The organism is Rhodanobacter sp. A1T4, from assembly GCF_014207185.1.
In the GTDB taxonomy this organism is placed as follows: Bacteria; Pseudomonadota; Gammaproteobacteria; order Xanthomonadales; family Rhodanobacteraceae; genus Rhodanobacter.
This window is the reverse complement of record NZ_JACHCP010000010.1, coordinates 172,489-230,159: the sequence shown is the minus strand read 5'-3', so window position 1 is coordinate 230,159 and position 57,671 is coordinate 172,489. Positions and strand designations below refer to the sequence as shown.

Sequence of the window (57,671 nt, the reverse complement as noted above, 5' to 3'; positions counted from 1 at the left end):
TCAGCCGCGCGACCAGCGCAAAACGCGGTTCGTCCGAGGGCCACGGATCACGCAGGCCGATGCCAGCACCGAGCAGCAGCAAGGCGAAAACACCGAACAACAGCAATTCCCAGCTGGCGCTGCGCAGCCACAGTGAGCGGGCGTGGGACAAGGACTTCACGGCGAAGCAGGTTCCGTTGGGCAGGTAAGGGCGCAAGCATAGCCGGGCCGATGCGAGGGTTTGAAACTCGACGCGTTTGCCGCGCCGCGCGTCGTCATGGTCAGTCCTGGGGCACGGCCTGCTTTTCCAGCACGGCGTAATACATGCCATCGAGATCGCCATCACCCGGCAGAATCTGCCAGCCGACTTTGGCGGCATGCCCTACCGGCAAAGTGAACGGCACCACGCGCGCATCGCCCTGTTGAGCGAGCAGATCGCTCACGATGACCTCGTTTTCCGCGCGCAATACCGAGCACGTGATGTAGATCAGCCGTCCACCCGGCGCGAGCAGCGGCCATAGCGCCGAGAGTATTCGGCGCTGCTGCTCGTGCATCGCAGCGATGTCGCTTTCGCGCCGGTGTAGTCGCACGTCCGGCCGGCGTCGCAGCACGCCAGTGGCTGAGCAGGGTGCGTCGATCAGGATGCGGTCGAAGGGTTGGCGTTTCCACCAGCCGGCGGGTGCGCCGGCATCGCCGATCACGATCTTGGCATCGAGCCGCAGGCGCATCAGGTTCTGGCGGATGCGTTCGCCGCGTTTGGCATCGACTTCCAATGCGGTCAGGTCGATGCGCGCGCGTTCGAGCAGATGGCAAGCCTTGCCACCGGGCGCGGCGCAGGCGTCGAGCACGCGCATACCATGCTTCAGGTCGGCAAGATCGGCGGCGACTTGTGCAGCGCCATCCTGCACGGCGAATGCGCCATCCTCGAAGCCAGGCATGCGGGTGATGTCGGCGCTATGCGGCAGCACCAGCGCATCGGTCAACCATGGATGGAGGGATGCTTCGTAGCCCGCCGCCTGGAACTGCGCGAGCAGCGCAGCGCGCTCGATATGCTGGCGATTGACCCGCAGCATCAGCGGCGGCTCGCGGTTGTCGGCAGCCATCACCGCATCGGCTTGTGCCGGCCAGTCGCTGGCGAGCGCCTTGGCCAGCCATTCGGGGTGTGCATGGCGCGTTTGTGGCTTGGCATCAAGCCGGGCGATCAGGTTTTCGCGCTCGCGCTGCCAGCGGCGCAGTACGGCGTTGACCAGTCCGGCCAGCTGCGGACGCTTAAGGGTGCGGGTGGCTTCTACGGTGGCCGCCACGGCCGCGTAATCCTGCAGTTGCAGGATTTCCAGCTGCACCAGACCCAGCACCAGCAGCGCGTGGATCGCCGGGTCCTTATGTCGCAGCGATTTTTCCAGCAGGTGATCGATGGCAGCGTCGAAGCGCAGCCACCAGCGTGCGCCCTCGCTGAGCAAGGCCATCAGTAGCGCACGGTCGCGTGGATCGCGAAGCTTCGGTGCGTTGCGCTCCATGACTTCGCGCAGGGAGGCGCCGCGCATGGTGATTTCGGCAAGGGATCGGGCCGCCAGTGCGCGGGTGTCGACCGTCATCGCGGGCCGCGCAGTTCGGGGCGCGCGTTGAGGTAATCGGCGGCGGTAATACGCTTGCCACCAGCGCGCTGCAGCGCGGTGATGCGCAGTACGCCATCGCCGCAGGCCAGGTCGATGCCGGCGCGACTGGCGCCCAGCACGCTCCCAACGGTGACATGGTGATCGCCCTCCATCGCGTGCGCTGCCCAGATCCGCAGCGGTTCGCCGGCCACATCCGCTTCGGCGACGGGCCAGGGGTCGAATGCGCGCACTTTGCGCTCAAGCGCCACCGCTGTTTGGCTCAGATCGAGCCTGGCTTCGGCCTTGTCGAGCTTGTGCGCGTAGGTCACACCATCTTCATGCTGTGGCATAGCGGTCAATGCCTCACCGGCCACCGTGCGGCGCAGCCCTTCGGTCAGTACTTCGGCGCCGAGGGCGGATAGCCGATCGTGCAGGCTGCCGCCGGTTTCATCGGCGGCGATCGGCGTGCGTCGCTGCAACATCACCGGACCGGTATCCAGCCCTGCTTCCATTTGCATCAGATCGACGCCGCTTTCCGTATCGCCGGCAAGAATGGCGCGCTGGATCGGTGCAGCCCCGCGCCAGCGTGGCAACAGGCTGGCGTGAACGTTCCAGCAGCCCAAGCGTGGTGTGGCCAAGACCTTGCGTGAAAGAATCAGGCCGTAAGCCACCACCACCAGCAGATCCGGCTGATAGCTCGCCAGCGTCTGGCGTGCCTCAGTCGATTTCAGTGACTCGGGTTGTTCGATGGCGATACCTGCGGCCAGCGCGGCCTGTTTGACCGGGCTGGGTGTCAGCTTGCGGCCGCGGCCCGCGGGACGATCCGGCTGGGTATAAACGGCAACGACGATGGCATCGCTGGCGATACAGGCTTCGAGGCAGGGAACGGCAAACTCTGGCGTACCGGCAAAAATCAGCCGCAAGGGGCGCTCACTCAAGCGGTGGCCGCCTGCTTGCGCGCCTTTTCCAGTCGTTTGAGCAGCAGGTTGCGTTTCAGCGACGAGAGATAGTCGACGAACACCTTGCCTTCCAGATGGTCCATTTCATGCTGGATGCATACGGCCAGTGGGCCCTCGACCTCGACGATGATCTCTTCACCACGGACGTTCTGAGCTTTTACCTTGACCGTCAGCGCGCGAGTGACGTCGGCATACAGGCCGGGAAACGACAGGCAGCCTTCCTGGTAGACCTGCGAGCCGGCCTTTTCGAGAATCTGCGGATTGATCAATGCCAGCGGCTCGTTGCGGTCATCACTCATGTCGGTGACCAGCACGCGCTTGTGTACGTTGACCTGGGTCGCAGCCAGTCCAACGCCGTTAGCGTCGTACATGGTTTCGAACAGGTCGGCGACGAACTGTTTCAGCTCGGCGTCAAACACGGTGACCGGCTCAGCGCGCGTGCGCAGGCGTGGATCGGGGAATTCGATGATGGTAAGTAGGGACATGGGTTTCACCTCGGCGCCAAAAATGCGGGCGGCTTGGTAAAAAACCACCCCGGCACGATCTAGAATGTTTCTCATTGTACGTCGGCAAGCGTCCGGGCGCAGACGATTTTTGCCAATTAGCGCCTGTTGCGCGTCTTAACGGTTCGGTTACACTCGACCGAGCATCTGGGGAAGGGGGATTCCCACCAATGATCCGAAAAATTACCGTGTTGCTGGCCGGCATGCTGGTCACTGTGGCTGCCTACGCGGCAGGCGCACAGTTACGAGCCAACCACCCGGACAGCTACACCGTTCGGCGGGGCGATACGCTCTGGGCCATTTCCGCGAAGTTTCTGACCAAGCCCTGGCTGTGGCCGGAGATCTGGCAGGCCAACCCGCAGGTGCGCAATCCGCATTTGATCTATCCGGGCGACGTGCTCAATCTGTCTTTCATCAACGGCGGTGGTGGTGGACCGAGTCTGCGACTTGAACCCAGCGTGCATGCCGAGGGTGACGCTGTGCCGGCGATTCCACTGGCCGAACTGCAGACGTTCCTCAAGGACTTGCGCGTGGTGGATTCCAGCACCGTCAAATCCGCGCCTTATGTCGTTGGGCTGGAAGAGGGACGGCTACGCAGTACGGCAGGGCAGAACATCTACGTGCGAGGTCTGCAGGGCGCGCCGGGTCAGCGCTGGGCGATCGTGCGACCAACGCACTTTTTCCGCGGTTTCGACCAGCGGAACCCCGATAAAGCCGATCTGGTCGCTCACGATCTGGACAGCAACGTTGCGGTGTTCAAGACCCCGTGGGATGAGGACACCCGCAATGATGGCCACTACGGAAAAGGCCAGGACATGGGCGTCGAAGTCAGCGTGGTCGGCAGAGCCGAAACGCTGCGTATGGGCGATCCATCGACCCTTCTGCTGCTTGACTCCACCATTGACATCCGTAGCGGCGATCGAGTCATGCCACTCGATGACGCGCCCTACGATCCGTACTTCTACCCTCATGCGCCGACGTCGGTAGCCAAGGATGCGCGCGTGATCGGGTTCGCTGACGCGATGGATGCGGTGGGTCCCCATCAAGTGGTGGCACTCTCGATCGGCAAGCGGGACGGCGTCGACAATGGCCAGACTTACTCGATCTACCAACCAGGGCAGACCATCAGCGACGACGTGGCGAGCAATAGCTGGGACCGTGGCGTCGGTAAGGAAGTCACTCTGCCGGCTGAGTATGTCGGTCACGTCATGGTATTTCGTACGTTTGATCGGGTCAGTTACGGCCTGATCATGGACGGCCTGCGGCCGATACAGATAGGAAATCAGCTGCGCATGCCGGAATAAGCGCAGCTCAGCGGGTTTTTCCTACACAACGGCGCGGCCATCACCGCGCCGTTTTTATTTGTGCTCTGTTCGTAAACTGCAATGCATGAACGACATGGATGAACTCCGCGCATGGATGATCTTGCTGCGCACGCCCGGCTTCGGTCCGGGAGGCCTGCGCGAGCGACTCACTGCAGCTAACAACGACGTCGCTCAGGTGCTGGCACGGTTGCAGCAGCTGACATCGCTCGGCGAGCCGGCCCGTGCGTGGCTGCAGCAGCCTGACGAGACGATGCTGGCCAGTGACATCGAATGGCTTGCCCAACCCGCGCATCGGCTCCTGCGTTGCACCGAAGCCGACTTCCCGCCGCAACTGGACAATATTCCGCAGCCTCCCGCGGCGCTATTTGTTGTTGGCGATGCCAGCCTGCTTTTGTATCCGCAGGTGGCGATTGTCGGTGCGCGCAATGCCAGTACAGGAGGCTTGGCGCATGCCCGCGCGTTCGCAGTTGCGCTGGCGCAGGCCGGATTCGCGATCACCAGTGGCATGGCTGATGGTATCGATGGCGCGGCCCATCTTGCGGCGCTGGATAATGGCGTGCCTACGCTAGCCGTGATCGGCACTGGACCGGATCGCGTCTATCCACGCAAACACCATCTGCTGGCCAAGCGGATCGCGGAACGAGGCGCGCTGATCAGCGAATTTCCGCCAGGCACGGCAGCACGTGCTGATCATTTTCCGCGACGCAATCGCCTCATTGCCGGTCTGTCGCTCGGTACGCTGGTGGTTGAGGCAGGACTGCAATCCGGCTCGCTGATCACGGCGCGCCTGGCCGCCGAACAGGGTCGGGAAGTGTTTGCGTTACCCGGCTCAATCCACAATCCTCTGGCCCGTGGCTGCCATCGTCTGATCCGCGATGGCGCGCGGCTGGTGGAGACTGCCGCCGAGATTATCGAGACATTGGCGCCCGCAGCGCGCATGCTTGGTGGCGAACTCGCAGCTCGGCTGGTGGCGAATGACGATGGAAATGTAGGCGAGCAGCCGGTTGGAATTAACCACGGAACGCACTCGAGCGCGCATTCCGGCTTGAGCAAAGATCCTGAATATTGCCGCCTTTTGGGTGAACTTGGTCATGAACCGGCGACGTTGGACGAACTTGTGCAACGAACCGGGCAGTCGGCGGCGGCGGTGTCTTCCCTGTTGCTGATGCTGGAACTGGAAGCCAAGGTCGAGACGTTGCCGGGCAATCGCTATCAGCGCCTTTCCGGCTCCTGAAGCGGCCATCTGGAAGGGTTTCATCAATGTCGGAAGCGGCATCCGGACTGCTCGGGCTTGACAGCTGCGGCTCTGGCGTGTTTTCAACTATATATGTGTGCGGCGCCACAAGCGCCGCTTTTCGGTTCGTGGAAACTCAAGCTTCATGGCAAAAAATCTGCTCATCGTTGAATCGCCGGCCAAAGCCAAGACGATCAACAAATACCTTGGCAAGGACTTCCACGTGTTGGCGTCCTACGGTCACGTGCGCGATCTGCGGCCCAAGGAAGGCGCGGTCGATCCGGAGAACGGGTTTGCCATGGCCTACGAGGTCATCGAGCGCAACGAGAAACACGTCGATGCGATTGCCAAGGCGGCCAAGCTGGCCGACGACATCTATCTGGCGACCGACTTGGATCGCGAAGGCGAAGCCATTTCCTGGCACATCAGCGAGATTCTGAAAGAGCGCGGCCTGGTCGAAGGCAAGCGGATGCATCGGGTGGTGTTTTCCGAGATCACGCCGAAGGCGATCAAGGCCGCCGTGGCCAACCCGCGGCAGCTGTCGCACGATCTCGTCGACGCGCAGCAGGCGCGCCGCGCGCTGGACTATCTGGTCGGCTTCAATCTCTCGCCGGTGCTGTGGCGCAAGGTGCAGCGTGGCCTTTCCGCCGGTCGCGTGCAGTCGCCGGCGCTGCGCATGATCGTCGAGCGTGAAGAAGAGATCGAAGCATTCAACGCCCGCGAATACTGGACCATCGAAGCCCAGCTCAAACATGCGGACGGCGATTTCACCGCACGCCTGAGCAAGCTCAACGGCAAGAAGTTCGAGCAGTTCGATCTCACCAATGAGGCCGAAACGCTGGCTGCCCGCGATGCGCTGAAGCAGGCCGCCCGAGGCCGACTCACGGTCAGCGATGTCAGCTCGAAGGAACGCAAGCGCCGCCCGGCGGCACCGTTCACCACCTCCACGCTGCAACAGGAGGCCGCGCGCAAGCTCGGCTTCACCACCAGCCGCACCATGAAGGTGGCGCAGGGCCTGTACGAAGGCGTGGCGCTCGGTGAGGAGGGCAATGTCGGCCTGATCACCTACATGCGTACCGACTCCACCATGCTCGGCGACGACGCGCTGGCCGAGCTGCGGCAACTGATCACCCGCGACTTCGGCGCCAAGGCGTTGCCGGATGCGCCCCAGGTCTACAAGACCAAGTCGAAGAACGCGCAGGAAGCGCATGAAGCCATCCGTCCGACCTCGGCGATGTACACGCCGCGCGACGTTGCCGCATTCCTCAACGACGACCAGCGCAAGCTGTACGAGCTGATCTGGAAGCGCACGGTGGCCTGCCAGATGATCCACGCCACGCTCAACACCGTCTCGGTGGAATTTGCGCTGCGCGATGTGCCTGGCGGCGATGCCTCGTTCCGCGCCAGTGGCACCACGGTGATCGATCCGGGCTTTCTCGCCGTCTACGAAGAAGGCCGCGACCAGAAAACCGCCGAGGACGACGACGAAGGCCGCCGCCTGCCGCGTATGGAAACGGGCGAACAGGTACCGCTGCACGATATCGCCGCCGACCAGCATTTCACCGAGCCGCCGCCGCGTTATTCCGAAGCCAGCCTGGTCAAGGCGCTGGAAGAGCACGGCATCGGTCGTCCGTCGACCTATGCCAGCATCATCCAGGTGTTGCAGAACCGCGAGTACGTTTTTCTCGACAGCCGCCGCTTCAAGCCCAGCGACGTCGGCCGCGCGGTCAGCAATTTTCTCACCTCGCATTTCACCCGTTATGTCGACTACGACTTCACCGCCAAGCTCGAAGACGAGCTCGATGCGGTAAGCCGTGGCGAAGAAGCCTGGGTGCCGCTGATGGAGCGCTTCTGGCTGCCGTTCAAGCAACAGGTTGACGAAAAAACCGAATCGGTTGATCGTAACGAAGCAACCGGTGCGCGCGAACTGGGCATCGATCCGAAAAGCGGCAAACCCGTTTCCGTGAGGCTGGGCCGCTACGGGCCGTTCGCGCAGATCGGGACCAAGGAGGACGAGGACAAGCCGACCTTCGCCAGCCTGCGCACCGGTCAGAGCATGCACACCATCTCGTTGCCCGACGCGCTGGAATTGTTCAAGCTGCCGCGCAAGCTCGGTCAGGCAGAGAACGGCGACGAAGTCAGCGTGGCGATCGGTCGTTTCGGCCCGTTCGTGAAGCAGGGCGCCACGTACGCGTCGCTCAAGCCGGAAGATGACCCGTACACGATCGAACTGCCGCGCGCCCTGCAGATCGTGCAGGAGCGGCTGGAGATGTTGGCCAATCGTCTCATCCTCGACTTCGGCAACGGCGTGCAGGTGCTCAACGGTCGCTACGGCGCGTACATCACCGATGGCGAAAAGAACGCGCGCATTCCCAAGGAGCAGGAGCCGAAGGAGCTGACTGAAGCGCAGTGTCTCGAGCTGCTCGCCGCCGCACCGGTCCGCAAGGGTCGCTTTGGCAAGAAGACCGCCACGAAAAAGACGGCGACCAAGAAAGCCGCGGCAGAGAAAGCACCGGTGACCAAGAAAGTGGCCACAAAAAAGGCTCCTGCAAAAAAGACCGCGGCCAAAAAATCGGCAACGAAAAAAACAGCGGCAAAGAAGGTCGCCGCGAAGAAGGTGGCAACGAAGAAATCAGCCGAAAAGTCCATCGAGGCCTGAGTGCTGCGGCACTTCACTCTTGGGGAAATAGATGCCGCCGCCGCGCTTCTGCACGAAGGCGGCGTGCTGGCGTATCCGACCGAGGCCGTCTTCGGTCTCGGCTGCGATCCCCATAACCACGAGGCCTTCGAGCGGCTGTTTGCGCTGAAGCAGCGTCCGCCGACTCAGGGCGTGCTGCTGATCGCGGCGGACTTCGCGCAAGTCGAACGCTACATCGCGCTCGATGCGGTGCCGGCCGCGATCATGCAACAGGTGCAGGTGAGCTGGCCTGGGCCAAATACCTGGATTTTTCCTCGTTCGCCAGAAGTGCCGGAGTGGGTCGTTGGCGCGCATGCCGGCATCGCGCTGCGTATTACCGCCCATCCGCCGGCTGTGGCGCTGTGCCGGGCCTTTGGAGGCGCGCTGGTATCGACCAGCGCGAATCCCCACGGCGAGCCGCCTGCCCGCACAGCGCACGCCGTGGAGATTTTTTTCGAAGACGCACTGGATGGTTTGCTGGACGCACCGCTGGGCGGGCAGGTCAGCCCTACGGTGATCCGGGACGCGCTTTCGGGCACTATCGTTCGCAGTTGAGCGCGTTGGGGGCGCGTTGCCGGTTGCCGTGACATGGCAGGCAAGCGGCATGGGAAACGCAGGATCTTCACGTCGCCACGTTCACCTCGGCGTCTGGCTGCTGCTGTAATGCTGCCCCCGAGTGACCTATTGAAACATCGGAGAGACTGCGGCGTGGCCATCGTTTACGACACTTACCAGCGCGAAGCACCGGCACGACTGCCTCTGTTGAACGTGGCTGATGCGGATCGCGTCCTGGCATGGCGCGGCGGCAAGGCCGTCAGTGCGGCGCAGTTTCTGGCGCAGGTGCGTGCAGTGGCAGCCAGGCTGCCCGCGGCGGCGGCTGCGGTTAACTTGTGCGAGGACCGCTACGCCTTTCTGGTCGCGTTCTGCGCCATCGTGCTGCGTGGCCAGACCAATCTGCTGCCATCTTCGCGCGCGCCGCAGGCGGTAGACGAAGTGATGTCAGCGTATCCGGGCTGCTACGCACTGGGTGATCTGAATCTGAGTGTCGCGCCGCCGGGTTACCGGCAATTGCCGCCGCTGGATACGCTTTCCATCGAAGCGATGGAAGCGCACGACGCGTGGCCGCTGATTTCGGCCGATCACGTCGTGGCGATCGGTTACACCTCCGGCTCCACCGGCACTCCGAGCGCCAATCGGAAAACATGGGGCAGTTTCCACGCCAGCAACGCAGGCAATCTGGCGATGCTGCATGCCGTCGTTGGCGAGCGCTTTGACGTGGTGGCCACGGTGCCGCCGCAGCACATGTATGGCATGGAATTGTCGGTGGTGCTGCCGCTGCTCGGCGACGTTGGCGTACATGCCGGGCGGCCGTTCTTCCCCGCCGATGTGGCTGCCGCGCTTGCGTCCGTGCCTGCGCCGCGCGTGCTGGTGACCACGCCCGTGCACCTGCGTGCGCTGGTCGACTCCGGCATCGCGCTGCCGCCGATTGCGGCGATGGTTTCGGCGACGGCACCGATGCCGGTGGAGTTGGCCACTGCTGCCGAGCAGCGTTTCGGTGCGCCACTGCAGGAGGTGTTCGGCTCAACAGAAACCTGCGTGTTCGCCAGCCGTCGCCCCACCGTGGACGAAGACTGGCTGCTCTACGACGGCGTCACCCTGCATCCGCAGCCGGACGGCACGATGGTGGACGCGCCACAGTTGAGCGCACCGATCGGCCTTGCCGATATCGTCAGCCTTTCCGACGGCGGGCGTCGCTTCCGCCTGCGTGGGCGCCATGCGGACATGCTGGAAATCGCCGGCAAGCGTGCGTCGCTTGCCGATCTAACGCGTCGCCTGCTGGCCATCCCCGGTGTGCTCGATGGCGTGGTGATCCAGCTCGCCGATGGCGATACGCTGGGTGTGCATCGCATTGCCGCGCTTGCCGTGGCGCCGGGGCTGGACGAGCACACTATTCTCGATGCGTTGCGCACCGCCATTGACCCGGTATTTTTGCCGCGGCCACTGCGGTTGGTTGACGCCCTGCCACGCAATGAAACTGGCAAGCTGCCGCGAGCCGATCTACTGGCATTGCTTGGCCACCATCACGGTTGAAAACCTGTGGGATGTGCTCGGTCGCCATGGGGGCGAAGCCAGGGCCGTATGCGGCGGCTGGCGATAAACCCTGCGGGATTATCGCCAGCCGTGGCGTGCCCTACAATGCGCGATCAGCAATCGTCGCGCATCTACTCGAGCATCGGAATCAGGCATGAAAGTTCTCGTCATCGGCAACGGCGGTCGCGAGCACGCGCTGGCGTGGAAGCTCAAGCAGTCGCCGCGCGTCAGCGAAGTGATCGTGGCGCCGGGCAATGCCGGCACCGCCCATGAACACGGTGTGCGCAATGTCGATGTGGCGGCCAGCGATATCGATGGCCTGCTGAAGTTGGCCAGGAGCGAAAAAGTCGGCCTTACGGTGGTTGGTCCCGAGGTGCCGCTGGTCGCCGGCGTGGTTGACCGCTTTCGCGACGCTGGTCTGCGCATCTTTGGCCCGCGTGCTATCGCCGCGCAGCTGGAAGGCTCCAAGGCGTTTGCCAAGGACTTTCTGCTCCGCCACAACATTCCCACCTCGCGCTACGCCGTATTTACCGATCTCAACCCAGCACTGGCCTATGTGCGCCAGCATGGCGCGCCGATCGTGATCAAGGCCGATGGCTTGGCCGCCGGCAAGGGCGTGGTGGTGGCATTGACGCTGGCGGACGCCGAACTGGCCCTGCATGACATGCTCGGTGCGCACAGCTTCGGCGACGCCTCGGCGCGGGTCGTGATCGAGGAGTTTCTCGACGGCGAGGAAGCCAGCTATATCGTGATGAGCGACGGCAGCCACGCGCTGCCGATGGCCAGCAGCCAGGATCACAAACGCCGCGATGACAACGATCTCGGCCCAAACACCGGCGGTATGGGCGCGTATTCGCCAGCGCCCGTGGTCACACCGGAAATCGAACAGCGCATTCTGCGGGAAGTCATCGAGCCGACGCTGCACGGCATGGCCAGCGAGGGCGCGCCCTTCATTGGTTTCCTGTATGCGGGCCTGATGATCGACAAGAGTGGCGCGCCGAAAGTGATCGAGTTCAACGTGCGCTTCGGCGATCCGGAAACGCAGCCGATCATGCTGCGCCTGAAATCCGATCTGGTCGAGCTGATCGACGCCGCACTGGACGGCCGCCTGGAAACCATCAAGGCACGCTGGGATATTCGCCCCGCGATTGGCGTCGTGATGGCAGCCGGTGGCTATCCCGGTCAAGTTCGCAGCGGCGCCTTGATCGAGGGTCTCGACGCACCGACCCAGGCTGACGTCAAAGTCTTCCATGCTGGCACCAAGTCGAATGCCGAAGGGCGTGCCGTAACGGCCGGCGGCCGCGTGCTGACGGTGTGCGCGCTGGGCAGCGACATTGCTGCTGCCCGCGAACGGGCGTATACCGCAGTCGACGAAATTCACTATGATGGCGCCTTTTACCGCCGCGATATTGCCTATCGCGCTCTGCGGCGCCTTTGATGGTTTCTTCGCAGTGAATGCGACATGGTTTGAGCGTTGTGGATTACTGAAACTGTGATGCAAGTGGCTGGTGCAGGCAGCTGCATACGCTAGCGAATGGATGCAATGCCAGCCGGCCCTATTTTCATATGGCCGTCTTTTTAGGCTATGCTCGGAGCTTCCCCCGCGAAAAACCGATGGCGCACGGCGTCTGACGCTCTTATTCGCGCTCGTTTTCACGTTGATGAGGTTTTCCCATGCGCAAGATGGTTTTGTCGCTTATTCCCTTTGCTGTACTGGCTTTGGCCGGCTGCAATTCGTCTTCGTCTTCGTCCGACAGCGCACCCGCCTCGGCGAGTACGGCCGGCGCTGCCAAGGTTGCGAATGAGGTGAGCGGTACGGTTACGCTGCACTCGCAGGCTCAGGCACTGTCGCCGAAGGCATCGCTCAGCATCAAGTTGGTCGACGTCTCTTCTACCGCCGACGCCAGCGCACCGCCGCTGGCTCTCAAGTTGATCACGCCGGCTACCCAGTTCCCGCAGCCGTTTGCGATGAGCTTCGATCCCGCGAAAGTGAAGCAAAATGATATTTACGTCGTGCAGGCGGAGCTGAGCGACGGTGACCGTCACTACACGATGAAGATCCAGGCGCTAGTGCTCACCAATGGCAACAAGAGCGACGGTATTGCCATTGAACTGTCGGCAGAGCAGACGGCAGGTGAAAAGGCTCTGGCCGCGTTCACTGACGTGCAGAAGCAGCTCGGTGCGATGAAGGTCAAGAGCGGTACCAAGCTGGACAAGGACGTTTCGCGCAGCTGGCAGGTATTTCGCCAGGACAATGAGTTGAAGTTCATCCGTGAACTGGTCGATTACGGCGCCAAGGGCTTCACCAGCACCGACTACGCCTACAAGAACGGCAAGCCGTGGGTCGTCGTGCAGCAGACCAAGCCAAACCAGGGTGCCAAGCCCACTGCGATCGACCGCGCCGGTTGGGACGACAACGGCAGCCTGGTGCTGAAGCAGCACGAGGTTAACGGCAACGTGCAGGTGCTGGACGATTCGGCTGCCGCCGGTCTGCAGAAGCAGGGCCTGGATGTGTTGAATCTGGCAACCGGGGGCAAGGACAAGTAAGTCGCTGCAAGTCAATGCCGAGAGGCTGAATCAATCAGCCATCTGGACGTCCATTTTCATGGGCATCCGAAAATAAAAAAGCCGCCCGAGTCAAGGGCGGCTTTTTTTATTGGGTCCTCAGACCAGCGGTCTTCTGATCAGAAGCGGTATCTCAGCCCGAGGTTGAAACCGTTGTACCGCTGGCTGCTGTCGCTGAAATGCGCGTTGTACGACATCGTGCCGCTGAGCTGAGGGCTGAACTGCGCCGTCAGGCCCAAGTCAGCGCTACCCCAGGTCTTGTCGGGGATATAGCCGGCGATCGTAAACTGGCCGTTCAACGAGTTGAGACCTGTCGTGACATCGCGCGCATCAGCCTTGCTGTCGCGGTTGAAAGCCAGTTCGGCGTAGGGGACGAAGGTGGTGCTGGCTGTTTGCCACTGGCCCTGCAAGCGCCAGCCGAGGGTGCTGATCAGCGCCTTGCGGTGCTGGCTGCCAAACCACATCGCCGTGCTGTCGTCGCCGTTTTCGTGATAGCCGTCGACGCGGATGCTCTGATACTCGATGTTGGCAAATGGTCCATTTTTCAGCGTGCCCTGGCCGAACCACCAGCCGCCGGTGAGGCCTGCGCCGGCATGCGAACCGTTGGGGTTGCCGGTTTCGGTGCGGTCGAGCGGTCCCAGCTGGATGATGCGATTCACGTCAGTGAAATTGGAATGGCCAGCCTCACCGTAAGCTCCCACATAGCCGCCACCCACGTGATAGGTGGCGTAGGCCAGCGCGGAGGTATCGTTGAGATCATAGCCACCACCGCCGTTGAAGTTCGCGGTGTTGCGCCCCAGGCCCAGGGCCACGCCCATCGACAGATTGTCATTGCTGCGCAGATCGGCACCGATGGTCAGGTTCGTGTTGTCGCTGGTCGTGCGTGGCGAATTGTAGGTACCGTCAAAACGCTGCAGCCCGAAATTGACCGTCGCGAACACGCGGCTGTCGGCGCCGGTATCGTCGGACTGCATCTGTGTACGCACGGCCTTGGTCTGGGCGGTGCTCACCGCCAACGGTGCTTCGCCCAGCAGGGAGATCTGACCCGGCGCATGCAGTTCGGACAGCACGTACTGGCTGAAAATTTCATGGGCAGCCGTGGTGGGATGTACGCCGTCGGCGAACAGGTAGTCCTGAGCAGCATTCGGCGTTACCAGCGTGCTGCTATTGCAATCGTGCGAACTTGACGTGGTGCAAGCCGGAACGGTGGTGTTTACGAAGCCAAAGGCAGTCGGATTGGCCAGTACTTCGTTGAATAATGCGTACGTGTTGACCGAAAGAATATTGGCACCGGTGGCGGCCAGACCAGCATTGAGCGTCTGGTTATACGACGTCGATACATTGCTGAGGAAAGTCTGGATGCCCGGCACGAGCGCCGCATCGGATGCTGCGGACGGCGTCTTGCCGATGTCCGGCAGATTGAATACCACCACGTAATTCGCACCCGCCTGCTTCAACTGGGTGATCAGCGACAGCTCCTGCGTGGCAGCGGCGTTGATGTTGGTCGTTGCCTGTGCGGCTGTTTCGCCAGCGCCAGGAAAGATGGTGCCGATACCGTATTGGGTCGCGTGATAGAAAATATCGTTCGCACCACCCCACACCATGTACAGGCTGCGTGGATCGGCTTTGGTGCCGTTCGCCAAATAGCCATTGACCTGCTGGGTCAGCGTGGGAATCGATGGATCGGGGCCATCGTCATCCGTCACTACGCCGGCGCCGCCGAAAGCGTAGTCGCTCCCGCCTACGCGCGAAGGCTGCAGGTTGAAACCGTAGCCAGCAGCGATGTACTGAACCGCCACATCGCCCGGGTTGGTGGTGAACTTGGAGTAGCTGTTGAGCGAAGTGGAAAAAAACTGGCCGGCGTCACTCAGGCTGTCGCCGAAAACTACGATGTTGTCGAATGGCGGATTGTCGGCCGCCTGTGCATTGACGGCAAACAGCATGGCGGCGGTGATCGCCGTGACCAGATAGCGGGTGCGAAGCATGGTGTGACTCCCCTTCAGTACCAGGGCCCGGATGAGGGCCGTAACGAGGGCGTCACACTATCGGAAACGGTATCCATACGCATGCGCAGGTGCAGCATAAAAAACCTGCGTTCCGCTAGTTTTTGCGGGCCTTGGCAAACGCATCGGCAAAGGCCCCGCTGGCTGGTGCAGCGGCCTGTTTTGGCGCTGTGCTGCCACCACGTGATGCCGGCCGAGCGTCGCCGTTTTTCGTGTCACGCGGAGTACGTGCATCGCTGCCCGCGACGGGGCGGCTGCGACTCTGGCCGGGTTCGTCGTCCAGCCGCATCGAGAGGCCGATGCGCTGACGTGGCAGGTCCACTTCCATCACCTTGACCTTGACGATGTCACCGGCCTTGACCGCATCGCGTGGATCCTTGACGAAGGTATGCGACAGCGCCGACACGTGGACGAGCCCGTCCTGATGCACGCCGATGTCGACGAATGCGCCGAAGGCGGCAACATTGGTGACACGGCCTTCGAGAATCATGCCGGGCTTGAGGTCCTTCACGTCTTCGACGCCCTCGGCAAAACTCGGTGCGACGAATTCGGGACGTGGATCGCGGCCGGGTTTTTCCAGCTCTTTCAGGATGTCGCGCACGGTCGGCAGGCCGAAGCGTTCATCGGTGAACTGCTCGGGCGCCAGGCCCCGCAGGAACGCACTGTCGCCCAGCACGCTTTTCACCTCACGGCCGCATTGGGCGATGATCCGCTCAACCACGGGATACGCCTCAGGATGCACTGCGCTGGCATCCAGCGGATTGTCGCCGTGCGATACGCGCAGGAATCCGGCGCATTGCTCGAACGCCTTGTCGCCCAGTCGCGGCACTTTCAGCAGCGCCTTGCGGTTGGCGAACGGGCCGTTGGCATCACGATGTTTCACCACGTTCTCGGCGACGGCGGCGGACAGGCCGGCTACGCGTGACAGCAGCACGGCGGATGCGGTGTTCACATCCACGCCGACGGCATTGACGCAATCCTCGACGCGGGCTTCCAGCGCACGCGCCAGCTTGATCTGGTTGACGTCATGCTGGTACTGACCTACGCCGATCGCCTTCGGCTCGATCTTCACCAGTTCGGCCAGCGGATCCTGCAGGCGGCGCGCGATCGACACGGCGCCGCGCAGGCTCACGTCGAGTTCGGGAAATTCCTTCGCCGCCAGCTCAGAGGCGGAGTACACCGATGCACCCGCTTCGCTCACCACGATTTTCGACATTTTCAGATCGGCGTGCTTTTTCATCAGCTCGCCGGCCAGTTTGTCGGTTTCGCGCGAGGCGGTGCCATTGCCGATCGCGATCAGGTCGACGCCGTGCTGTTTGCCCAATTTCGCCAGCTGCGCAATGGATTCATTCCACTGCTTGCGTGGCTCATGCGGATAAATCACGTCAGTAGCCAGCAGCTTGCCGGTGGCATCGACCACGGCGACTTTCACACCGGTGCGGATGCCGGGGTCCAGGCCCATCACTGTGCGGGCGCCGGCCGGCGCGGCCAGCATCAGGTCTTTGAGGTTGTCGCCGAACACGCGGATTGCCTCGTCCTCGGCGCCTTCGCGTACGCGGCCGAACAGGTCCAGTGTGAGATGCAGATGAAGCTTTACGCGCCAGGTCAGCCGCACCGTTTCACGCAGCCATGCATCGGCGGCGCGGTTGCGATGCTGGATATCAGCGCGCGCCGCCACGCGGCCTTCGCCTTCGGCGTGGCCTTGCTCGCTGTCGACGGTAGGGCTGAGTTCCAGCTCGATCACGCCCTCGTTGCGCGCGCGCATCAGTGCCAGCAGGCGGTGCGAGGGAATCTTGCCGATCGGTTCGATGTGGTCGAAGTAGTCGCGGAATTTCGCGCCTTCGTCTTCCTTGCCCGCGACGACCTTGGCGCGGATCTGGCCTTTGGCCCACATCCAGTCGCGCAGTTCGCCGACCAGATAGGCATCTTCGGCGATCGATTCCATCAGGATCGCACGGGCGCCATCGAGCGCTGCGCGCACGTCGGCGATGCCTTTTTCTGCATCGACGAAGGCTTCGGCAAAGGCTTCTGGCGTTTGTGTCGGATCATCGCGCAGGCCGGTCGCCAGCGGTTCGAGGCCGGCTTCGCGCGCGATCTGCGCCTTGGTGCGGCGCTTGGGCTTGTACGGCAGGTAGAGATCTTCCAGTCGCGCCTTGGTATCGGCAGCGAGCAGATCATTTTTCAGCGCATCGCTGAGCTTGCCCTGTTCCTCGACGCTGGCCAGGATTGCCGCGCGACGTTCTTCCAGCTCGCGCAGATAGCGCAGGCGCTCTTCCAGCAAACGTAGCTGGGTGTCATCGAGCCCGCCGGTCACTTCCTTGCGGTAGCGCGCGATAAACGGCACGGTCGCGCCGCCGTCGAGAAGATCCACGGCCGCACGCACCTGGTCGGGCTTGGCGGCAATATCCTGGGCAATGCGATGTTCGATGCTGAGCATGGGGCTGGGGTGTTCTCTGAAAAATCCGGCGATGCCAGAGGGGACTGCGAATGATAGCAAGCCGCTCCATGGCGGTGATTGGGCGTGTCATCAATGACCAAGCGGCCCGCGCCGGGAACTGTTTGCGCGCAGGCCAAGGAAGAGCGAAGAAGTGTACGTCCGTACACGACTGAGCGATGACGCAGGCCTGTGGGCAAACAGACCCGGCCCGTAGGGTTGCTTCGCTGTGGCCGCCATGCGGCAGCGCGCGGCTTGGCCTGACCGCCAGTCAGGCGCTGCGCCACGCACCACCACCTGACGGCCGCAGCGAAACAACGCGAGCCACTTGGTCATTGATGACACGCCCTAGTTGCCGAGAAAGTGCGTCGGCAATAAATGAAAGCGGCGCCGAAGCAGAACTCCGGCGCCGTTGTTCGATAGAGAACAATCAGGCTGTAAACGAATTATTACTGCTACCTGGTGTTGCCTGGGTTGGCTTGAACTCGCTAGCGCGTCCGTTGAGCACCAGCGTGCCGACGACCATGTCGTGCAGGCCCTGCTTGCGCTGTGTCCACGTCACCATCAGAAAACCGATACACAAGATAAAAGCGCTGAGATATTTGGCGGGGTAGCGACCGAGCGCGCGTGGAAGACTGATGCGCGCGCCCTGCATGTCGGTAACGCGAATGCCCAGCGCCAGCTTGCCTATGGTTGCCTGCCATGCAGAGCTTTCGCAGAACGCAAAATACAACCAGGTCATCACGGTGATGATAAGCACGGCTGGCAGCATCGTGTCGTAGTACTGGCTGAACGCCGTCAGCATCAGATGAGGGTCGTCCGGCGCGGAAAGCTGTGCCTGTTTCATGGCAGCTTCCGCTGCGTCGCCACCCATGATTTTTTGAATCAGCAGGCTGGGGATGTAAAGAATGATGGCGTCGAGTATGTAGGCGGCAACACGCTTCCAGAAACCGGCATAGTCTTCCAGTGTGGCGGTCGTGGTTTGCGGGAGCGCGCCAGGTGCGCTTGATGCCGTAAACGCGGGTGGTGGGGTGCTGCGCACTTCTTCCGGAAACAATACGGACAGCGGTTGCCAGTCGGCGAGCCCTTCGTACCAACCGAGGTCGTCCCTGCTCACCTGGCCGCTGCGCAGCCATTGGCGGATATCTCCATCGGTATAGGGGCCATGTCGCTCGCCATCGCGTCCGATCCACACTTCCATCGCTGTACCTCCTGATGATCAATGCCGCATGATGCCACGCATGCACGGCGGCCGAGCATGACGAGACGCTCAGGCCGCGGCACGTCGCTTCAGATGCACCAGTAGCAGCGAAATGGCCGCCGGTGTGACGCCGCTCACGCGCGCAGCCTGACCCACGGTGGCCGGCAGCGTGCGCTTGAGTTTCAACAGCACTTCGGCAGAGAGGCCACGGACCTTGTCGTAGTCGAAGCTGGCAGGGATCGCGGTGTGCTCGTTGCGGTGCTGGCGCTCGATCTCCTCACGCTGGCGCTGCAGGTAGCCGGCGTACTTCACCTGTACCTCGACTTGTGCCGCAACATCATCGCGTTCGACGGCGGGGCCGAGCTCGTTGACCGTAGCGAGCTTGGCGTAATCCAGCTCCGGCCGGCGCAGCAAATCCAGCGCGTTGGTTTCGCGACTGACAGCGATGCCAAGCTGTCGCTCGATCGCTGCGCCCAGCGCATTCGCTGGCGTGGCCCACAGTCCCTGCAGGCGCCGTATTTCGGCATCGACGGCATCGCGCTTGGTGCGCAGCGCATCGAAGCGCGCCTGCGGCACAACGCCGAGCGCATGGCCGGTTTCGGTGAGCCGCAGGTCGGCGTTGTCCTCGCGCAGATGCAGCCGATATTCGGCGCGCGAGGTGAACATGCGGTAGGGCTCGATGGTGCCGTTGCTGGTGAGATCGTCGATCAGTACGCCGATATAGGCCTCGTCGCGGCGCGGATACCACGGCGCCTTGTCCTGTATGGCGCGCGCAGCATTGAGCCCGGCGATCAGGCCCTGCGCGGCGGCTTCCTCATAGCCGGTGGTGCCGTTGATCTGGCCGGCGAAATACAGGCCGCCGATGGCCTTGGTTTCCAGCCACGGGTTGAGCCCGCGCGGGTCGAAGTAGTCGTATTCGATCGCGTAGCCGGGTCGCGTGATGTGCGCGCGTTCGAAACCCTTGATCGACTGCACCAGCGCCAGCTGCACGTCGTACGGCAGCGAGGTGGAGATGCCATTCGGATAGATCTCGAACGTGTCCAGCCCTTCCGGCTCGATAAAGATCTGGTGCGAGGATTTCTCGGCGAAGCGGACCACCTTGTCTTCGATTGACGGGCAGTAGCGCGGGCCGACGCCTTCGATCTGTCCGGTGTACAGCGGCGAACGGTCCAGCGCGCCGCGGATCAACTCATGCGTGCGCTCGGAAGTGTGGGTGATCCAGCAGCTGATCTGGCGCGGATGCTCGTCGCGCGTGCCGAGGTAGGAAAACATCGGCGTTGGATTGTCGCCGGGCTGCTCTTCCAGTTCGCTGAAATCGATGCTGCGCAAATCGATGCGTGGCGGCGTACCGGTTTTCAGGCGATCGGCGGCGACCGGCAGTTCGCGCAGTTTTTGCGCCAGGGCGCTGGCTGGCGGATCGCCGGCACGGCCGCCAGCGTACTGTGCGGGACCGATATGAATCTTGCCGGCGAGAAAGGTGCCAGCCGTCAGCACCACGCTCTTCGCACCGAACGACAGGCCCATCTGCGTGACGACCCCGGTAACGCGGCCGTTCTCGATGATCAGGTCGTCCACCGCCTGCTGGAACAGTTCGAGGTTCGATTGAGTCTCCACGATGCGGCGGATCGCGGCCTTGTACAGCGAGCGGTCGGCCTGGCAGCGGGTAGCGCGTACGGCCGGACCCTTTGATGCGTTCAGTGTGCGCCACTGGATGCCGGCGCGATCGGCTGCATGTGCCATTGCGCCACCGAGCGCGTCGATCTCTTTGACCAGATGTCCCTTGCCGATGCCGCCGATGGCCGGGTTGCAGCTCATTTGGCCGATGGTTTCGATGTTGTGACTCAGCAATAGCGTGCGCGCGCCGGTACGCGCAGAAGCCAGCGCCGCCTCAGTACCGGCGTGTCCGCCGCCGATCACGATCACGTCGTAGTGGATGGGATGACGCATCAGACTGCCCCGAGGATGCACATGGTGACCAAACAAGCTGCTATTTTAGCGCCATCCGGCCGATGGCAGCTCGATCATGCTTGATGGCACGGTTTCTGCTTATAGCCAATCAGCACTTTCACGGGCAGACGCTGCGCGATTCGCGCGCCGAGATCGAACGGACAGGGGTTCGATTGTGTACCGGGAAAGGAAGCAAGACGGCACCCTTCGGGGTGCCGTCGCCTTTTGTGGGGCCTCAAAGACAAAGCCCCGCCGTTTGTGCGGCGGGGCTTTGTCTTTGAATAAATCTGGCGCCAGGCGGTCTCAGGAACAGGGGGAATCCAGGAAGACCGTATTGCCAGGCGCCAGAAAGCGGAAACTTGGTTCCAGGTAGGCAATAACTTGCGCCACTTGGAGACTTGATTTTTGACTTTATCGCGTGAACCCGAAGTGACTGTAACGGGAGTTTGTGTCGGCTCGGGGCAGCAGCTGACGCGCTGCGTCAGCCATGTGATAGGTCTCTCGCGATAAGTGTGACGTCAATCACGTATTGGCATGAGTGTTGCATCATTGAAATGACCAAATGAGGAGACTCACCATGGACATGAATTTCGAGCCGTTGTATCCGCATCACGATTTGCTGATCGAGCTCGGCCGGGTTGAAATGGCCATAGATAGCTTGGGTGAGCGCGATGACAGCGAGCGCGGATCGCTGCAGCCGCGCCTTGAGTCACGTATGAGTGCCCTGCTTGAAGCACTGCGTGACCTTGCTGTTTGATTGATGCACCGTGCGCAAGGCAAACGCGCCAAGCGCACTGATGGTGATGCCGGCCTCGCACCTTGCGAGGCCATATCGACAACCGGCTGGTTCAGTGCTTGAAGATGCTATCGACGATTTCCGTCAGATTGCGCGATAGATCTTCCTGACGCGCCAATGCCGCAATCACCGCATGGGCGGCTTCACGTCGGCGTGGCTCAAGACGCTGCCAACCATTGAACGCGGTGGCGATTCGCGCGGCGAGCTGTGGGTTCAATGCATCAAGCTGGATAAGCCGGTCGGCCAGCAACTGATAGCCCGCACCATCGGTACGATGAAATCCGCTGGGGTTGCCACGCACAAACGTACCCAGCAGCGCATGGACGCGATTCGGATTCTTCAGCGTAAATGCGGGGTCGCGCTCTAGCGCCCGCACCCGGTCCAGCGCGTCGGTTGCCGTGGACTGCGCCTGGATGGCAAACCACTTGTCCATCGCCAATGCGTTGTCGGCATAGCGTCGGCGATAGTGCTGCAGCGCTGGCGCAGCCTGCGCTGGCTGATCACGAAGTAGCACGGCGAGTGCGGCAAGTCGGTCGGTCATCGCCGGTGCGCTGTTGTACTGGTTCTGAGCCAGCAGGTAGGCGCTGGCACCATCGACTAATTCCAGCAGTTCCAACACGTGGCGCTTGAGCCGTCGTCTCGCCTGGCTGATCGGGTCGAGCTGTGCACTGGCATGTCTTGCCAGATCGCGATAACGCTGCTCCAGAACTTTTGCGCCGATCCGCTCGGCTAGCTGTTGTTGCAGGCTCAGGCGCAGCTCGTGGATGCGCTGCGGATCGACCACGCTCTCGCGTTCGGCCAGTTCGACTTCGCCCGGCGGTGTCAGCAGGTCGGCGAGCAGTGCATCGTCGATACCGTCATTGGTAAACAGTGTCGCGAGCGTATCGCACCACGTCTGCACGGCATCGCTGGTGTTGCCGTCGCGCAGGTTTTCATAGGCGCGGGCGGCAAGCTGTTGCCCCGCTTCCCAGCGATTGAAGCCGTCGACATCGTGGCCCAGTAGCAGCGCCAGTTGGGTGGGCGTGTAGTCGCATTCCAGAATCACCGGTGCGGAAAATCCGCGCAGCAGCGAAGGTACTGGTGTTGCGTCGACGTTCTTGAACACGAAAGTCTGTTCGGATTGCGCCAAAACAACCACGCTTTCAGTCCCTGTCGACTCGCCGGTGATCTCGGACGTCTGGCCTTCCAGATGTAGCGGCAGCATTTCGCCGCTGTCAGCAAACAGCGCCAGTTTCACCGGAATCGGTAGCGATTCGTGTGGCTTCAAATCACCGTCGTTGGATGCATGCTGGGAAAGCGTGAGTGCGTAGGTTCGCTGCACAGCATCGTAATCGCCGCGCGCCTTGAGTCGCGGCGTGCCGGCCTTGGCATACCAGACCAGGTTTGCCATCAGGTCGATACCGTTGGCATCACCGAGCGCCGAAAGGAAATCCTCCAGCGTGGCTGCTTTGCCGTCGTTACGTGTGAAGTAAAGATCCATGCCCCGCCGAAAGCCATCCTTGCCCAGTCGCGAAGAGAGCATGCGCACCAACTCGGAGCCTTTTTCGTAAACGGTCGCGGTGTAGAAGTTGTTGATTTCGTTGTACTGCGACGGACGCACTGGATGCGCCAACGGGCCGGCGTCCTCGGGGAATTGGGCGCGACGTAGCAGCGCGACGTCTTCGATGCGCTTCAGTGGCGCGGAGTTCATGTCGGCCGAAAAACTCTGTTCGCGAAATACCGTCAGACCTTCCTTCAGTGACAGCTGAAACCAGTCGCGGCAGGTCACCCGATTGCCGCTCCAGTTGTGGAAATACTCATGCGCGACCACCGCCTCGACGTGCCGGTACTCATCGTCGGTCGAGCTGTCCGGGTCGGCCAGCAGGTACTTCGCGTTGAAGATATTGAGGCCCTTGTTCTCCATCGCCCCCATGTTGAAATCGTGGGTGGCGACGATGTGGAACACGGCCAGATCATAGTTGCGGCCGTAGGTCTGCTCGTCCCAGCGCATCGCGCGCTCGAGCGAATCCATGGCGTAATCGCATTGATGAATCGCGTCGGATTCGGCCCAGATATTCAGCGTCACCGCGCGCTGGTCAGCAGTCACGTAATCGCGCGAAATCTTTTCCAGCTTGCCGGCGACCAGGGCGAACAGATAACTCGGCTTGCGATACGGATCGACGAAGCGCGCCCAATGCCGGCCATTGTCCAGCTCGCCGGTGCCATCGGCATTGCCCCCGGCGAGCAGTACCGGGAAGCGCACCTTGTCCGCACGCAGGGTAACTGTGTAAAGCGACTGCACGTCCGGGCGATCGGGGAAAAACGTAATGTGGCGAAAGCCTTCGGCTTCGCATTGAGTGAGCAGAAAACCACTCTCGTGCTTGCCGGAAAAAAACAGGCCCTCCATCGTGGTATTCGCTGCCGGTCGCAGGCGCACGCGGGTCTCCAGCACGCTGCCATCCTTGGCGCCGTAGACCTCGAGCACGCCATCGGCGTAAAGGTAGGCGGATTCGGGCAGTGGTTTGCCATCCAGTGCGATCGACAGCAGTTCGAGGTTTTCGCCATCCAGCCGCAGCGTCGAGGATGGCGCGGCATCGCTGCGCAACAGCAGGCGCGAGCACAGTTCGGTGGTGTCGATGCCGAGGTCGAAATCGAGTTCAACCGTTTCGACCTGCCAGGCGGGTACTCGATAGTCGCTGAGACGAATCAGCGCAGACTTTTTCTCGGGGGTCGTATTCATGTAAATAGCAGGGCGCGGGGAGTACGCAGGTTACCATGCAGTCTATTGATGGCCGAAAATTCCGGAAAACCCCATGACACGATATACCGCCGAAAAAGCCCTGCTGGGCGACCAACCAATCATCGTGCTGACCGATCACGACGATCAGAGAAAACTGCGCGTGGCTTGTCATGGCGCGGCGCTGCTCAGCTTCCAGGTGCCGCTCAACGGCGAGTTGCATGACATCGCCGATGGCTATCGCGATGCGAATGAGGTGGCCACCCGGCCAGGCTCACGCTTTGCGATCATGGTGCCGTTCGCCGGCCGTATTGGCGATGCGCGCTACACCTTCGATGGGCAGGCAGAAGATCTGCAGCCGGGCGTCATCGGAGCCGATCGCGCGAGTCGCCACGGTTTCGTGCGCAATACCGATTTCGAGATTGCAGAGCTGACGGCCGACGCCGCGGGGGCACGCGTCACTCTGTCGACATCGGCGATCCGCCCGCAGCCGGGTTATCCGCATTCGATTGATCTGGCGGTGGCGTTTACGCTGGACGCCGGCGGCATCGCGCTCGACGTCAGCATGCACAATGTTGGCGACACTGAGGCGCCGTGCTTCTTTGGCTGGCACCCCTATTTCCGTGTAGGCAACAGTGCGCTTGCGGGCAGCGCCGCTGATGGCTGGCAGCTGCAGATTCCGGGTGAGACGTTGATTCGCACCGACGCCGATCTCATCGCGCTGCCGGGTGCCGAGGCTTACGTGCCTCTGGACGACGCACCGGCCTTCGATTTCCGCGAAGCGCGACTGATCGGTAGCACGATCCTCGATCACGAGTACACCGATCTGCAGGTCGAGGCCGATGGCTATATCCGCACGCGCCTGCGTGACCCGGTCAGCGGGCTGGCGATTGCGGTCTGGCAGGAGCGTGGCGTGATGCACGCATTCACCGCCGACACGGCGGCACGCGACGCGCGACGTGCCGTGGCGCTGGAGCCGATGGAATGCATGGCCGATGCGTTCAACCGGCCTGAATGGCTAGACGCCATCCGTTTGCTGCCGGGTGCCGAGCGGCGTTTTCGGTGCGGTGTGGAGGTGCTGCTGCCATGAACGCTGCAGTGATAAAGCAGACTTTGTCGAGCGACGTGCTGCCAAGCTACGCGCAGATTCTCGACGCTGCCGCGCGCATCGCGCCGTACGCGCGGGTGACGCCGGTGCTGCGCAGCGCGGCACTGGATGCGTTGAGCGGCTCCGAGCTGCATTTCAAATGCGAGAACCTGCAGCGCGGTGGTGCGTTCAAATTTCGCGGTGCCTGTAACGCGGTATGGGCGCTGACGGAGTCGCAGGCAGCGGCCGGCGTGGTGACGCATTCGTCCGGTAATCACGGCAACGCGCTGGCACTAGCCGCCGCCACGCGCGGCATTGCTGCGCATGTCATTGTGCCGCAAGGTGCGGTGCAGGCGAAGGTCGATGCGATCGCACGTGCCGGTGCAATCCTGCATCGCTGCGCGGCAACACAAGCGGCGCGCGAGGCGATGTCGGCCGAGGTGCAGCGCACCAGCGGCGCAGTGCTGGTGCATCCATACGCCGATACGCAAGTGATGGCCGGGCAGGGCACGGCAGCGCTGGAGCTGCTGAAGCAAGTGATTGGGTTGGATGCGCTAATCACGCCGGTGGGCGGCGGCGGCATGGCCAGCGGTACGGCAATTGCCGCACATGCAATCGATCCTTCCATGACTTTGTTCGGCGCCGAACCGCTTGGTGCCGACGATGCGGTGCGGTCGCTGTCACAAGGCCGGCGTGTGACGACGCTGGTGCCGGACACCCTGTGCGATGGCCTGCGCGCACTGATCGGCGAAACCAATCTCGATGCGCTACGCACGCACCACGTCGATGTGATCGCAGTCAGCGACGAAGAGTCGATTGCCGCCATGCAGCTGCTGTGGTCGGAGCTGAAGCTGGTGGTGGAAGTATCCAGTGCCACCGTGCTGGCGGCGATCCTGAAGCAGCCCGCGCGCTTTGCCGGCCGACGCGTCGGCGTGGTGCTCACCGGCGGCAATGTGGATTTGCAGTCGCTGCCCTGGAACGCGGGCTGACGCCATGCCTGCCGAGTACCGACGCGTGCGCTAAGCTGCCTCGGCCTCAGTGTGGCTGCTGGTGCTCGTGGCTGTCGTCGTGCTGGATGCAGAGGTTGGCTTTACGTGGGCCGCGTGCAGGGCATGCAAATCCATCGGGCTCAGCGTTTTGAGTGGAATGGGCGTGTAATCCTCGGCGAAGGACACTTCACCGGGCTTCCAGCCTGCCTTGCGGCGCACGGCGCCCAGAAAACGCTTGGTCGACACCCAGTGCAGGCCGAGCAGGGTGTAGTTGTTGTCGGCATCGATGATCGGGTCGCCGACACCGGTCGGTCGTGTCGGTTCGCCGTAGAGCGCTGTGCGAAACACCACATCCCAGATCGAGAACACCTGACCGTAGTTGCAGTTGTGCAGGTTCGGGCGATCCGGATCGACCAGCATGTGATGCAGGCGATGGAACTTCGGATCGACGAACACCTTTTCAAATAGCCGTCCAAAACCGAGCCGTACGTTGGTGTGCGAAAAGTTCTGCGCCAGCTCACCGAGCAGCATCAGCCAGGCGAATTCGTCCGGCTGTACGCCGATCAGCAGGCCGACCACGGCCAGCACCATCGACTGGATGAAGCCGTCGATCAGGTTGCCGCGGTCGTTGGTCCAGCAGCTCATCTGACGCTGGCTGTGATGCATGCTGTGCAGCGCCCACCACCACGGAATCGCATGCTGTGTGCGGTGCATCCAGTAATAAACGAAGTCGTAAATGGCGTAATAGAAAAGAAACAGCAGCAGCGGATGATGATCGAACCACGGGATCAGGTGCGAAATCGCCAACGGCGAGCCGGTGCTGTCGCTGGCGTCAGAATCGCTGCCACCGAACAGATGGCTGAACGGGGTGAGCACCAGATAGGTGAACAGTGGAAAGATGCCGAGCAGCATCAGAATCGTGTAATTGCGATCGACCAGGGTGAGCTTGCGGTGGGTCCATTGTTCGGCGGGGAACCAGGTTTCCAGCGGACGAAAAATCAGCCCGATGATCGCCACCTGCAGTGCCGCAATCATCAGCGCGCCGGCAATCTCGTCGGGATTGCCGGCCAGGCCGTTGATGTGGATCAGCGTAAGGAATGGCGTGACTGCATGACTGCTCAGCCAGGCAACCGCGTGGGACCAGAATTGGGAGAAATCGGGCATCGGTATTTTTTCGGAAGTGCTTGATGCCAATGATATCGCCGACGCCACGCTTCGATGCTGAATGAGGGCGAAGGTTTGTGTCCAGGCGTCAGTGAGACGATTCACCGCGGTGACATATGCCCAATCCGCTTACGGCGACGAGTCCTGCCACGACGAAGGCGATACCTAGCTGTTCCATTAGCTATGGTTGCTCGTGCAGGATGCTCCACGCCAGCAGCACGCTGACGATGGGTACACCCATGCTCGACCGGCTGGCAACAGCGGTCGGCAGCCGCAGCCGCACGATCGACCACAGCCATCCAGCGATGCTGGACGCTATCACCACACTGTGGGGAAGCCCGCTGATAAAGGCAGCGGTCCAGGCGATCGGCCGCTGTGGCACAGCCAGCGCAACGATGCCTAGCGCGATGCCACCCGTCAGCATCTGCCACGCGGTGAGATTGAGTACCGAAGGTTTGTGTCGCACGAACATGCGTTTTCTCAGCTAGGCCCAGATGAGAATGATGACGAGCATGGCGAACACGGCGCCGCATTGTGATGGCGAGGAAGCAGGCATGAAAACATCGCTGGCGCACGGATTTGCAGTTTAGCGCCTGGATCCTGCGGGTCGTCCGAGCGGATGCCGGTGCGCGGCAGCCCAACGCCAGTGGAACGGCCGTTGAGGCATGGCCTGCCGCGACCGTCACAAGTCCGTAAGATGGCGCCCCGGTGACAATCGAGTCCCGGGGACTTTCCATTCATGCGACGACTGCCGTTACATTTCACGCGAACCGGTGCGGTATCGCTCGGTGCGCTGCTGCTATTTGCCGGCTGTGTCTTTGCGACTGCGATGCAGGAGCCGAAGGTACTGCAACAGGTTTTCGTGCTGGCGTTGATGCTGTGCACTTTCGGCGCGCTGTTGTTTGTGACTGCGCGCTTTGCGACCGCGTTGGTGGTTTGCAGCGCGCTGTTTGCCGTGATCAAGTTTCTGTCGGTGCTGAAGATCAAGTATCTCGAAGAATCGCTGATGCCGTCGGACTTCATCTACTACGCCGGCACCAGCTTGCTCGATACGCTGCGGCACTATCCGCACCTGTACCTGCTGAGCATCGGCATTTGCGTCGTGGTGCCGCCGCTGTTGTGGCTGGTATGGCGCTGGGACTTGCACCTGTTTGTCGGACGCCGATGGTTGTCAGCGCTTGGTCTGCGCATGGGTGGCATTTTGCTCAGCGTCTTGGCATTCCTGATCTGCATGCTGCCCAACGGGCCGTTCGCGCAGGTGCATAACCGCGGCGTGTGGGAGAAATTATCCGACGATGCGCAGCTGACCAACTTCTTCATCAACTTCGACGATGCCCGCGTGCACCTGCCGGCAATGTCCAGCGACGCGATTGCCGAGCAGCAGTGGGGATCGACTGCGCAGGGTGAGCCAGGCAGCGCGCATCCACCGTATCCCGACATTGTGCAGGTGCTGGAAGAAAGCACTTTCGATCCGTCGATCTTCGCCGCCTGCGGCGTGCCGGAATGTCGTCTGCAACTGTTTCAGGCCGATGCGCGCACCCGCGGCACCGGCGTGCTGCGCACGCATACCTTCGGCGGTGGTACTTGGGTGAGCGAATTCGCCACGCTGACTGGCATGCCGCAGGATATTTTCGGTCCCGGCGGAATGTACGCGCCATACGTGCTGGCGCCGCACGTGCGCGACGCGCTGGCAATGCAGTTGCGGAGACTGGGTTACCTGACCATCGCGATCTATCCGACCGAAGGCAGCTTCATCAACGGCCGCAACGCCTACAAGTCGTATGGCTTCGATCATCTCTACGACGTCAACGAGCTGAAGCTGGACGAGTGGGAAGAAACCGACAAGCAGATGTTCGATGCGGCCAAGCGCGTCTACGATCAGGTCAAGAAGCCGGGCCAGCCGGTCTTTATCATGATCCTCACCATCAACCAGCACGGTCCGCACGACGATCTGCCGTTGGCCCAGCTGCCGGCGCCGTTCAATCGGGGCCTGTTGACCGGGCTGTCGCCGGCGGCAACGATCAACTTCAGTGCCTACCTGTCGCGCCTGCACGATTCCGATGTGGCCATGCGTGGGCTTGAGCATGATTTCCTTGACCGTGCGCAGCCAACCCTGCTGGTGCATTTCGGCGATCATCAGCCGTCGTTCGAGGGCATGATCCGGCCAATGGCACGCACACTACCGCTGGCGCTGCAGCCTTACCGCGATTACCTCACCTATTACATGCTCAAAAGCAATTTTGCGGGCGAGCCACTGCCGAGCTATCCGATGATGGATATCGCGTTTCTGCCAAGCATGGTGCTGCAGGCCGCCGGTCTACCGAAAGATCCCTATTTCTCCGCGCTGCATGAACTGCGCACGCGTTGCAACGGACTTTACGACGACTGCAAGATACCGGGACTGATTGACTCTTACCACGCATGGACGTTTGGACGTCTGCACGTCTATCAGTGAACGATTTTGGAAGTTGCCATGCCGTGCGGCTGACAATCTCCATGTCGGCTGTCAGCTAGCCGGCAAATGAAATGGCTGGTTCTGGCTCTTCAAACCAGACCAGTGAGCCGGACCGCTGCAGCCGATAGGGCAATGCCTTGCCGCGCAGTTCGATGTATCGCACCGCCTTGGCGACGATCGACACGCTTTCCTGATCGACGGAATCTTCCCTGGGCTTCTTCGTGTCGAAGACGCGTCTGCCGTTGACGTCACGGGTCTGCATGGAATAAAGCTCGATCTCCGAGCGGGCGGCGTGGTCGGCAATATCCAGCGCCAGTGAATGCACGGTCAGCTGATTGCTGATCCCATCATCCGCCTTGATGTCATCCAAGTAGTTAAGCATGGCATTCGTCCAAAAAATAACAAGTAATTACGTGCTGGCCTTCAATCATGGATTTTGCGAACAGCCGATGATGACAACATCGGCTAGCCAGCTCATCCCCAATTCCTGCCGATGCCGTTATCGTCCGTCAGGATTAAAATATTTCTGAAAAATTATGTCATTAGCTCTACACCCAATGCAGCAAGTTCAGCAATATCTTTGTGCAGCGATTCCCAGCGCTCCGTGCCGAACGACTCCACCATACGTGTCTGGACGCCTTCCCAATGCGCATTTGCGGCCAAAGTCAGGGCGCGGCCTTTGCGAGTCAGCGAAACCTGCTTCGCATGGCCTTCGCCAATCCGACCACCTTTTATTGCAACCCAGCCTGACTGGATCACTGGCGTGAGAGTGCGATATAGCGACGTGCGTTCCATGAACAAGATCTTGGCGAGTTGGCTCAAGGTCAACCATTCATGCCTGGAAGTGGTGCGAAGAACAGGCAGTTGGGCCGCACTGACACCGGCATCGGCCAGCGCTGCATCGTAAAGGCGACTGACGGAACGCGAAGCCTTGCGCAACATGGAGCAGGCACAGGGAAGTTGAGTGGCGGATAGCCTTTCCATAGAACAGTGTATTTGCATCTTTGGGTCGACGCAAAAGCCTTGGTACTCTGGGTTTGTCACATGGATATTACCGATCAAGGTTGGCTGAGCCGGTGCTGACAACCAGCGGATTGCTGGTTTATCCAGGTTGTCAAAAAATTTCCATGAATGCCTGCCAACCTGAGCGGCGTTGTCGAATTCCGTGACAGCTATCGGAGTGCAGCCATGAGTCGCCTATGCTTGATTACCTTCCTTGTCGCTGGAATGCTGGCCATGTCTATTACCGCCCAAGCCCATGAAAAACAGGCCGATGAAAAGCCCATTGCTGCCAGGGTGCTGGTGATCGGTCATCGCGGCGCCAGTGCGCTGCGGCCGGAACACACGCTGGCTTCCTATGGCAAGGCGATCGCCGATGGCGCGGACTTCGTCGAACCCGATCTGGTCATGACCAAGGACGGCGTGCCGGTGGCGCGGCACGAAAACGAGATCAGCGGCACCACGGACGTGGCCGCGCATCCGGAGTTCGCTGCACGCAAGACAACCAAGACGGTGGATGGAGAGAAGATCACTGGTTGGTTCACCGAAGACTTCACGCTGGCCGAGCTGAAAACCCTGCGTGCCCGCGAGCGTCTGCCGGAACTGCGCAGCACGAAGTACGACGGCGAGTTCCAGATTCCCACGCTGGATGAGATCATCGACTTCGTCGCTGCCGAGTCCGCCGTGATCGGGCATCCGGTCGGCATCATTCCCGAAATCAAGCACGGTACGTATTTTCAGAAGCTCGGCCTGCCAATGGAAGACAAGGTGCTGGCGATTCTCGCAGCACACTCGTATACGCAAACCGCGCCGGTGGAAATCCAGTCGTTCGAAATCGCCAACCTGCGCTATCTGCGCGGCAAGTTGGGTGGCATGGGCTCGAAAAATGGCCGCCCGAACATCCGCCTGCTGCAGCTGCTGGGGGATCCGAAAGAGCAGACGTACGATGTCACGGTTGCCGGCGGCAGACTGACTTTTGCCGACATGATGAAGCCCGCTGGCCTGCGCGATATTGCTGCCTATGCTGACGCCATTGGCCCGAACATCCGGGCGATCATTCCACTGGCGCCCGATGGCACGCTGGGTCATCCCACCGCACTGGTACATGACGCGCACGCGGCCGGACTTGAGCTGCATCCGTATACGTTTCGTCCCGAAAACAACTTTCAGGCGAAAAATTTCTGGCAGGGCAGCGATCCAAAAACCTTCAACGCGAAGGGCTCGGTGGCCGAGATCCGGGCGTATCTCGATGCCGGTATCGATGCGTTCTTTACCGATGATCCCGCGCTCGGTCGACAGGCGCTTGACGGTCGCTGAGTTGTCATGAACAAACGAACTAGCGAAGGATGGCTGTAACGGAACTGCAGCAGTCCCAGCCCAGCATGTGCAGCCTCTTTGTCATCGTGCGGATGGTTCCAATGCGTTTTCTGCGGTCTTGCCTGTTGCCGGGTGTTCTGTCGCTTGCCGTGACCCAGTCATCATTCGCGCAGTCTGCATCGACGCAAGCCTCCGCGGGGCAACCGGTACTGCTGATTTCGATCGACGGCCTGCGTCCGGCCGATGTGCTCGACGCGCAGCAGCGCGGCCTGCATCTGCCGAACCTCCAGGCTTTTCTCAAACAGGGCAGCTATGCGCATGATGTGCGCGGCGTGCTGCCGACACTGACGTATCCCAGCCACACCACACTGATCACCGGTGTGTCGCCGAACCTCCACGGCATCGGCAGCAACCTCACATTCGATCCCACCAACAAGAACCAGCAGGGCTGGGACTGGTACGCCAGCGACATTCATGTACCGACTCTGTGGGACGCTGCACATGCGGCCGGACTTAGCACGGCCAATGTGCACTGGCCGGTGAGCGTGGGCGCGCAGGTGGACTGGAACCTGCCACAGATCTGGCGCACCGGTCTGCCGGATGACCGCAAGCTGCTGGCGGCGCTGTCTACGCCAGGCCTGCTGCCCTCACTGGAAAAGGACCTCGGTCCTTACGCTGACGGTATTGACGAAAGCCTGGCTGGCGATCAGAACCGCACCCGCTTTGCGATCCACCTGCTTGAAACCCGCAAACCGCAGTTCATGACGGCTTACGTGACCGCGCTGGATACCGAACAGCATGCGACCGGCCCGGATACGCCGACCTCGCGCAAGACGCTGGAAGGTATCGATGTGTTGATTGGCGATCTGGTGGCGGCCGCGCAGCGCGTGCATCCCGATGGCATCGTGGCGATCGTTTCCGATCACGGCTTTGCGCCGGTGAAGCAGGACATCAATTTCTATTCACCCTTCATCAAGGCCGGCCTGGTCACCGTCAAGGATGGCGCCATCACCGACTGGCAGGCGGCTGTTTGGAACGACGGCGGCAGTGCCGCGATCGTATTGAAAGATCCGAACGATACCGCGGTAAAAGCCAAGGTCGCTGCACTGCTGAAGAAACTGCAGGATGATCCACGATACGAGATCGACCACGTGCTCGACCATGATCAGCTCGTCGCCCAGGGCGGCACGGGCCTGGCCAGCTGGTTTGTACTGCTGAAGATCGGCTACGAGCTGGGCGTGACGTCCGACGCACCGCTGCCAGCGTCTGGCCATTTCCTCGGCATGCACGGTTACGACCCGGCGACGCCAGAGATGCGCTCCACCTTCCTGATCGAAGGTCCGGGTATTCCGGCCGGCAAGAATCTGGGCTCGATCGACATGCGTGATATCGCGCCGACATTGGCCAAGCTGATGGGGGCCAGTCTGCCGCAGGCGCAGGGGCGTGCGCTGCCTTCACTAACCGCTGCGACAAAGTAATCGAAGCGGCGTGGCATCAGTGATGGCCGCGCCCCGCCAACACGAGGGTTCGCGCAGAAGCGCATGGGATCGTACCGATGGAAGCCCCCATCCCAACGCAGACCAGCGGCACGGGCCGCATTGCGAGCGATGTCTTGGTCGTGTGCTGAAAGATCACGCTAGTAAATGTCTACCGCGATCTTAGTTCGGAGCTCACGCAGGATATGGAAAGTGGATTATATCCAGCACATCCATTCACTGCCTTACGGGGCTAGCCTGGTCGAAATAGGTCCAGGTTTTGCCGCCGCTTTGCAATTGCTTCATCTGCAGCACGAAGTTGAATTGGGTGGCCGGGACTGGCGAGCCATCGACGCGTTTAACGCTTAGCCCGATGGCTGGCTGTGCCGGTTGCAATGTGGTCGGCGTCACTTTGTAGGCGTCGACTGGCTGAGCGAGTGGCCCAGTCAGGGATTCGTGCAGCACGCGGCCCTGCGCCTTGGGTAACGCCAGCCCCATCAATGCAGCGATGGTCGGCGCGAGATCGACGTTGCCGCTGGGCAGCGTGTCCTGAAAGTCGCCGCGAAAATCAGGGCCGGCAGCGAGCAGGGTGTTGTGGACGTCTATACGGCTGAAGCTTCCGTGTTCACCGCGTTCGTTGGACTGGCTGGCGTATTCGGTGCCGGGGAAACCCTGGATCTTGGCGTTGGCATCCCATGCGTAGCTGATGATGATGTCCGGCCCGCGCGCAGCATTCTCCAGATGCACGTTCTCGGCGGGCAGCGTGCCGGGGATGTTGCCGTAACGTTTGGCCACGAATACGGCGGCGACGTATTCGCGCGATTGCAGGAAACGTACGGTGCGCTTCACCAGCGCCGCATCGTGCTCGGGCTGGTAGAGGTATTCGGTACCGCCGTTGGAGGCGATCACCAGCGCACTCTTGGGTAGTGCATCGGGCAGCTTGTAGCTGGGCGTGGTGTATGGACCAGGCTTGCCGCAGAGGCGGCCGTCGTCGTCGAAGCGGGTCGGATGAAGTTGCGAACCATCGGTCTTGATACCGCTCATCACCGGTGCGTAGATGCAGCCGGTGCCGTCGAAAGCGGTGAAACCGCCGCGGGTCAGCTCATCGGCCAGGCGCACGCCGCCGGAGACGGAATAGCCCCACTCGTTGTCGATGGTGGTGACGCGACCATCGTTGATCTGGCGCAGCGGGAATAGATCGCGCGGGCCGGCGATATTGCTGTGTGCGTGGTCGGAGACGACGACGATGTCGGTGCTCTGGTCCATGCCCAGCGCTTTGAGCTTGTCTTCGAGCTGACCGAGCAGCGCGTCCTGCGCCTTCAGCGCCAGATGGAATTCCGGCGAGCCGACGCCATACTGATGCTCGGTGGTATCCGGGTTGCGCAGCCACACGATGCTGAGGTCGGGGCGATGCTGTGCCAGCACCTCTTCCAGATACACCTTCATCATCCACGCGTTCGCGGCGGCGGGCGTGGTGTCGACGCCGGCGGTGGCGTCCGAGCTGGCGCCATCCTTCAAGGTGAGCATCTTGCCCTGTTCGGTGGGTGAGTCGTTTTCTTCGCTGAGGTTGAGCTGGCTGGAGTCGTAAGTGTTGATGGTGTTTTTCGGCAGCGCGACGCCCGCTTTCTGCAGTTCCTTGGCGAAGGTCAGTGGCAGCGCGGTGTTCTCGTCGAGCAGCAAGCCGTTGTTCGAAGTGTCGCCGTTGGCGAGTTTGTAGTCCTGCAGGAAGGCCGGGCCGGACTTGCCGATCAGTGCTGTTTTCAGGCCGGCCTTGCGCGCGGTGGCGAACAGCGTGGGCAGTTCCAGCAGTTCGTGTGCGTAGTGCACATTGAGGTCACGCAGAATCGCGTAGTCCTCGGTGAAGATCGGCGACTGGAAGTCCACTACCTGTCCTTTCGCATCCGAACCTTTGGCGCCCGGTGCCCAGAAGTGGTTGCCGTAGAAACCGATCGTGCCGGGAAACGCGCCGGTGGCGAAGCTCGACGCGTTGGCCATGGTGAAGGTGGGATAGGTGGAATGGTTGTCCTCGAATACGCTGCCGCGGGCGCCCAGTGCCAGCAGGTTGGGCGTATCGTCCGCGCTGATCGCGTCCGGGCGCATGCCATCCCACACGAACACGATGACACGGTGGGTGGGCGCGGCGGCGAAGGTAGGCGCCAGCGGCAGGCCGGCCAGCAACAGGGAGCTGACCAGCAGGCGCAGCGAAGGCAGGGCGAAACGGGACATGCAAGACCTCGACGTGAATCAACAAGACAACCCGACATGCTGCGGACTGCGTGTTGCAGTTTGGTGGCAATCGCGTGCCGTGAAAGCTGTGGCGCTGCAGCACGTGGTTTCGGCGGTGCGTGGCTATCATCGCGATCCACGCCCGTATTCAAGTGATGCATGTCGACGCTTTCCACCCCAATTGCCCCTGGCGCGCCACCGGCGTGGTTGAAACCCGCGCTGGTCGTGGCAGCCATGGGCGCCATCGTGGGCGCGAGCGTCGGCAGTGGCGAGGTGGTCGATGGATGGCGCTGGTTGCACTGGCTGTGTAAGCCGCTGGCGACGGCGCTGATTTTTACGATGGTGTGGTGCGTGCGCTCGCCGGTATCGCAGGTCTACCGACGTCGTATCCTCAACGGCATCGCTTTCTCGCTGGTCGGCGATGTGTTCCTGATGCTCTCGCCGCGCTGGTTTGTTGCCGGACTGCTGGGATTTCTGCTGGCGCACGGTTGGTTCATTGCGGCGTTTCTCAGCGACAAGCCGCTGGTTGTGCGACCGCTGGCGTGGCTGCTGTGCCTGGCTTACGGCGCGCTTGCGGTGTGGTTGCTGTGGCCGACGCTGGAACTGCCGTTGCGCATCGCCGTGCCGCTGTATATCGCGGTGCTGGCGACCATGGCCGGGCAGGCGGTGGGGCGCGTGCTGTGGCTGCGTGCGCGACGTGATCCGCACGCGCTGGCAGCCGGCTTTGCGGCCACCGGCGCGCTGGTGTTCATGCTCAGCGACAGCCTGCTGGCGTGGAATCGCTTTCTGGTGCCGCTGCGGTGGTCGGCAGCCGCCGTGCTGGGGGCTTACTATGTGGCGCTGTGGCTGATCGCGCGTTCTGTCGATGCGCGAGCCACGCCCGCGATGATGGGAGGGATACAACGATGACGCCCGAACGCATCATGGCCTGGGCCATCCCGGGTTTCTTTGTGCTTATCGCCATTGAGTTCGCAGTGGCGCGCTGGCGCGGGCACAAGGCCTATCGCAGCAACGATGCGATCAACAGCCTCGGGCTGGGCGTGATCTCGCAGATTGTTGGCGTGTTCAGCAAGCTGCTCAGTGTGGGCATCTATGCGTGGTGCGTGCAGCACCTAGGGGTGTTCCATTTAGCGGCCAACAGCGTGTGGGTCTGGTTCAGTGCGCTGCTGCTGTACGACTTTCTCTATTACTGGCTGCATCGCATGGGGCACGAGGTCAACGTGCTGTGGGCGGCTCACGTAGTGCATCATCAGAGCGAGGATTACAACCTCACCACCGCGCTGCGCCAGACCGGCAGCGGCGTGCTGCTGGGCTGGTTGTTCTATTTGCCGATGGCGCTGTTGGGTTATCCGGTGGAAGTGTTCGTGGTCGTGGCGCTGATCGACTTGCTGTACCAGTTCTGGGTGCATACGGGCGAAATCGATAAGTTGGGCTGGTTTGATCGGGTGTTCTGCTCGCCGTCGAATCACCGTGCGCATCATGCGGTGAACGATCGCTACCTCGACAAGAACTATGGCGGCATCCTGATCCTGTGGGACCGACTGTTCGGTACCTTCACTGAAGAGAATGATAGCGAGCCGCCGGTGTTTGGCACGCGTTCGCCGCTGCAGAGCTGGAACCCGCTGTGGGCGAACGCTGAGGTGTATTGGGCCATGGCGCAGGACGCATGGCATGCCGAACGCTGGCGCGACAAACTGCAGCTGTGGTTTCGTCCGCCGGGCTGGCGGCCGGCCGACGTCACGGCGCGCTTTCCCAAGCCGGCGTTCGACATCGATCATCCGCGCTATGACCCGCCGATGTCGCGTGGCTTCACCGTCTACCTGCTGCTGCAGTTCGCGCTGCTGTTGGGGATGTCGATACATTTTCTGGCCCTGGTGCCCGTCGCTCCGCTGCCGACGCTGCTGCTCTATGCGGGCTATCTGGTGGCCAGCCTGTGCGTGCTGGGCGTACTGATGGAAGGTCGTCGCTCGGCCACATGGCTCGAAGGCGTTCGAGTGGTGGCAACGGCGCTGGTATCTGTGCTGAGCGGGAAGTGGTTCGGCATCGCTCATCTGGACGGCTATATGATGCTGGCGATTGCAGTGATTTTTGGCCTCAGCGCCCTGGCCTTGCCGTGGTTGCATGGTGGACAGAGGGCTTTGTCATTGCATGATGGCGCAGCGCCGGTTTGATGTCCCCATTCGCGCCCGTGTCGGAAGCCATGCGGGCAACAGCGGCACGATTCGCTATGATCGCCGTTCGTTTCCGGGGATCAACACATGAGTTTTCTTAGCAAGCTGCTGCGCCACAAGTCGGTCGAACAGCTGCAGGCCGAGGTGGGTCAACGCGGCGATTTCCGACGCGTGCTGGGGTTGTGGCAGCTCACCGCGATCGGCATTGGCGGCATCATCGGTGTGGGCATCTTCGTGCTGGCGGGCCAGCAGGCAGCGGTGAATGCCGGTCCGGCGGTGGCGCTGAGCTTCATCATTGCGGGCTTGGGCAGTGCCTGTGCAGCGCTGTGCTACGCGGAATTCGCGGGACTGATTCCGGTGACCGGCAGTGCCTATACCTACGGTTATGCGGTGCTCGGCGAGTTTGTCGCCTGGATCATTGGCTGGGATCTGCTGCTGGAATACGCGCTCGTAGTGGCCGTGGTAGCCATCGGCTGGTCCGGCTATGTGCAGGTGCTGCTGGCTTCGGCGGGCGTGCATCTGCCGGAATGGGCGCAGCAGAGCATGAGCGCGCAGACCATGCAGTATTACTTGCAGCAGATGTTCGGCACGCATGGCGCGCAAGCGATCGCCGCGCCGAGCGATGGCCACCGCTTCAACGTGATCGCAGCAGGCGTGTCGATTGGTGTTGCGATATTGTTGACCCTGCGCACCGAGTGGGGCGCGCGCTTCAACACTTTTGTGGTGGCGATCAAGGTGATCGGCGTGCTGCTGGTGGTGGGCGTGGGCGTGTTCTATATCAATACCGCGAACTGGCATCCATTCATTCCCGCACGCGTCGTCGATGTCAAAACGGGGCTGGGCCACTTCGGCTGGCAGGGCGTGCTGACCGGTGCCAGCGTGGTGTTCTTCGCGGTCTTCGGCTACGACACGTTGACCACGGCAGCGGAAGAGGCGAAACATCCGCAGCGCGACTTGCCACGGGCGGTGCTACTGTCGTTGGCGATTGCGATGGTGCTGTACATCGCCGTATCGCTAGTGTTGACCGGCATCACGCCGTATAGCCACCTTGGTGGCGATGCGTCGGTATCCGATGCGTTCGAGTCGATCGGCCTGCACTGGCTCAGCATCACGATCGCGGTTGCTGCGGTGATCGGCGTGACCAGCGTGCTGTTTGCCTTCATGCTGGGCGCAGCGCGCATCTGGTTTGCGCTGGCGCGCGACGGCTTGCTGCCGGCGTGGTTTGCGAAAGTGAGTCCTCGCTTCGGCACGCCAGCGCGGCCGACCATCATCTTGGGCCTGTTTACCGCGTTGGTTGCCGGGTTGCTGCCAATCGGCGAAGTGGCCGAGCTGGTGAACATCGGCACGCTCAGCGCCTTCATCATCATCTGCGCCTCGATCATGGTGCTGCGCGTGCGCAGGCCGGGACTGCAACGCAACTTCCGCACGCCGGCGGTGTGGTTCACCGCACCGCTGGGCATCCTATTCTCCGCGGTGCTGATCTACGGCCTGCCGTGGATCACCTACGAGCGTTTCGTGATCTGGATGGCGCTGGGCTGTGTCATTTATTTCGCCTACGGCATACGACACAGCAAGCTGGAATCCGACAGCAAGTGATTGCACACGGATAATGTGCGATCTCGTTACACGACAACAGAAAAAGCAAAGGCTGATCGAATGCAGCCTTTGCTTTTGTGCGATTCGCATCTGTATCAATCAGAAGCGGTATTCGAGCGACGTGGAGAAAGCGGCGATATTTCTTTTCGCCTTTGTATCGACACCGCTGTTTGGGTTGTCGACGGCATTGTATTTGATGTTGTAATCGTCATAGTTCAAGCCGATGCTCACGTTGCTCGTTACGTCATAGCCGGCGCCCAAGCCGCCGTACCAGCCATTGCGGGAACTTGTGTTGGAAACGGATGGACCACCAGGCAGACCAAAGACATGATCGGGGTCACAAGGTATGAACGACGTTGTACAGGCGACGTTGGTATGTGAACGTAACCAACCTGCGTGTGCCGTAACAAACCAATTGTCATGGAAGTCATACCTGCTGTTTACGCCCAATGTAAATGCCTTGGGCTCGACGGAGTAAATCCGCTCTGGATACAAGTAATTTCTTTTGCCCTGGCCCAAGTAGGCATAGCCAATTTCAGGGCCGACGATGCCATCCCAGCGCCAACCAAAACGCAGGTTCTGAAATACGCTGTTGTCGTGGGTGAGATCGTCACGGTATCCGGGATGATTGCTTGCTGTTGCGTCACGATATTGGGAGGTACCGAGGTTGCCAGCCACGAAGAAGTTGTCGAGCTGATTGGAATTGACATTATTGCCGACTGACGAATCGGGCTGACTAGCCATACTGGCTGCAGGAGTGGCGACAGCAACGGCAACGGCTACGAGCAGTAGTTTTTTCATACGAAACTCCATTTTTATTGTTGCGCTCCGGAACGTGAAAATTTGCGATAAATCGCGCTGGGACGCGATTCGAGCAAAATATTCGCTCGAGGATGATGAGCTGGCCTTACACAGGGCTTTCATTCAATGGAAATTCAATGAAAAGCGAAATAAGTGGCCTGATGAGCATGACCAATGGCAGGGAGGAACTCCCACGCTGCAGGTTTAGCATCTGTACTTTTTAACCATACACGTCGCGGCAGATTTGACGCGATAAATAGAATGTTCGCTCAGGAGAATGTATTGAAAGTTACCCGCCTCGCTTCCGCTGTTGCCGCCGCCACCCTTGGGCTGATTTCGTTTGCCGCAGTGGCCGACATGGCGAATCCGCCGCCGATACCTGCGCCGCAGAACGTGGCTTACCCAGGCACGATGAAAATCGATGTGGATGCCACCGACATCGCGCATCGCATCTTCCGCGTGCATGAAACCATTCCGGTGGCGGCCGGTCCGCTGACCTTGCTGTATCCGCAGTGGATTCCGGGCAACCACTCGCCGACCGGGCCGATCGACAAGATCGCTGGGCTGGTCGTGAAGGCGAACGGTCAGACGCTGCCATGGACGCGCGACCAGTACAACGTCTACGCCTTCCACATGGATGTGCCGCAGGGTACGAGCGCAGTCGATGTGAGCTTCGAATACTTGACTCCGCAGAGTTCGCGCGAGGGTCGTGTGGTAATGACGCCGGAAATGCTCGATACGCAGTGGAGCGCCAGTACGCTGTATCCGGCCGGCTATTTCGCACGGCAGATCAACACCGGAGCCAGCCTCAAGCTGCCGACCGGCTGGCAGGCGGGTACTGCGCTCGAGGTCGCCTCCAAAGATGGCGATACCCTGCATTTCAAACCGATCAATTACGACGATCTGGTCGATTCACCGGTGTATGCGGGCAAGTATTTCAAGCGCGTCGACCTCGATCCGGGTGCCCCCACGCCGGTGCATGTCGATATCGTGGCTGACGAGGCCAAGTATCTGGAGATCAAGCCCGAGCAGCTGAAGGCGCATCTGGCGCTGGTGCAGCAGATGTACAAGCTCTATGGCGCGCATCACTACAACCACTACGACTTTCTGCTTTCGCTGAGCGACAAGATGGGTGGCGAAGGTCTTGAACATCACCGTTCCAGCGAGGATGGCGTCGGCACCGGCTATTTCACCGAATGGGATAAAACCTGGGCTGAGCGCGATCTGCTCTCGCACGAGTTCAACCACTCGTGGGATGGCAAGTACCGTCGGGGCGCCGATCTGGCTACGCCGAATTTCAATGTTCCGATGGGTGACAGCCTGCTCTGGGTCTATGAGGGCCAGACCGAGTTCTGGGGCCAGATCATGGCGACGCGCTCCGGCCTGTGGACCATGGACCAGGGCCAAGACATGCTCGCCTACATGGCGGCCACGTACGACAAGGGCCGCCCGGGCCTGACCAGCTGGCGCAACGTGCAAGACACCACCAACGACCCGACCATGTCGATGCGCGCGCCGCTGCCGTACCGCAACTACCAGGGCAGCGAGGACTACTACGTGGCCGGCGAGATGATCTGGCTTGACGTCGACGGCCAGCTGCGTGAGCTCACCGGTAACAAGCGCAGCATCGACGATTTCGCCAAGGCATTCTTCGGCATCAATCCCGGTGCCTGGGATGTCGATACCTACACCTTCGACGACGTGGTCAAGACGCTCAACGAGGTGGCGCCTTATGACTGGGCCAAGTATTTGCGCGATCGACTGGACGGCCACGGTTCGCTGACCGGCGGCCTCGCTTCGCATGGCTGGAAGCTGGTCTATACCGACAAGCCGTCCGCTGCGGTCAAGGCGATGGAGGAGCGTCGCCACTCCGCCGATCTGATGTATTCGCTTGGCCTTTCCGTGGGCAAGGGCGGCGACATCAGCGACGTGCTGTGGGACGGCCCGGCGTTCGCTGCTGGCATCTCTCCCAGCATGACCGTAATCGCCGTCAATAGTCATGACTACAATCCCGATGAGCTGAAGGATGCCGTCACCGCTTCCTTCAAGGACAAGAGCCAGCCAGTCGAACTGCTGGTGAAAAACTTCGACGAGTACAAGACGGTGCGCATCGACTATCACGGTGGCCTGATGTACCCGCACCTGGAGCGCGACAGCGGCAAACCAGATCACCTGACTGAGTTGCTCAAGGCAAAAAAGTAAGGCGGATGCGCCGAGGCCAAGTTGCTTCGGCGCCTCGTTGAGTCACGAATATTGCAGAGCTGTCGACGTCTGCTCTCAGGGATCGGGAGCAGACGGTATTCAGCAATACCTGTGAAACCGCTTTAAAAATCATGGATGCGCGGTTAGTTGCAGACATCCAGTGCCCGCTCGTTGTCCCGGCCGCCCGATGCGTTGCCGGCCATCCAACCCCATCGGCAACTCGGCTATACTGCGTCCCCGCGGCACGGGCCTTCAAGACCACTGTCGCGCCGGTCACCAATGCGCTCGTAGCTCAGCTGGATAGAGTACCGCCCTCCGAAGGCGGTGGTCGTGGGTTCGAATCCCGCCGAGCGCACCATTTTCCCCAATGTTTCCTCCTTTGCGTATAATCATGAGTGGCCGCGCCACTCCGGTGTTCTTTTGCTCATAGTGCTCGAATCAGTCGTTCAGGATTTCGACTCTTGAAGAGAACAACTTAACCATACGCTGTCTCGCCATATGCACCGCAACGCCCCATCGCTTCGCGATCGTATCGGGCATCTTCTTGCCGGTCCGTGGCTTGCAACCCAAGACTCATGAGAGCTGCGAGGGTGAGCGGTTTGAGACGTGAAACTTGCTGATCGCAATGCACGGCCCTCGGCTTCTTCTGATGTAATACGAGAGCTTGAGCGAGCGCGCGCCATCGGTGGCCATTCGCTCACACGCGCCATCGATCACCTTCATCTCACTCGCGGGTTGCCGCAGATCATCCGCACGTACTATGGCAAACAGTTTGTGGCAGCCCGGTAATGCGATATTCCGAATCAAGCAGGCAGATCGGGACATTCAATCATGTCAGGAGGCGTTATGAGCAGCAGAATTCTTGTGATGATTTGCCTTGGTGTATTGATCGCGGGTGCAGCGCAAGCTGCTGACCCGGCGAGCACCAGGCCACAATATGGAAATTGGGGCTTCGACAAGGCCGGTGCCGACATGACGATCAAGCCCGGCGACAATTTTTTCCGCTATGCCAACGGCACCTGGCTGGACCGCACACCGATTCCGGCCGACAAACCTGCCGTCAGCCTGCGCCTGGCCATGACCGATCTTACCGAGCAGCGTCTGCACGCGATCATGGACTCGGCGACAGCACACGCAACGGACCAAACGACCACGTTGCAGGGCAAGGTTGGCGCGTTCTACCAGTCGTTCATGGATGACGCGCATATCGAGGCGCTTGGCGCCAAGCCGATCGCGCCGGAGCTCGATGCCGTGCGCCATGCGACCACGCGCGATGCGCTGGCTGCACTGATGGGTCGCACCAACACCGACTTCGACGGCTCGCTGTTCAACGTCGGCATCGATGTCGACCTGAAGGATCCGAAGCGCTACGCGGTCTACCTCGGTCAGGGCGGCCTCGGCCTGCCCGATCGCGACTACTACCTCAAACCCGCGTTTGCGAAACAGAAGGCTGCCTACCAGGCCTATGTCGCCATCTTGTTGACGCTGTCCGGTTGGAGCCACCCCGATGCGGTCGCGACAGACGTGGTCGCGTTCGAGACGGCGATCGCCCAGGTAAGCTGGAGCAAGGTTGAGCAGCGCGATCCGGTGGCGACCTACAACCCGATGAGCGTGACCGAGCTGCAGCAGCTCGCGCCTGGTTTTGCGTGGTCTGCGTTCCTGAAAGCGCAGCGGCTAGGTGATCTGCAGCGCATCGTGATTGGCGAGAAAACCGCATTCCCGAAACTCGCTGCGCTGTATGCGCATACGCCGGTAGCGACGATCCAGGCATGGCAGGCGGCACGCATTGCCGACAACGCTGCGTTCTACCTGTCCCAGCCGTTCCAGAACGCGTATTTCGACATGCACGACAAGACGCTATCCGGCCAGCAAGTACAGGCCGTGCGCTGGAAGCGCGGCGTGCATGCCGTCTCGGGCGGTGACTGCGGCGTCGGCGAACGGCTGGACTGCTTCGGCAACCTGAGCTGGGCCGTCGGCCAGCTGTATACGGACAAGTATTTTCCGCCTGCCTCCAAGGCGAAGATCGAGCAACTGGTGGCCAACCTCAAGACCGCCTACCACGCGCGCATCGAGAAACTCGACTGGATGAGCCCGCCAACGAAGCAGGAGGCACTGCGCAAGCTGGACACCTACACGATCAAGGTCGGTTATCCCGATCACCAGCGTGACTATTCGCAGGTCGTGGTACACAACGATGACCTGATCGGCAACGTGACGCGCGCGGCCGCAGCGGACTGGGCGTTCTATGTGGATCGCCTCAACGGCCCGGTGGATCGCAGCGACTGGTCGATGACACCGCAAACCAACGATGCCTATAACGGCTCGTTGCGCGACATCGTGTTCCCGGCCGGCATCCTGCAGCCGCCGATCTTCGATCCGAACGCCGACCCGGCGATCAACTACGGCGCGATCGGTGCCGTGATCGGACACGAACTCACTCACGGTTTCGACGATGAAGGTCGCAAGATCGATGCCGACGGCGCACTGCGTGACTGGTGGACGGCTGCCGACGCGAAGGCGTTCGAGGCGCGTGCAAAGAAACTCGGTGCGCAATATTCCGCGTTCGAGCCGTTGCCCGGCGTGCACATCAACGGCGACCTGACCATGGGCGAGAACATCGCCGATCTGGGTGGACTTACCCTGGCGCTGGACGCTTATCACGCCTCTCTGCATGGCAAGCCTGTGCCGGTGATCGACGGCATGACTGGCGATCAGCGCGTCTTTATCGGCTGGGCGCAGGCATGGCGCGGCAAGCTGACCGACGATGCGATCCGTCGCCAGGTCACCAGCGATCCGCACTCGCCGCGCGCGTTCCGCGTCAACGGCGTGGTGCACAATATCGACGCATGGTACGACGCTTACGGGGTCAAGCCAGGCGACAAGCTCTATGTCGCAACGGCAGATCGGGTACGAATCTGGTGAGGCCACGCTGACGGACCTTTGCAGATGGGGCTTCGTTCCCCTTTGCGCAGATCGTTCAGCAGACGATCGGTGAAGTGGGGTTCCGAGTCAGGGGACGCACTGGTCCTGGAACACGCTCGTGATGGGCACTCGACCGATCACGAGCGTGAATTTCATCCTACTGCACGCAGAGGTCCTGTGCTGTTGGCCCCTGGCCATTGGCAAGATTGTTGTTGGTGACTATCAGAACCTTCAATACGCGAGTAAGCGATTCCGTATCCACGGCATCGCCTTCCTTTGGAGGCCATGGCTTGCTTGAGTTGGGCGGCACCGATCCACCGCATTCGAAAGGCTTCACGGTTATTGCAGCTTTGGTATCCGTGGATGCTTGATTGATGGGTGCGAGGTAATAGGAAAGCACGTTGATACGCAAAAGTACCGCGCGTAACTCCGCCTGGATTTGTGCAGGCGTCGCCGGCGGTAAAGGTTTAGGCTGTGCTTCGTCCGCTTGTGCCAAGCCGAGCGTGCATAGCAGACCGATCAGCACCAGGGGCGGATTCGTTGCAAAATCGTCGATTTCATGATGTTCTCCTTGAATGAATCGTGCTTGCAAGATCAATGCACATGCCATTGACCGACGGTCAGGGCAGCGCCTCGGCAGAATAGGCTCATCGAATATCCGCCGCCATGGTGTAAAACGTATCTCGATCCAGAAATGGATCATCGGTCGGTAATTTTTCCGAATAACGGGCGCGTCTTGAGGTGCCAAGTCAGCACTTCATCGGCACCCCTGGTTTCGCGCAACGCGCAGCCGATCAGATCGAACGCCTATGCGGACTCAGCCACCTGCCCGTTGTATCTAGAAAACTCGTGGTCGGCACTCGATCGATCGGTGCGCGCGCGAACCTCAATCCTATTGCGGGTGGCAGACGTCCATTATCGTGAGTTCACGGCCCTTGGCAGAATTGGTATTGGTGACTTTCAGAGCGGTCAATACGCGAGCAAACGATTCCGCATCCATGGCATCTCCTATTTTTGGAGGCCAAGGTTTGTGCGAGTTGGGGTCCACCGGCCCATTGCATTCGAAAGTGCTCACGGTTATGGCGCCTTTGGAGTCAGCGGATGCGTCGTTAGTGGATGCGATGTAGTAGGAAAGTTCGTTGATACGCAAAAGTACCGCACGTAACTCAGCTTTGATCTGCGCCGGCGTCTTCTTCGGCAACGGATGAGCTATCTGTGCAGGTGTTTTCGTCTGCGCAGGTTGAGCTACCGGCGGTGTTTCACCTGCGCGCACCAGGTTGAGCGTGCATAGCAGGCCGAGCAGGATCAGAGGGCGGATTCGCTGTGAAGTCTTCGATTGCATGATGTTCCCCTTGAGTGGATCTTGCTTACAAGATCAGCGCACACATTGCTGACCGTTGGTCTGGGCAGTGCCCTGGCAGAATGGCCTCATCGAGCATCCGACGCCATAGCGAGTCGGCTGGAAACCTGTCGCTATACAACTGAGCTTGGCGTTTGAGGTTCTCGCCTGTGGCTGCGGCAGCCTTGGCACTGAATTGCGCCGCTATGGTGTAAAGCGTATTTCGATCCAGAAAAGGATGATCGGCCGGCAAATTTTTTTCGAATAGTGCGCGCGCCTTGAGATGCCAGGCCAGTGCGTCATTGGCGCGCCCGGTTTCGCGCAACGCACAGCCGATCAGTTCGAATACCTGTGCCAACTCGACCTCCTGGCCGGCTGCAACCTGCGACTGCTGCGCTGCCAACTCAAGCAGTTCACTGAGACCAGTCGCATAATCACCACTACGCAACCGCACTTCCGACAAATACCGGCGCGCACGCAACACTTCCATGGCATTGGCCGAATAGCCCGCTATCTGCAAGCCTTTGATGACATCCTGCATTTGTATAGTGGCGTCGTCGTACTTGCCCATCATCGCGAACGCTCTTGCTTCCGTCTGGCGTGCAAACAAGTGTTCGGAATCATGTGCCGATGTGCCGTCCAGGCGTATTGCCGCGGCCGCGGCATCACTCGCAGCGACCGGCTCGCCGAGTCCCAGCCGGGCAGTCGCCAACAGCCGCCATAGAAAACCTTGTTGGCCGTGTGTCTGATCGACCTGTTCGTGGATCTGGTTCAACAAGCTTTCAAAGCGACTGGCAGCCGCGGCATAGTTGCCCAGATCAAGGCTGAGTATTCCTCGGTTGCGTTCCAACACGATGCGATCGGCCTGCCGCAGCGTGGTCTGCTGACTCAGCGCCAGCGCGCGATTCAACGCCTCGACAGCCTCGGTGAGATGTCCCACGTTGCGTGCTACTACCGCAAAATCCATCAATGCGACCACTGTCTCCGGGGACTTCGGTCCCGAGCCGATTTCGCTGTTGTCTACGCCTTGGCGCATTTGATCGAGCGCTGCCGTCGCGTTTCCCCGGCGCAGGTCAAGCGTACTCAGCACCGTATTGGCATAGTAGCGAGCCTTGGCGCATTCAGTCCCACGATCGCAGGCGCTGAGCGCCGCCTGGGCAAGCGCCGCGGCACGGGCGGGATCATCATGGATGATTGCGAACGCAACCCAGCTTCGCGTCCGGTTCAATGCCGGGTCATTCGCCGGGGCGGTGGCCTCAAGCAGGCCGAGCGCTTCAGTGAGTACTTGTGCCGACTCCTCGGAATTTCCCAATCGGTTGTACATATGCCCGAGTTCGGCGAGCAATTCGCCACGAAGGCGGTCCTGATCCTTGAATTCCGCGCGCGCACGCTTGACAGCGCCGTCGACCATCTGGCTGCCGGTGGGCTCTGCGTTCGGATGCTTTTCATCCGGTTCGGCATCACTGACTAATTCAAACATGAAATTCCGTACGGCATCGCCGCGTACGCGTTGCGCCTCGCTCTCTACATGTTGTTGCCATGCGGTGCTTGCAAACCCCACGGCAACGGCCAAGCCGATGGCCGCGGCGATACAGGCGGCGCGATTGCGCCGTATGAACAGGCGCGAGATATGCGCGAGCGACGGTGGCCGCGCGCTGATCGGACGGCTGGCAAGATAGGCCTGGATATCATCGGCGAAGCGTTCGACCGAGCCATACCGTTCCACACTGGTCTTGCGCAAGGCTTTGCCGATAATGGTTTCCAGATCGCCCTTGAGTGCTGCGCGAAGGCGCCCGGCGTCGGGTAGATTGCGCGACTGCGCTGCCGCAAGATCGATGGTCGCCCGCCCGGCGCGCCCTGGCTCGACATATAGAACCGCATGCATCCAATCCGCCAACGATGCCGACTCCGACAAGAAAGGCGTGGCACCGGTAAGCAATTCGAACAGAATGACGCCGAGTGCGTAAACGTCGGTTGCCGTCGAGATCTGTCCGTTGTTCAGTTGTTCGGGGGCGGCATAGCGCGGTGTCATCACACTGTCGCCATCGCGCGTCAACGCGGTGGACTCCATCTGCAGCGCCGGATCGCCAAGCAACTTGGCGATCCCGAAATCGAGCAACTTAACCTGGCCGCTGGTATCGACCAGAATGTTCGAGGGCTTCAGGTCGCGATGCACGATCAGATGCCGATGGGCAAAGTTGACCGCATCCAGCACCTGCAGAAACAACATCAAGCGCTCGCGGATACTCAAGTGTCGGATGTCGCAGGCTTCGGTAATGGAAACCCCGTCGATGAATTCCAGCACGATGAAGGGTTGACCTGTCGCCGAGACGCTGGCGTCGTAGATCTGGCCGATATGCGGATGACTCAGCGCGGCCAGTATGTCCCGCTCGCGCGTGAATCGTTCGACGGCAACGGCAGAGTTGAAGGTGAATAGCGGTATCTTCAGCGCTACCTGACGCTTCACCACGCCATCGATCCGCTCGGCCAGCCAGACTGCCGACATGCCACCCCGGCCCAGCTCGCGTAACAGCCGGTAGCCACCCAGGCACATGCCGGCGTTGAGGCCGATCGTTGCTTCTGGCTGATGCTGCAAGGACGGCAGGTCAAAAGCCGCCGGAAGCTGCAACAGTAATGAATTATCGGTCGCTTCTGCTGCCTTCAGCAGTCGGAGAAGCCGTTCGTGCAGCGCCGGCTGCTCGGTGGCTAACTTGGCTAATTCAACGTCGCGTGTACTCGAGGGAGCATCGAGCAATCGATCCAGCCAGGTCATGGCCAGAGCGTCCAGAGACTCGGCTTGACCGGGTGAGTTCATCCAAGCGGCACCCCAAGCGCTTCATACAGGAAAGCTTTGCCGCGTTGCCAATCACGTTTGATCGTTGGCTCGGACAGCGACAGTGCGGCAGCAATCGCAGGCACTTCCATACCCATCACCGCGCGCATCTCCGCGACTTGCAACAAGCGCGGTTCGACTTGGCCGAGCCGTTCGAATGCTTGATCGAGTAGCAGTATCTGCTCTGGCGTGCCGCTGCGATCGGCGACCTCGGCGCACAAGGTCAAGGGCAGCAATTCAGCCGAACGCTTCTGTGCAATTCGCTCGCGCGCCATATCGACCAGGAGCGATCGCATCGCGCGACTGGCATAGGCCAGGAATTGCTCCATGGTCTCGAAGCGAAGTCCGTTACGGCCCTGCAGATTCAGGTACAGCTCGTGTGCAAGTGTGCCAGTAGAGATGGGAGCCTTTTCCCGGGACAGCCGCGATCGAGCCAAGGCGAGCAGTTCGGCGTAGTGATCGCGAAACGAAGACTCGATGTTTTTGTTCAAGTTGCTACGCCCCCCGTGTTGCCTGGCAAGCCGCTCTTTTTGCAGTGTAGAACAAATTTTTCGGAGCCATGATCTCTGCTGGCACCACATTCCGCTTAATGGGGTACGGACACTACTAATCGTGAACTACTTGTTCTCGTACAAGGTTGATGCTTCTGCGCTGCATGCGCTTTGCGCAATCAAGGGGAATGTCCGGACTGCATGCCGATCCGTAAGGGTCTGCAAGAGACATCTTTGAATCTGCCGAACTTAAGGAGAATTCCATGCGAGCAACAACGCACGGCCGGCACGCGTCCGGTTCACTCTTGGGAGCACGATTGGCCTTGGTCATCGGATCCCTCGCCCTGGTAACCAGCCAATGCGCCGAGGCATCCTTCCTCGACAGCCACGGTGATCTGATCGATGTGGTCAGTACACCACCGAACACAAACACGTCTCAGGTCACCGTGTGGCGCATCGACCAGCCGAATATCGCACAGTTGGCAACCAACTACCCGCAGATCCAGTTCCAGCCGGGCGACAGATTCAAGGTACTGGCCGGGGGATGCGACCAGACCGGCGGCATGGGCCACACCTGGAAACGCTACGTCTATCCACAGGGGGACAACACCAACGTTCTCTACCACGGTTTGATCCTTGTCCCTGAGGCCTTGCCCGCTGCCCCTCATGATCCAGGTCTGGCCAAATCGCTCTATAACTTGTTTTCCCGGCTCGGCGACTTTGGCGTCGGTGATGGACTGGGCGGCGGCGTGCCGGTGGAACACTATATTCCGGACCCGCTGCCGGACGGTCGCAACTTAAAGATAAACCCGCTTTACCTCAGCCTTGGGTTTGAGGACGATGGCTATAGTGATAATGGATATTATGCGCGCGACCCTGGCAACAACGATCAGTGCGTCAACGTTCCGCCGTCCTATGTGATTATCACCATCGGCCATCACGGCGCGATTCCCCCCGATCCGCGGCTTTATATAGGCATCAAGCCTGACGACTTCGAATGTCAGGCGGGCTGGGCTTTCGTCAACCAGGGCACGCCCGAGTTGAGCTATGCCACTTTTCAAACGGCCTTCCAGATCACCTGGGCCGGAAAATACCTTAATCCCTTCAATGAAATTCTTTATCAGAGCGGGAAAGGTCTTGCCTCAAGCGGCAATTGCGAGGGCATGGCTCTTTTGTCCGTGGCTGGAGAAGATCAATTCGTGGTCGGGGATATCAAGGAAAGCTTCTGGCACAACTACCGATACGCCTTATTCTCCCAGACGCCCGCAAATATCCAGTTCGATATCAACGTCGCCCACTGGCAGCAGCTATCTGGTTACTTCGTGCACAACTGGCTCGACAGCATCGAGAGCCACGCGTCGACCATTGTTTCCAATATCGAGCACGATCTCACCTCCAGCGAATACAACTACAACTACGGCCTGCTGACGCTCAAGCATGGTGGCGGAGGTCACGTGCTGGTACCTCTGGCGGTAACCCATTCAGGTGCTCATACCTATATCGAGGTTTATAACCCCAACACGCCCTGCACCAGCATTCCGAACACCGCCAACGCTCCGAAGGTCGACATTGTCGGCGACAACTGGAGCTATGACATGGGCAGCGACGGGGTCTGGACCGGCACAAACAGCGGTCTCCTCGGGCTGGTCGACAACGGCATGGGGTATATCGCCTATCACGGTCCGGATGATGGTTGGACAGACCAGATCAGCAGCCTTTCGGGGCTGTCGGAAGTGATCTTTGGAAGCGACGTGTCGGTTGACCAGGTCAGCGACAGCAAGGGCCGCAAACTCATCATCAACGGCAAGGTGGATGTCACGGATCAGGGGCTGGGCAGTGAGGTCGTGCTGTTGCCCAACTACGCCGCCACGGAAACCCCGAAGCGTCCGCGTTCCGGCGATCCGAGCAAGGTGTTGAAGGTGGCCCCCGAGAAAGCGGGCAGTGCTGCCCAGCAGGCTTTGCTGGCGCAATTCGACAAGGACTATGCCCAGGATTACGAGAAATCCGGATTGGTGTATGTGGTCACGGACAAGAATCTGACCGACCTCACTTTCACGCTCTCCTCCAAGAAAACGGGAAAGCCGGTACGGGCGCTCATCAATCAAGGCGGGCAGTTCATCGAGGTCAAATCCGCGGAGGCTTCAGGCTCCGACCTCATTCATCCCAGTCTGACCGTGCACAGTCTCGCCGACCTCGCCAAGAGCGGAGTCACCTTGAACAGCTCCGATGCCAAAGTCTTGAAGGTGACCTTCACCCACGGCCTCTACGACGATCAGGCCAAGACCGAGACACTGCAGCAAAGCTCCGACATCACCATCAAGACGGCAGTCAAGGCGCAAGTCACCGGCAACGAGCTCGAGCTTTCCACGGCTGAAACGCCTGCCGCAGCGACGGTAAGCAAACGAACCATCAGCGTGGATGCAAAAGTCACCCAGGCCCCGATTCGCCAATTGACCACAACGCCAATTCAGTAGCGCCCATTCAATAGCCATTTAGGCGGCTGCACTGATTGGCACTGGCGACACTGAGACCTTACAAAATTTAGGAGATATCGATATGTCATCGTTAGCTGTTGTAAACCTTCCTGGTTCTGACAATCTTCAGCTCTTCGTTGGCGGTTATCCCAGCGGAAGCATCACGCTCTCGCAGACGGGTAGCGGCCCAGGCTCCTGGACTGCGGCGTCATTGTTCCCACTGTCGGGGACATCCGCGAGCGACTTCGATTGCATTGCGGCCTGCCAGAATGAGAACGGCGTTCCACAGGTCTGGGGACCGCCCACGGCGGGCACACACGGTTGGGTATACACGCGTTACAGGGCACTTGGCGGCACGACCTGGACTCAGCCGGCGTTGCTGTCCGCGACCCCTATTGGCAATGCGATGGCGGCAGGTTTGTCAGCGCCCGGCCGAGTTCAGCTATTTGCCAATCAGCCTGAGATCGGCGGTAGCAGCAATGATGCTGGCAAGCTCATCACCTGCTGGCAGTCGGTGCCGAACCAGCAGTCTTTCAATACCTGGTCGGCCATGGCCGGCGCGCCCACTCCGGGCAACGCCACTGGTGCAGTCGCGGTCCACAATCTGCCGGACAAGCGGCTACAGCTGTGGTGCTGCACATCATCCAATCAGTTGTTTACTTGCTGGAAAGAATCGACCAAGGAAAACGTTCCCTGGAGTACATGGACAGCGGCGTCAGTGCAGCCCGGAAAAGTCTTGAGTGCAGCGGGAGGCGTGCGTGCTGATGGCCGGGTTGAAGTGTGGTGCTTGCTTGAAGGCGGTAGCCTGGTCACGTCGATACAGTCGTCATGGCCATCGGCGAACGTGTCGTCCTGGGAGCCGGTCTCCCTGCCGGCGGGAGTTGGGCCGGTCTACGCGGTTGCGGTCGGCAAGCTGAGCGACACGCGATTGCAGATTTTCATTCTCGCCGCCAATACGCGCGCCAACGACGCCGTTGATCTATACACCTGCTGGCAATCCAGCACTGCTGCATCGGCCGCTTGGTCAGCCTGGACGCAACTAGCTACCAGCATCTGAGCATATTTGCGTAGTCGCGAGAGCGGCTACGCAAATATGGTGTACTTGAATATCGCAAAACCCCTGGTGGCGTCTACCGCCAGGGGCATGGTTCAAGCGTTACGGTGCATTACGGTGCGTTGACGAATGCCTTCCATGCAGCAAGGAGGTTGGTGGCATTCACCGAACCCAGACCCGAAGCAAAGCTCCAGCCTTGCTGAGTGTCATAGGCTGCCGTCTTCGGCGTGTATTGCGTGGCGCTGGTCGAAGTCAGTCCTACCTGGACGGATCCGAACTCTCCCTCATAGTTCGAAATGGTCCCGTAGAAGTAGCAATCAGGGCTGACCAGTGCAGGAAGCTGTTGGATGCACTGGGTGGAGTTCCCGCTGCTCGTCACATTGTGGAATACGCATTTCGTGGTTCCCTTGGTGCCGTTATCGGCACTGCATGCCTCCAGACTGGCCGGCGCACCACCCGTGGCCCCACCGTATTCCTCGGCTGCCAGCGCATACAGCGTAGGTGCTGCGTTGCCCTGGTCAGCAGGCAGGCCGCGCGCGGCCAGTCCTTGATCGATCAACGCCTGGATGCCGGCGAACATCGGCGAGGACAATGAGGTACCACCGCTGAGCTCAACCGGTGCGGTAAATCCCGATACGCAGGGATAGGCTGCGGTGCAGGTGATTACATAGGTGTAGCCACCATAGGAGCCGGCATACAAGGCCACATCCGGGACGTCGCGCGACTGATCCTTCGCCGCATTGTGGATCTGTCGCTGCCATGCCGGCTTGCGATCAATCGAGGAGGGACCGCCGCTGCCGGCCTCGGACGTAATGTAGTAACCGTACGGGTCGTACTTGAGATACTGCTTGCAGAAGGCGAGCGCGCTGGCGAGGCCTACGGACTTGGCCGCCACCGAGTTGCCGCAGGACTGGTTCCACGGGATCTCCGGCACATACGAAAGTGCCGATCCGTACACCGGGTTTGTCGTCTTGCTGAAGTACTTGCTGGTGGTGCCTTCCAGAACGTCCGCGGTATCCGTGCCACCGACAACCGTGTCGTTGGGCGATGTGCCGAACGCATTGGCGTCGATGCCTGCGCCGGAAATCACTCCACCGTTGAAGCTCGGATTGGAGCCCGAGTCGCCGCTGGAGACGAACACCGAAATGCCTTCGGCATCGGCTTGCGCCCACATCAGATCGATCGCTGTCTTGCTGGCAGTATCGGTAAAGCCCTCGCCATAGCCGTAACTGGCACTGATCACGTCTGGGCGAGTGGTACCGTTGATCAGATTCGTCGCTGCGGTGAATACGCCGCCGAAGAAGTTGCTGCTGTTGGAATCATCGCAACTGGCGACCTGGATATGCGCGCCCGGCGCCATCGCGGTGGACCACTCCGCATCGAGCAGAGTTTCGCCGTCATCCTCGCCGGGAACGGCAATTGTCGGATCGATGCAATTGGTAAAGCCGGTTGCTTGTGGCTGGATCTGCGTGAACGTGCCGCCGTAGCTGCCGAGATTGAATTGACTGACGAAATTGGTCCAGTCCGCAGGCGCCATGGAGCTGTCTTCAACCACTGCGATGGTGATGCCGGTACCGGTCACGCCATTGGCATGCAGTTGATCGACACCATACATCTTGGCGAGGTCATAAGGCACCAGGCCGCGAGCGCCATTGGTAAACGAGACCGCCTCGGGGTTCGTGGCCGAGGTTGCAGCAGCAGTGGCCGGTTGCCTGACCTTGAACTTCTGCGTGGCGGTGCTGAACTGCGCCACCTTAGGGGCGATATGCATGGCCTGCGGATGCAGGTCATTAAGGCCGGCGATACCGACGACCACGTCCTGCAGAGCCGTCGGGATGCTGATGTCACTGGCATTTGCGATGTGGTTGGTCTTGTTGATCGTGTAATGGCTTTCCTGGGTGCGGAACGCGTTCTTTACCAGGCCTGCCGTGCCGCTGAAGTCGATCTGCATGTCATTCGGGTACACACCGTTGACGGTGAAACCCTGTGATACCAGCCATGACTTCGCTGCGGCGATGTCGGCATCGGCGACGCCGAACGTCTTGCCGTATTGCTGCGGCGTCAGCCAGCGGTGGAATTTGGGTGACTTGGGATCGTGCTGGGCAGCGATCAATGAATCCAGTGCCGCTTCACGCAGCGCACTGCGCTTGAGCACGAGTTGCATGTGGTTCATGGGGGTCGAGTCGGCCACATTCCCTGCTGGCGTCAACTTGGCAACAAGCGTCAGATGGCTTTGTTGAATCGTCGACACGATCCTGTTGTCGATCGTCTTGGTTACTCGCGGCATTTCGGCCGTATAGATGTCCGCAGTCACTGCGTCTTGCGGAGTTGCCGTTTGTGCCGGTGCGATCGTAGGTAGGGTTGTCAGAGCTGCAGCGATCGAAGCGCACAGTAACAGGTGCCTGTTATTCATGACTGTTTCCTTGAAATGATTTAATTGCAAATAAACGAGGCCCCCCTGTCGTGGAATTTGCAAAACGATATGGTCACTCTGGCATCTGTTGAACCTCCTTTGATTACCGTGATTGAACATCGAGATCGCCGATGACGTCGGCGACGAAGGGAGCGTGGAGGTGGTTGCCGGTTGCCTGCAGAAACAACGAAGTCGCCGCCTGGATGCTGCGTTCGCTGTTGAAGTGAACGCAGTGTCGACCTGCCAGGCCGCCAGTGCTTACCAGTCGAGCTTCTGACTGTAACGCACGTAGACGAAACGTCCGTAGTCGTACGATGCGCTGTACGCATACAAGCTATCCGTACCCGAGCCGTTGTACATGTATGGCCCCAGACGATTGAAGATGTTGTTTGCGCCCACCGAGATCGTGGCGTGCCACGGTGCATTCCAGTACACCTGCAGATCGTTGAAGGTCACCGAGGGCACCTGCGTCAGCGGTGTCACGCCGGTTCCCGCCGCATAGTAGTTGGGCAGTGTGCAGGGGTAAGCGCTGTAGGAGGGGTTATAGCAAGTCGCCTTTTGTGGCGAGAAATAGCGCAGGTTCCACGACGCGCCGAAGTCACCATACGTCCAGCCGACGGTAAAATTGGAGCGTACCCGCCAATTGCCTGCCGTGCCGGCGTCGTAACTCACCGGCACCCCGGGATACTGCAGAGTGTTGAACTTCGACAAATAGGTAGAGCTGGAGGTCAGCTTGAACTCCCCGAAGGACAGTTTGGGCAAGGCATAGGAAAGAGTTACGTCATAACCGCTGGTCTCCAGGTAACCCTGGTTCTCTTCGCCGGAGAACAAACTGCTTACCTGATAGTTGTTTGCCGCGTTGCGCTGAAACAGGTTGCAATCGGCGACGATGCCTAGCTGATAACAGTTATCCAGCACCTCGTTCGGGCTGATCGACGAAATAACATTGCGCACCTTGTAATTGAACCAGTCCACGGTCGCGTTGAAGCCGGTCAGGTAGCTCGGGCTGTAGACGAAGCCGATCTGCGCGCTGTCCGAGGTTTCCGGTTTCAGGTTGGGATTGCCGCCCAGAGTAAACGGCCCGTACACCGGCGCGCCGCCCGGCGCGGTCACTGGAATGCCCGGCGACTGCTCCTGCATGAATCCGTTCGAAAACTCGCCGCCTAGGCCGGCAGCATTCAGTGCAGCCTGACTCAAGGCCGGCTGCCCGCCAATGCCGTTGCTGCAGTTCTTCGCCACGGCGGCGTTGTACTTGGCCAGGCCGAAAGTAGCGTCGCAGGGATCGTCATAGGCGGGATAGGTGGTCGAGACACCACCGTAGAGATCGCCTACTGTCGGAGCGCGGAACCCAGTGCCATAGCTCGCGCGGAACAGCAGGTCGTCAAACGGCTTCCAGGTCAGCTTGAACGAGTTGTTGCGGGTGCTGCCGAAGTTGCTGTAATGGGAAAAGCGCCTTGCGACGTCCAGGCTCAGGGCCTGCGCGAATGGCAGATCCTTGAGCAGCGGCACGTTGACCTCGGCATAGGCTTCGTTGACGCCGTACGAACCCTGCGTAGGCTGGCCGGCGAGATTGGTCGTCAAGCCCTGTACATCGACGGGATCTGGGTTGTCGTAACCGCTCTCCGTACGATGCGAGGC

The 57,671-nt window shown here is 60.8% G+C and carries 42 protein-coding genes and 1 tRNA gene (2 of these 43 only partly in view); 22 read left to right on the top strand and 21 right to left on the bottom strand.

The features are described 5' to 3' along the window. The 4 genes from HDE80_RS19325 to def all read right to left on the bottom strand — a co-directional run. A protein-coding gene (locus HDE80_RS19325) for a glycosyltransferase family 39 protein (RefSeq protein WP_255483979.1) crosses the window boundary here: on the bottom strand, nt 1-151 show its 5' end (the start). It extends 1,550 nt beyond the left edge of the window; 151 of the gene's 1,701 nt are visible here — the first part of the coding sequence; its start codon is at nt 149-151; its stop codon lies off the left edge, out of view. A 109-nt stretch (nt 152-260) separates the two neighbouring features. Further along, a complete protein-coding gene (gene rsmB / locus HDE80_RS19320) occupies nt 261-1,574 on the bottom strand; it encodes a 16S rRNA (cytosine(967)-C(5))-methyltransferase RsmB (RefSeq protein WP_184673588.1) in 1,314 nt (437 codons plus the stop codon). Beyond that, the gene (gene fmt, locus HDE80_RS19315; RefSeq protein WP_184673587.1) at nt 1,571-2,512 is read right to left on the bottom strand and encodes a methionyl-tRNA formyltransferase; all 942 of its coding nucleotides are present in this window, start codon (nt 2,510-2,512) and stop codon (nt 1,571-1,573) included. Before fmt ends, rsmB begins: the two co-directional genes overlap by 4 nt. After that, nucleotides 2,509-3,018, bottom strand: a complete 510-nt coding sequence (gene def, locus HDE80_RS19310; RefSeq protein ID WP_184673586.1) for a peptide deformylase — start codon at nt 3,016-3,018, stop codon at nt 2,509-2,511. Before def ends, fmt begins: the two co-directional genes overlap by 4 nt. Nucleotides 3,019-3,206: 188 nt before the next feature. On the opposite strand from def, the gene HDE80_RS19305 reads away from it, so the two are divergent. From HDE80_RS19305 to HDE80_RS19275, 7 genes are all read left to right on the top strand, one after another. Then, nucleotides 3,207-4,340 carry a LysM domain-containing protein gene (locus HDE80_RS19305; RefSeq protein ID WP_184673585.1) on the top strand — a complete coding sequence of 378 codons (1,134 nt, stop codon included), beginning with the start codon at nt 3,207-3,209 and terminating at the stop codon, nt 4,338-4,340. 85 nt (nt 4,341-4,425) lie between these two features. After that, complete coding sequence (gene dprA, locus HDE80_RS19300) at nt 4,426-5,595, top strand: DNA-processing protein DprA (protein ID WP_184673584.1); 1,170 nt, start codon at nt 4,426-4,428, stop codon at nt 5,593-5,595. 145 nt (nt 5,596-5,740) lie between these two features. Continuing rightward, nucleotides 5,741-8,254: a DNA topoisomerase I gene (locus tag HDE80_RS19295; protein ID WP_184673583.1), complete on the top strand. Its 2,514-nt coding sequence runs from the start codon at nt 5,741-5,743 to the stop codon at nt 8,252-8,254. Then, nucleotides 8,255-8,827 carry a Sua5/YciO/YrdC/YwlC family protein gene (locus HDE80_RS19290; protein ID WP_184673582.1) on the top strand — a complete coding sequence of 191 codons (573 nt, stop codon included), beginning with the start codon at nt 8,255-8,257 and terminating at the stop codon, nt 8,825-8,827. 153 nt (nt 8,828-8,980) lie between these two features. Further along, nucleotides 8,981-10,363 (top strand): AMP-binding protein, encoded by a 1,383-nt coding sequence (locus tag HDE80_RS19285; RefSeq protein WP_184673580.1) that lies wholly within the window; start codon nt 8,981-8,983, stop codon nt 10,361-10,363. Between the two features lie 154 nt (nt 10,364-10,517). Beyond that, on the top strand, nt 10,518-11,801 hold the full coding sequence (gene purD, locus HDE80_RS19280; protein ID WP_184600240.1) for a phosphoribosylamine--glycine ligase: 1,284 nt from the start codon (nt 10,518-10,520) through the stop codon (nt 11,799-11,801). A 236-nt stretch (nt 11,802-12,037) separates the two neighbouring features. After that, nucleotides 12,038-12,910 (top strand): YbaY family lipoprotein, encoded by an 873-nt coding sequence (locus tag HDE80_RS19275; protein WP_184673578.1) that lies wholly within the window; start codon nt 12,038-12,040, stop codon nt 12,908-12,910. Between the two features lie 137 nt (nt 12,911-13,047). On the opposite strand, the gene HDE80_RS19270 is transcribed toward HDE80_RS19275, so the two are convergent. The 4 genes from HDE80_RS19270 to mnmG all read right to left on the bottom strand — a co-directional run bounded on the left by HDE80_RS19270 (nt 13,048) and on the right by mnmG (nt 20,513). Next, complete coding sequence (locus tag HDE80_RS19270) at nt 13,048-14,913, bottom strand: autotransporter domain-containing protein (RefSeq protein ID WP_184673576.1); 1,866 nt, start codon at nt 14,911-14,913, stop codon at nt 13,048-13,050. A gap of 115 nt (nt 14,914-15,028) precedes the next feature. Then, complete coding sequence (locus HDE80_RS19265; RefSeq protein ID WP_184673574.1) at nt 15,029-17,368, bottom strand: Tex family protein; 2,340 nt, start codon at nt 17,366-17,368, stop codon at nt 15,029-15,031. Nucleotides 17,369-17,795: 427 nt separating this feature from the next. Then, a complete protein-coding gene (locus HDE80_RS19260) occupies nt 17,796-18,566 on the bottom strand; it encodes an RDD family protein (protein ID WP_184673572.1) in 771 nt (256 codons plus the stop codon). Nucleotides 18,567-18,635: 69 nt separating this feature from the next. After that, the gene (mnmG, locus tag HDE80_RS19255) at nt 18,636-20,513 is read right to left on the bottom strand and encodes a tRNA uridine-5-carboxymethylaminomethyl(34) synthesis enzyme MnmG (RefSeq protein ID WP_184673571.1); all 1,878 of its coding nucleotides are present in this window, start codon (nt 20,511-20,513) and stop codon (nt 18,636-18,638) included. A 577-nt stretch (nt 20,514-21,090) separates the two neighbouring features. On the opposite strand from mnmG, the gene HDE80_RS19250 reads away from it, so the two are divergent. Continuing rightward, a complete protein-coding gene (locus tag HDE80_RS19250; protein ID WP_255483969.1) occupies nt 21,091-21,270 on the top strand; it encodes a hypothetical protein in 180 nt (59 codons plus the stop codon). Nucleotides 21,271-21,361: 91 nt separating this feature from the next. On the opposite strand, the gene pepN is transcribed toward HDE80_RS19250, so the two are convergent. Continuing rightward, nucleotides 21,362-24,028 carry an aminopeptidase N gene (gene pepN / locus HDE80_RS19245; RefSeq protein ID WP_184673569.1) on the bottom strand — a complete coding sequence of 889 codons (2,667 nt, stop codon included), beginning with the start codon at nt 24,026-24,028 and terminating at the stop codon, nt 21,362-21,364. 73 nt (nt 24,029-24,101) lie between these two features. Here pepN and HDE80_RS19240 point away from each other — a divergent pair, with 73 nt between their 5' ends. Together HDE80_RS19240 and HDE80_RS19235 are read left to right on the top strand one after the other, a co-directional pair. Continuing rightward, the gene (locus tag HDE80_RS19240; protein ID WP_184673567.1) at nt 24,102-25,115 is read left to right on the top strand and encodes an aldose epimerase; all 1,014 of its coding nucleotides are present in this window, start codon (nt 24,102-24,104) and stop codon (nt 25,113-25,115) included. Then, on the top strand, nt 25,112-26,101 hold the full coding sequence (locus HDE80_RS19235) for a pyridoxal-phosphate dependent enzyme (RefSeq protein WP_184673565.1): 990 nt from the start codon (nt 25,112-25,114) through the stop codon (nt 26,099-26,101). The genes HDE80_RS19240 and HDE80_RS19235 overlap by 4 nt, the downstream gene beginning before the upstream one ends. A 30-nt stretch (nt 26,102-26,131) precedes the next feature. On the opposite strand, the gene HDE80_RS19230 is transcribed toward HDE80_RS19235, so the two are convergent. Then, nucleotides 26,132-27,265, bottom strand: coding sequence for a sterol desaturase family protein (locus HDE80_RS19230; protein ID WP_184673564.1), 1,134 nt, complete (start codon nt 27,263-27,265; stop codon nt 26,132-26,134). Nucleotides 27,266-27,446: 181 nt separating this feature from the next. Then, entirely contained in the window at nt 27,447-27,737 is a 291-nt protein-coding gene (locus tag HDE80_RS19225; protein WP_255483968.1) for an EamA family transporter, read from the bottom strand. Nucleotides 27,738-28,004: 267 nt separating this feature from the next. On the opposite strand from HDE80_RS19225, the gene HDE80_RS19220 reads away from it, so the two are divergent. Then, complete coding sequence (locus HDE80_RS19220; RefSeq protein WP_184673562.1) at nt 28,005-29,720, top strand: alkaline phosphatase family protein; 1,716 nt, start codon at nt 28,005-28,007, stop codon at nt 29,718-29,720. A 55-nt stretch (nt 29,721-29,775) separates the two neighbouring features. Here HDE80_RS19220 and HDE80_RS19215 read toward each other — a convergent pair whose 3' ends face one another. Beyond that, nucleotides 29,776-30,090 carry a hypothetical protein gene (locus HDE80_RS19215; RefSeq protein ID WP_184673560.1) on the bottom strand — a complete coding sequence of 105 codons (315 nt, stop codon included), beginning with the start codon at nt 30,088-30,090 and terminating at the stop codon, nt 29,776-29,778. A 164-nt stretch (nt 30,091-30,254) separates the two neighbouring features. Beyond that, nucleotides 30,255-30,782 carry a MarR family winged helix-turn-helix transcriptional regulator gene (locus HDE80_RS19210; protein WP_184673558.1) on the bottom strand — a complete coding sequence of 176 codons (528 nt, stop codon included), beginning with the start codon at nt 30,780-30,782 and terminating at the stop codon, nt 30,255-30,257. A gap of 174 nt (nt 30,783-30,956) precedes the next feature. Here HDE80_RS19210 and HDE80_RS19205 point away from each other — a divergent pair, with 174 nt between their 5' ends. Both HDE80_RS19205 and HDE80_RS19200 read left to right on the top strand, forming a co-directional pair. Further along, the gene (locus tag HDE80_RS19205) at nt 30,957-32,036 is read left to right on the top strand and encodes a glycerophosphodiester phosphodiesterase (protein WP_184673557.1); all 1,080 of its coding nucleotides are present in this window, start codon (nt 30,957-30,959) and stop codon (nt 32,034-32,036) included. 101 nt (nt 32,037-32,137) lie between these two features. Further along, nucleotides 32,138-33,514 carry an ectonucleotide pyrophosphatase/phosphodiesterase gene (locus HDE80_RS19200; RefSeq protein ID WP_184673554.1) on the top strand — a complete coding sequence of 459 codons (1,377 nt, stop codon included), beginning with the start codon at nt 32,138-32,140 and terminating at the stop codon, nt 33,512-33,514. 234 nt (nt 33,515-33,748) lie between these two features. Here the strand turns inward: HDE80_RS19200 and HDE80_RS19195 are convergent, their stop codons facing one another. Next, complete coding sequence (locus HDE80_RS19195; RefSeq protein ID WP_184673552.1) at nt 33,749-35,737, bottom strand: alkaline phosphatase family protein; 1,989 nt, start codon at nt 35,735-35,737, stop codon at nt 33,749-33,751. A 159-nt stretch (nt 35,738-35,896) separates the two neighbouring features. Here HDE80_RS19195 and HDE80_RS19190 point away from each other — a divergent pair, with 159 nt between their 5' ends. From HDE80_RS19190 to HDE80_RS19180, 3 genes are all read left to right on the top strand, one after another. Next, nucleotides 35,897-36,646: a lysoplasmalogenase gene (locus HDE80_RS19190; protein ID WP_184673550.1), complete on the top strand. Its 750-nt coding sequence runs from the start codon at nt 35,897-35,899 to the stop codon at nt 36,644-36,646. After that, the gene (locus HDE80_RS19185; RefSeq protein ID WP_184673548.1) at nt 36,643-37,908 is read left to right on the top strand and encodes a sterol desaturase family protein; all 1,266 of its coding nucleotides are present in this window, start codon (nt 36,643-36,645) and stop codon (nt 37,906-37,908) included. The genes HDE80_RS19190 and HDE80_RS19185 overlap by 4 nt, the downstream gene beginning before the upstream one ends. Before the next feature lie 87 nt (nt 37,909-37,995). Further along, entirely contained in the window at nt 37,996-39,504 is a 1,509-nt protein-coding gene (locus HDE80_RS19180) for an amino acid permease (RefSeq protein WP_184673546.1), read from the top strand. Between the two features lie 99 nt (nt 39,505-39,603). Here the strand turns inward: HDE80_RS19180 and HDE80_RS19175 are convergent, their stop codons facing one another. Continuing rightward, nucleotides 39,604-40,305 (bottom strand): outer membrane beta-barrel protein, encoded by a 702-nt coding sequence (locus HDE80_RS19175; protein ID WP_184673544.1) that lies wholly within the window; start codon nt 40,303-40,305, stop codon nt 39,604-39,606. Nucleotides 40,306-40,587: 282 nt separating this feature from the next. Here HDE80_RS19175 and HDE80_RS19170 point away from each other — a divergent pair, with 282 nt between their 5' ends. The 3 genes from HDE80_RS19170 (at nt 40,588) to HDE80_RS19160 (ending at nt 45,429) form a co-directional block, all read left to right on the top strand. Then, nucleotides 40,588-42,507 (top strand): M61 family peptidase, encoded by a 1,920-nt coding sequence (locus tag HDE80_RS19170; protein WP_255483967.1) that lies wholly within the window; start codon nt 40,588-40,590, stop codon nt 42,505-42,507. A 281-nt stretch (nt 42,508-42,788) separates the two neighbouring features. Next, a tRNA-Arg gene (locus HDE80_RS19165) sits at nt 42,789-42,865 on the top strand. A 488-nt stretch (nt 42,866-43,353) separates the two neighbouring features. Next, nucleotides 43,354-45,429: a M13-type metalloendopeptidase gene (locus HDE80_RS19160; protein ID WP_184673540.1), complete on the top strand. Its 2,076-nt coding sequence runs from the start codon at nt 43,354-43,356 to the stop codon at nt 45,427-45,429. A gap of 157 nt (nt 45,430-45,586) precedes the next feature. On the opposite strand, the gene HDE80_RS19155 is transcribed toward HDE80_RS19160, so the two are convergent. The 4 genes from HDE80_RS19155 to HDE80_RS19140 form a co-directional block, all read right to left on the bottom strand. Further along, nucleotides 45,587-46,177 carry a hypothetical protein gene (locus tag HDE80_RS19155; RefSeq protein WP_184673537.1) on the bottom strand — a complete coding sequence of 197 codons (591 nt, stop codon included), beginning with the start codon at nt 46,175-46,177 and terminating at the stop codon, nt 45,587-45,589. A 144-nt stretch (nt 46,178-46,321) separates the two neighbouring features. Beyond that, a complete protein-coding gene (locus HDE80_RS19150) occupies nt 46,322-46,771 on the bottom strand; it encodes a hypothetical protein (protein WP_184673535.1) in 450 nt (149 codons plus the stop codon). A 25-nt stretch (nt 46,772-46,796) separates the two neighbouring features. Further along, the gene (locus HDE80_RS19145) at nt 46,797-49,583 is read right to left on the bottom strand and encodes a serine/threonine-protein kinase (RefSeq protein ID WP_184673534.1); all 2,787 of its coding nucleotides are present in this window, start codon (nt 49,581-49,583) and stop codon (nt 46,797-46,799) included. Next, nucleotides 49,580-50,092 carry an ECF-type sigma factor gene (locus HDE80_RS19140; protein WP_184600267.1) on the bottom strand — a complete coding sequence of 171 codons (513 nt, stop codon included), beginning with the start codon at nt 50,090-50,092 and terminating at the stop codon, nt 49,580-49,582. Before HDE80_RS19140 ends, HDE80_RS19145 begins: the two co-directional genes overlap by 4 nt. A 263-nt stretch (nt 50,093-50,355) precedes the next feature. Between HDE80_RS19140 and HDE80_RS19135 the strand changes: the two genes are divergently transcribed. Both HDE80_RS19135 and HDE80_RS19130 read left to right on the top strand, forming a co-directional pair. Continuing rightward, nucleotides 50,356-52,566, top strand: a complete 2,211-nt coding sequence (locus HDE80_RS19135) for a hypothetical protein (protein WP_184673532.1) — start codon at nt 50,356-50,358, stop codon at nt 52,564-52,566. Nucleotides 52,567-52,648: 82 nt separating this feature from the next. Beyond that, nucleotides 52,649-53,623 (top strand): hypothetical protein, encoded by a 975-nt coding sequence (locus tag HDE80_RS19130; protein WP_184673530.1) that lies wholly within the window; start codon nt 52,649-52,651, stop codon nt 53,621-53,623. A 109-nt stretch (nt 53,624-53,732) separates the two neighbouring features. Here the strand turns inward: HDE80_RS19130 and HDE80_RS19125 are convergent, their stop codons facing one another. Then, entirely contained in the window at nt 53,733-56,033 is a 2,301-nt protein-coding gene (locus HDE80_RS19125; protein WP_184673528.1) for a protease pro-enzyme activation domain-containing protein, read from the bottom strand. A gap of 112 nt (nt 56,034-56,145) precedes the next feature. Here HDE80_RS19125 and HDE80_RS19120 point away from each other — a divergent pair, with 112 nt between their 5' ends. Further along, on the top strand, nt 56,146-56,310 hold the full coding sequence (locus tag HDE80_RS19120; protein ID WP_184673527.1) for a hypothetical protein: 165 nt from the start codon (nt 56,146-56,148) through the stop codon (nt 56,308-56,310). Here HDE80_RS19120 and HDE80_RS19115 read toward each other — a convergent pair. Next, nucleotides 56,292-57,671: the end of a TonB-dependent receptor gene (locus HDE80_RS19115; protein WP_184673525.1), read on the bottom strand. The gene runs 1,863 nt beyond the window's last position; 1,380 of the gene's 3,243 nt are visible here — the last part of the coding sequence; the start codon falls outside the window, past its right edge; the stop codon is at nt 56,292-56,294. The genes HDE80_RS19120 and HDE80_RS19115 overlap by 19 nt on opposite strands.

Bases quoted from the DNA above. Each gene is read 5' to 3' on its own strand.
- HDE80_RS19160 (WP_184673540.1), top strand. From the start codon at position 43,354: ATGAGCAGCAGAATTCTTGTGATGATTTGCCTTGGTGTATTGATCGCG.
- pepN (WP_184673569.1), bottom strand. From the start codon at position 24,028: ATGAATACGACCCCCGAGAAAAAGTCTGCGCTGATTCGTCTCAGCGAC.
- purD (WP_184600240.1), top strand. From the start codon at position 10,518: ATGAAAGTTCTCGTCATCGGCAACGGCGGTCGCGAGCACGCGCTGGCG.
- HDE80_RS19190 (WP_184673550.1), top strand. From the start codon at position 35,897: ATGTCGACGCTTTCCACCCCAATTGCCCCTGGCGCGCCACCGGCGTGG.
- HDE80_RS19260 (WP_184673572.1), bottom strand. From the start codon at position 18,566: ATGGAAGTGTGGATCGGACGCGATGGCGAGCGACATGGCCCCTATACC.
- HDE80_RS19225 (WP_255483968.1), bottom strand. From the start codon at position 27,737: ATGTTCGTGCGACACAAACCTTCGGTACTCAATCTCACCGCGTGGCAG.
- HDE80_RS19305 (WP_184673585.1), top strand. From the start codon at position 3,207: ATGATCCGAAAAATTACCGTGTTGCTGGCCGGCATGCTGGTCACTGTG.
- HDE80_RS19145 (WP_184673534.1), bottom strand. From the start codon at position 49,583: ATGAACTCACCCGGTCAAGCCGAGTCTCTGGACGCTCTGGCCATGACC.
- dprA (WP_184673584.1), top strand. From the start codon at position 4,426: ATGAACGACATGGATGAACTCCGCGCATGGATGATCTTGCTGCGCACG.
- HDE80_RS19195 (WP_184673552.1), bottom strand. From the start codon at position 35,737: ATGTCCCGTTTCGCCCTGCCTTCGCTGCGCCTGCTGGTCAGCTCCCTG.
- HDE80_RS19265 (WP_184673574.1), bottom strand. From the start codon at position 17,368: ATGCTCAGCATCGAACATCGCATTGCCCAGGATATTGCCGCCAAGCCC.
- HDE80_RS19270 (WP_184673576.1), bottom strand. From the start codon at position 14,913: ATGCTTCGCACCCGCTATCTGGTCACGGCGATCACCGCCGCCATGCTG.
- HDE80_RS19150 (WP_184673535.1), bottom strand. From the start codon at position 46,771: ATGCAATCGAAGACTTCACAGCGAATCCGCCCTCTGATCCTGCTCGGC.
- HDE80_RS19180 (WP_184673546.1), top strand. From the start codon at position 37,996: ATGAGTTTTCTTAGCAAGCTGCTGCGCCACAAGTCGGTCGAACAGCTG.
- HDE80_RS19235 (WP_184673565.1), top strand. From the start codon at position 25,112: ATGAACGCTGCAGTGATAAAGCAGACTTTGTCGAGCGACGTGCTGCCA.
- HDE80_RS19185 (WP_184673548.1), top strand. From the start codon at position 36,643: ATGACGCCCGAACGCATCATGGCCTGGGCCATCCCGGGTTTCTTTGTG.
- HDE80_RS19240 (WP_184673567.1), top strand. From the start codon at position 24,102: ATGACACGATATACCGCCGAAAAAGCCCTGCTGGGCGACCAACCAATC.
- HDE80_RS19125 (WP_184673528.1), bottom strand. From the start codon at position 56,033: ATGAATAACAGGCACCTGTTACTGTGCGCTTCGATCGCTGCAGCTCTG.
- HDE80_RS19200 (WP_184673554.1), top strand. From the start codon at position 32,138: ATGCGTTTTCTGCGGTCTTGCCTGTTGCCGGGTGTTCTGTCGCTTGCC.
- HDE80_RS19220 (WP_184673562.1), top strand. From the start codon at position 28,005: ATGCGACGACTGCCGTTACATTTCACGCGAACCGGTGCGGTATCGCTC.
- HDE80_RS19275 (WP_184673578.1), top strand. From the start codon at position 12,038: ATGCGCAAGATGGTTTTGTCGCTTATTCCCTTTGCTGTACTGGCTTTG.
- HDE80_RS19175 (WP_184673544.1), bottom strand. From the start codon at position 40,305: ATGAAAAAACTACTGCTCGTAGCCGTTGCCGTTGCTGTCGCCACTCCT.
- HDE80_RS19295 (WP_184673583.1), top strand. From the start codon at position 5,741: ATGGCAAAAAATCTGCTCATCGTTGAATCGCCGGCCAAAGCCAAGACG.
- HDE80_RS19205 (WP_184673557.1), top strand. From the start codon at position 30,957: ATGTCTATTACCGCCCAAGCCCATGAAAAACAGGCCGATGAAAAGCCC.
- rsmB (WP_184673588.1), bottom strand. From the start codon at position 1,574: ATGACGGTCGACACCCGCGCACTGGCGGCCCGATCCCTTGCCGAAATC.
- mnmG (WP_184673571.1), bottom strand. From the start codon at position 20,513: ATGCGTCATCCCATCCACTACGACGTGATCGTGATCGGCGGCGGACAC.
- HDE80_RS19250 (WP_255483969.1), top strand. From the start codon at position 21,091: ATGGACATGAATTTCGAGCCGTTGTATCCGCATCACGATTTGCTGATC.
- HDE80_RS19135 (WP_184673532.1), top strand. From the start codon at position 50,356: ATGCGAGCAACAACGCACGGCCGGCACGCGTCCGGTTCACTCTTGGGA.
- HDE80_RS19130 (WP_184673530.1), top strand. From the start codon at position 52,649: ATGTCATCGTTAGCTGTTGTAAACCTTCCTGGTTCTGACAATCTTCAG.
- def (WP_184673586.1), bottom strand. From the start codon at position 3,018: ATGTCCCTACTTACCATCATCGAATTCCCCGATCCACGCCTGCGCACG.
- HDE80_RS19230 (WP_184673564.1), bottom strand. From the start codon at position 27,265: ATGCCCGATTTCTCCCAATTCTGGTCCCACGCGGTTGCCTGGCTGAGC.